At 46.1% G+C, this 57,671-nt stretch carries 47 protein-coding genes, 1 tRNA gene and 4 pseudogenes (2 of these 52 running past the window's edge); 8 read left to right on the forward strand and 44 right to left on the reverse strand.

Annotation, left to right across the window (positions count from 1 at the left end; all coding sequences use genetic code 11):
- From ACZM6M_RS06190 to ACZM6M_RS06225, 8 genes are all read right to left on the reverse strand, one after another.
- Nucleotides 1–1,259: the 5' portion of an NAD(P)/FAD-dependent oxidoreductase gene (locus tag ACZM6M_RS06190; RefSeq protein WP_489489948.1), read on the reverse strand. It extends 385 nt beyond the left edge of the window; 1,259 of the gene's 1,644 nt are visible here — the first part of the coding sequence; it begins with the start codon at nucleotides 1,257–1,259; its stop codon lies beyond the left edge, outside the window.
- Nucleotides 1,260–1,281: 22 nt separating this feature from the next.
- Complete coding sequence (locus ACZM6M_RS06195; RefSeq protein WP_331467966.1) at nucleotides 1,282–2,529, reverse strand: BaiN/RdsA family NAD(P)/FAD-dependent oxidoreductase; 1,248 nt, start codon at nucleotides 2,527–2,529, stop codon at nucleotides 1,282–1,284.
- 63 nt (nucleotides 2,530–2,592) lie between these two features.
- A complete protein-coding gene (locus ACZM6M_RS06200; protein ID WP_337433325.1) occupies nucleotides 2,593–3,000 on the reverse strand; it encodes a hypothetical protein in 408 nt (135 codons plus the stop codon).
- A 78-nt stretch (nucleotides 3,001–3,078) separates the two neighbouring features.
- A complete protein-coding gene (locus ACZM6M_RS06205; RefSeq protein WP_337933720.1) occupies nucleotides 3,079–4,785 on the reverse strand; it encodes a putative polysaccharide biosynthesis protein in 1,707 nt (568 codons plus the stop codon).
- 119 nt (nucleotides 4,786–4,904) lie between these two features.
- Nucleotides 4,905–5,402 (reverse strand): rRNA maturation RNase YbeY, encoded by a 498-nt coding sequence (ybeY, locus tag ACZM6M_RS06210; RefSeq protein ID WP_066548882.1) that lies wholly within the window; start codon nucleotides 5,400–5,402, stop codon nucleotides 4,905–4,907.
- A gap of 5 nt (nucleotides 5,403–5,407) precedes the next feature.
- Nucleotides 5,408–6,403, reverse strand: coding sequence for a PhoH family protein (locus ACZM6M_RS06215; protein ID WP_337433246.1), 996 nt, complete (start codon nucleotides 6,401–6,403; stop codon nucleotides 5,408–5,410).
- A 7-nt stretch (nucleotides 6,404–6,410) separates the two neighbouring features.
- The gene (locus ACZM6M_RS06220; protein WP_296039126.1) at nucleotides 6,411–7,634 is read right to left on the reverse strand and encodes a sporulation protein YqfD; all 1,224 of its coding nucleotides are present in this window, start codon (nucleotides 7,632–7,634) and stop codon (nucleotides 6,411–6,413) included.
- A gap of 26 nt (nucleotides 7,635–7,660) precedes the next feature.
- Nucleotides 7,661–7,936, reverse strand: coding sequence for a YabP/YqfC family sporulation protein (locus ACZM6M_RS06225; protein ID WP_066548885.1), 276 nt, complete (start codon nucleotides 7,934–7,936; stop codon nucleotides 7,661–7,663).
- A 134-nt stretch (nucleotides 7,937–8,070) separates the two neighbouring features.
- Here ACZM6M_RS06225 and ACZM6M_RS06230 point away from each other — a divergent pair, with 134 nt between their 5' ends.
- Nucleotides 8,071–9,033: a DUF4397 domain-containing protein gene (locus tag ACZM6M_RS06230; RefSeq protein WP_066548886.1), complete on the forward strand. Its 963-nt coding sequence runs from the start codon at nucleotides 8,071–8,073 to the stop codon at nucleotides 9,031–9,033.
- A 277-nt stretch (nucleotides 9,034–9,310) separates the two neighbouring features.
- Here the strand turns inward: ACZM6M_RS06230 and ACZM6M_RS06235 are convergent.
- The 3 genes and pseudogenes from ACZM6M_RS06235 to ACZM6M_RS06245 all read right to left on the reverse strand — a co-directional run.
- Nucleotides 9,311–9,460: pseudogene (locus ACZM6M_RS06235) on the reverse strand (YebC/PmpR family DNA-binding transcriptional regulator); the annotation flags it as partial.
- Between the two features lie 347 nt (nucleotides 9,461–9,807).
- Complete coding sequence (locus tag ACZM6M_RS06240; RefSeq protein ID WP_489489951.1) at nucleotides 9,808–10,734, reverse strand: hypothetical protein; 927 nt, start codon at nucleotides 10,732–10,734, stop codon at nucleotides 9,808–9,810.
- A gap of 184 nt (nucleotides 10,735–10,918) precedes the next feature.
- Entirely contained in the window at nucleotides 10,919–11,302 is a 384-nt protein-coding gene (locus tag ACZM6M_RS06245) for a hypothetical protein (protein WP_489489952.1), read from the reverse strand.
- Nucleotides 11,303–11,396: 94 nt separating this feature from the next.
- Between ACZM6M_RS06245 and ACZM6M_RS06250 the strand changes: the two genes are divergently transcribed.
- Complete coding sequence (locus ACZM6M_RS06250) at nucleotides 11,397–11,609, forward strand: helix-turn-helix domain-containing protein (protein WP_489489953.1); 213 nt, start codon at nucleotides 11,397–11,399, stop codon at nucleotides 11,607–11,609.
- A gap of 389 nt (nucleotides 11,610–11,998) precedes the next feature.
- Here the strand turns inward: ACZM6M_RS06250 and ACZM6M_RS06255 are convergent, their stop codons facing one another.
- The 25 genes and pseudogenes from ACZM6M_RS06255 to ACZM6M_RS06375 form a co-directional block, all read right to left on the reverse strand.
- Nucleotides 11,999–12,685: a recombinase family protein gene (locus ACZM6M_RS06255; protein WP_489489955.1), complete on the reverse strand. Its 687-nt coding sequence runs from the start codon at nucleotides 12,683–12,685 to the stop codon at nucleotides 11,999–12,001.
- Between the two features lie 970 nt (nucleotides 12,686–13,655).
- Nucleotides 13,656–13,817 carry a hypothetical protein gene (locus ACZM6M_RS06260; protein ID WP_489489956.1) on the reverse strand — a complete coding sequence of 54 codons (162 nt, stop codon included), beginning with the start codon at nucleotides 13,815–13,817 and terminating at the stop codon, nucleotides 13,656–13,658.
- Nucleotides 13,818–14,060: 243 nt separating this feature from the next.
- Nucleotides 14,061–15,053: a hypothetical protein gene (locus ACZM6M_RS06265; RefSeq protein WP_489489957.1), complete on the reverse strand. Its 993-nt coding sequence runs from the start codon at nucleotides 15,051–15,053 to the stop codon at nucleotides 14,061–14,063.
- Nucleotides 15,054–15,233: 180 nt separating this feature from the next.
- Complete coding sequence (locus ACZM6M_RS06270) at nucleotides 15,234–16,145, reverse strand: tyrosine-type recombinase/integrase (RefSeq protein ID WP_489489959.1); 912 nt, start codon at nucleotides 16,143–16,145, stop codon at nucleotides 15,234–15,236.
- 163 nt (nucleotides 16,146–16,308) lie between these two features.
- On the reverse strand, nucleotides 16,309–17,046 hold the full coding sequence (locus ACZM6M_RS06275) for a YebC/PmpR family DNA-binding transcriptional regulator (RefSeq protein ID WP_340276057.1): 738 nt from the start codon (nucleotides 17,044–17,046) through the stop codon (nucleotides 16,309–16,311).
- Between the two features lie 108 nt (nucleotides 17,047–17,154).
- The gene (locus ACZM6M_RS06280) at nucleotides 17,155–17,403 is read right to left on the reverse strand and encodes a hypothetical protein (protein WP_489489961.1); all 249 of its coding nucleotides are present in this window, start codon (nucleotides 17,401–17,403) and stop codon (nucleotides 17,155–17,157) included.
- Nucleotides 17,404–17,437: 34 nt separating this feature from the next.
- Nucleotides 17,438–17,644 (reverse strand): helix-turn-helix domain-containing protein, encoded by a 207-nt coding sequence (locus ACZM6M_RS06285; RefSeq protein WP_418762124.1) that lies wholly within the window; start codon nucleotides 17,642–17,644, stop codon nucleotides 17,438–17,440.
- 207 nt (nucleotides 17,645–17,851) lie between these two features.
- Nucleotides 17,852–17,958 (reverse strand): annotated as a pseudogene (locus ACZM6M_RS06290) (transposase); the annotation flags it as partial.
- A 642-nt stretch (nucleotides 17,959–18,600) separates the two neighbouring features.
- Nucleotides 18,601–19,173, reverse strand: a pseudogene (locus ACZM6M_RS06295) (Fic family protein); the annotation flags it as partial.
- Nucleotides 19,174–19,596 (reverse strand): annotated as a pseudogene (locus ACZM6M_RS06300) (PIN domain-containing protein).
- Nucleotides 19,574–19,813, reverse strand: a complete 240-nt coding sequence (locus tag ACZM6M_RS06305; protein ID WP_489489963.1) for a UDP-N-acetylenolpyruvoylglucosamine reductase — start codon at nucleotides 19,811–19,813, stop codon at nucleotides 19,574–19,576. The pseudogene ACZM6M_RS06300 and the gene ACZM6M_RS06305 overlap by 23 nt, the downstream one beginning before the upstream one ends.
- A 386-nt stretch (nucleotides 19,814–20,199) precedes the next feature.
- Nucleotides 20,200–22,158, reverse strand: a complete 1,959-nt coding sequence (gene lysS, locus ACZM6M_RS06310) for a lysine--tRNA ligase (protein WP_418762125.1) — start codon at nucleotides 22,156–22,158, stop codon at nucleotides 20,200–20,202.
- 44 nt (nucleotides 22,159–22,202) lie between these two features.
- Nucleotides 22,203–22,685: a transcription elongation factor GreA gene (gene greA, locus ACZM6M_RS06315; RefSeq protein ID WP_066548999.1), complete on the reverse strand. Its 483-nt coding sequence runs from the start codon at nucleotides 22,683–22,685 to the stop codon at nucleotides 22,203–22,205.
- 216 nt (nucleotides 22,686–22,901) lie between these two features.
- On the reverse strand, nucleotides 22,902–23,864 hold the full coding sequence (dusB, locus tag ACZM6M_RS06320) for a tRNA dihydrouridine synthase DusB (RefSeq protein ID WP_337434356.1): 963 nt from the start codon (nucleotides 23,862–23,864) through the stop codon (nucleotides 22,902–22,904).
- The gene (locus tag ACZM6M_RS06325; RefSeq protein WP_296038074.1) at nucleotides 23,854–24,216 is read right to left on the reverse strand and encodes a DUF6145 family protein; all 363 of its coding nucleotides are present in this window, start codon (nucleotides 24,214–24,216) and stop codon (nucleotides 23,854–23,856) included. Before ACZM6M_RS06325 ends, dusB begins: the two co-directional genes overlap by 11 nt.
- Nucleotides 24,217–24,276: 60 nt before the next feature.
- On the reverse strand, nucleotides 24,277–25,251 hold the full coding sequence (pfkA, locus tag ACZM6M_RS06330) for a 6-phosphofructokinase (protein ID WP_066549005.1): 975 nt from the start codon (nucleotides 25,249–25,251) through the stop codon (nucleotides 24,277–24,279).
- Nucleotides 25,252–25,329: 78 nt separating this feature from the next.
- Nucleotides 25,330–28,815: a DNA polymerase III subunit alpha gene (locus ACZM6M_RS06335; protein WP_489489966.1), complete on the reverse strand. Its 3,486-nt coding sequence runs from the start codon at nucleotides 28,813–28,815 to the stop codon at nucleotides 25,330–25,332.
- Between the two features lie 115 nt (nucleotides 28,816–28,930).
- Complete coding sequence (locus tag ACZM6M_RS06340) at nucleotides 28,931–29,185, reverse strand: HPr family phosphocarrier protein (protein WP_066549013.1); 255 nt, start codon at nucleotides 29,183–29,185, stop codon at nucleotides 28,931–28,933.
- A 36-nt stretch (nucleotides 29,186–29,221) separates the two neighbouring features.
- Nucleotides 29,222–30,181, reverse strand: coding sequence for a DNA-binding protein WhiA (gene whiA, locus ACZM6M_RS06345; protein WP_066549015.1), 960 nt, complete (start codon nucleotides 30,179–30,181; stop codon nucleotides 29,222–29,224).
- A gap of 22 nt (nucleotides 30,182–30,203) precedes the next feature.
- The gene (rapZ, locus tag ACZM6M_RS06350) at nucleotides 30,204–31,070 is read right to left on the reverse strand and encodes an RNase adapter RapZ (protein WP_066549017.1); all 867 of its coding nucleotides are present in this window, start codon (nucleotides 31,068–31,070) and stop codon (nucleotides 30,204–30,206) included.
- A gap of 37 nt (nucleotides 31,071–31,107) precedes the next feature.
- Nucleotides 31,108–32,019, reverse strand: a complete 912-nt coding sequence (murB, locus tag ACZM6M_RS06355) for a UDP-N-acetylmuramate dehydrogenase (RefSeq protein WP_296038085.1) — start codon at nucleotides 32,017–32,019, stop codon at nucleotides 31,108–31,110.
- A gap of 25 nt (nucleotides 32,020–32,044) precedes the next feature.
- Nucleotides 32,045–32,977 carry an HPr(Ser) kinase/phosphatase gene (gene hprK, locus ACZM6M_RS06360; RefSeq protein ID WP_066549018.1) on the reverse strand — a complete coding sequence of 311 codons (933 nt, stop codon included), beginning with the start codon at nucleotides 32,975–32,977 and terminating at the stop codon, nucleotides 32,045–32,047.
- Nucleotides 32,978–33,058: 81 nt separating this feature from the next.
- Nucleotides 33,059–34,981 carry an excinuclease ABC subunit UvrC gene (uvrC, locus tag ACZM6M_RS06365; RefSeq protein ID WP_337934171.1) on the reverse strand — a complete coding sequence of 641 codons (1,923 nt, stop codon included), beginning with the start codon at nucleotides 34,979–34,981 and terminating at the stop codon, nucleotides 33,059–33,061.
- Between the two features lie 14 nt (nucleotides 34,982–34,995).
- Nucleotides 34,996–35,508 carry a DUF1653 domain-containing protein gene (locus ACZM6M_RS06370; RefSeq protein WP_489489992.1) on the reverse strand — a complete coding sequence of 171 codons (513 nt, stop codon included), beginning with the start codon at nucleotides 35,506–35,508 and terminating at the stop codon, nucleotides 34,996–34,998.
- 200 nt (nucleotides 35,509–35,708) lie between these two features.
- Entirely contained in the window at nucleotides 35,709–35,858 is a 150-nt protein-coding gene (locus ACZM6M_RS06375) for a hypothetical protein (protein WP_167544882.1), read from the reverse strand.
- A 170-nt stretch (nucleotides 35,859–36,028) separates the two neighbouring features.
- Here ACZM6M_RS06375 and ACZM6M_RS06380 point away from each other — a divergent pair, with 170 nt between their 5' ends.
- Both ACZM6M_RS06380 and ACZM6M_RS06385 read left to right on the forward strand, forming a co-directional pair.
- Entirely contained in the window at nucleotides 36,029–36,244 is a 216-nt protein-coding gene (locus tag ACZM6M_RS06380; protein WP_066549023.1) for a helix-turn-helix domain-containing protein, read from the forward strand.
- 90 nt (nucleotides 36,245–36,334) lie between these two features.
- Nucleotides 36,335–37,207 carry a methionyl aminopeptidase gene (locus ACZM6M_RS06385; protein WP_317439123.1) on the forward strand — a complete coding sequence of 291 codons (873 nt, stop codon included), beginning with the start codon at nucleotides 36,335–36,337 and terminating at the stop codon, nucleotides 37,205–37,207.
- A 78-nt stretch (nucleotides 37,208–37,285) separates the two neighbouring features.
- Here ACZM6M_RS06385 and ACZM6M_RS06390 read toward each other — a convergent pair.
- The 8 genes from ACZM6M_RS06390 to ACZM6M_RS06425 all read right to left on the reverse strand — a co-directional run bounded on the left by ACZM6M_RS06390 (nucleotide 37,286) and on the right by ACZM6M_RS06425 (nucleotide 53,563).
- Nucleotides 37,286–37,358: transfer RNA gene (locus ACZM6M_RS06390), tRNA-Ala, on the reverse strand.
- Between the two features lie 173 nt (nucleotides 37,359–37,531).
- Nucleotides 37,532–41,068, reverse strand: coding sequence for a pyruvate:ferredoxin (flavodoxin) oxidoreductase (gene nifJ / locus ACZM6M_RS06395; RefSeq protein ID WP_337934168.1), 3,537 nt, complete (start codon nucleotides 41,066–41,068; stop codon nucleotides 37,532–37,534).
- Between the two features lie 286 nt (nucleotides 41,069–41,354).
- Nucleotides 41,355–43,175, reverse strand: coding sequence for a VanW family protein (locus ACZM6M_RS06400; RefSeq protein WP_489489970.1), 1,821 nt, complete (start codon nucleotides 43,173–43,175; stop codon nucleotides 41,355–41,357).
- A gap of 170 nt (nucleotides 43,176–43,345) precedes the next feature.
- Nucleotides 43,346–46,894 (reverse strand): DUF4132 domain-containing protein, encoded by a 3,549-nt coding sequence (locus tag ACZM6M_RS06405; protein ID WP_489489971.1) that lies wholly within the window; start codon nucleotides 46,892–46,894, stop codon nucleotides 43,346–43,348.
- A 43-nt stretch (nucleotides 46,895–46,937) separates the two neighbouring features.
- Nucleotides 46,938–49,007, reverse strand: a complete 2,070-nt coding sequence (locus ACZM6M_RS06410; RefSeq protein ID WP_418493933.1) for an SWIM zinc finger family protein — start codon at nucleotides 49,005–49,007, stop codon at nucleotides 46,938–46,940.
- On the reverse strand, nucleotides 49,004–50,131 hold the full coding sequence (locus ACZM6M_RS06415; protein WP_337434366.1) for a VWA domain-containing protein: 1,128 nt from the start codon (nucleotides 50,129–50,131) through the stop codon (nucleotides 49,004–49,006). The genes ACZM6M_RS06410 and ACZM6M_RS06415 overlap by 4 nt, the downstream gene beginning before the upstream one ends.
- On the reverse strand, nucleotides 50,121–52,487 hold the full coding sequence (locus ACZM6M_RS06420; RefSeq protein WP_489489974.1) for a DUF5682 family protein: 2,367 nt from the start codon (nucleotides 52,485–52,487) through the stop codon (nucleotides 50,121–50,123). The genes ACZM6M_RS06415 and ACZM6M_RS06420 overlap by 11 nt, the downstream gene beginning before the upstream one ends.
- On the reverse strand, nucleotides 52,448–53,563 hold the full coding sequence (locus tag ACZM6M_RS06425; RefSeq protein WP_418763193.1) for an ATP-binding protein: 1,116 nt from the start codon (nucleotides 53,561–53,563) through the stop codon (nucleotides 52,448–52,450). The genes ACZM6M_RS06420 and ACZM6M_RS06425 overlap by 40 nt, the downstream gene beginning before the upstream one ends.
- Before the next feature lie 96 nt (nucleotides 53,564–53,659).
- Here ACZM6M_RS06425 and ACZM6M_RS06430 point away from each other — a divergent pair, with 96 nt between their 5' ends.
- The 4 genes from ACZM6M_RS06430 to ACZM6M_RS06445 all read left to right on the forward strand — a co-directional run.
- Nucleotides 53,660–54,523: a PHP domain-containing protein gene (locus ACZM6M_RS06430; RefSeq protein ID WP_418762134.1), complete on the forward strand. Its 864-nt coding sequence runs from the start codon at nucleotides 53,660–53,662 to the stop codon at nucleotides 54,521–54,523.
- Between the two features lie 32 nt (nucleotides 54,524–54,555).
- The gene (locus ACZM6M_RS06435) at nucleotides 54,556–54,792 is read left to right on the forward strand and encodes a polya polymerase (protein WP_337434370.1); all 237 of its coding nucleotides are present in this window, start codon (nucleotides 54,556–54,558) and stop codon (nucleotides 54,790–54,792) included.
- Between the two features lie 209 nt (nucleotides 54,793–55,001).
- Nucleotides 55,002–56,603 (forward strand): response regulator, encoded by a 1,602-nt coding sequence (locus ACZM6M_RS06440; protein WP_340277373.1) that lies wholly within the window; start codon nucleotides 55,002–55,004, stop codon nucleotides 56,601–56,603.
- A protein-coding gene (locus tag ACZM6M_RS06445) for a sensor histidine kinase (RefSeq protein WP_489489976.1) crosses the window boundary here: on the forward strand, nucleotides 56,603–57,671 show its 5' portion. Its footprint extends 776 nt past the window's final position; only the first 1,069 of its 1,845 coding nucleotides appear in the window; the start codon lies at nucleotides 56,603–56,605; its stop codon lies off the right edge, out of view. The genes ACZM6M_RS06440 and ACZM6M_RS06445 overlap by 1 nt, the downstream gene beginning before the upstream one ends.

The raw sequence follows: 57,671 nt of genomic DNA on the forward strand, positions 1-57,671 counted from the left end.
AAATCTCCATAAAGCTGTACCGGAATGTTTCCTCCGGCTGCCTGATACGCCTTTTCCTCCAGTTCTCTCTGGAAGTAAATTCCGCTTAGAGGATTTTTCTCATCATTGTCGTGAGAAAAATCCTCTGGGGTCACAGACACAATGATCGCGCTGTTGGCATTCTCTCCTGCCCTGTCATGGTAGCTCATACCGTTTACGGCCAGTCTTCCAGGCTCAGAGGACGCATTTACCACATATCCGCCTGGGCACATGCAGAAGGAATAGACCCCTCTGCCTGCTGTAGTCTGCCGGGTCAGCTTATAACTGGCAGGTCCTAACGCGCTGCACTCCTCCATGCCGTACTGGCTCATATTGATCATGGCCTGAGGATGCTGGATACGCAGTCCCACGGCAAAGGCTTTCGCCTCCATAGGAACGCTGTGGCGGTAAAGTGTCTCAAACGTATCCCTGGCGCTGTGTCCTACTGCCAGTACAGCGGCATCTGTATACAGGAGTTCTTTTCCATTAATCTCCAAAGCATACAGCTTTCCATCCTTTATCCTAAAATCCGTAACCTGACTTAAAAAACGCACAGTTCCGCCCAGAGACTCGATCTCCTGGCGGATGGATTTTACGATCCGGCTTAAAACATCCGTTCCAATATGAGGCTTATTCTGATAGCAGATGGAAGGGTCTGCACCGAACTGAGAAAGAATTTTAAGAACCTCTCTGTTTCGTCCAAAGGTATCCTTTACCAGCGTATTCAGCTTTCCATCTGAAAAAGTGCCTGCTCCGCCTTCACCAAACTGTACATTGGATGCTGGATTTAATACCCCATCCTTCCAGAAAGCTTCCACCCGTCTGGTTCTGGCGTCTACGTCCTCACCCCGCTCTAAAAGAATGGGGCAGTATCCTTTTCTTGCCAGCATCAGACCGCAGAACAGTCCGGCCGGACCAGTCCCGATAATAACCGGAGGGTATGCCAGAGGGGCAGTTCCACACTCCGGCAGGCAGTATGGCTTCTCATGGCTGATTGATAAATTACGATCCTTTTTTTTTCTGACAATGGATTCTTCCCTCTTTGAGTCTCCGGATTTTAAAGTCACATCCACAATATAGCTGTAAAAAATTTCCGGTTTCTTTCTGGCGTCAATGGACTCTTTTATAATATCGATTTTCAAAATATCAGCAGGAGAAATCCCCAGTATCTTTGCCGCTTTCTGCAAAAGTTTTTCTTTTTCGTACTCCAGAGGCAGCTTCAGCTGATTAATCCGTATCATATGTATTTATTTTCCTCTTTCTTTATTTTCTGTGCGGCTTCTCTATTCCGGCTGCCGACTGTCCGGCGATCCATCCGCTGGACCATGCAAACTGCAGATTATATCCGCCGCAGATCCCGTCTACATCCAGAAGCTCTCCGGCCAGATAAAGCCCCGTCCTTATTCTGGACTCCATGGTATCCGGATCCACCTCTCTTGTATCAACTCCTCCGCAGCACACCTGAGCATTGGAAAATGGATTTACGGACATAACAATGGCCTCATAGCTTTTAAGCTGATACAGGATCCGTTCCAGCTGGCGGTTTCCAAGACGTTCACAGAGAGCAGATGGATCGATACCGGACAGTTTGATCAGCACCTGCGCAAGTTTTCTGTTTAACATTCCCGTAAAAAGCTCTCCCACTGGCTTTTCCTTCAGCATGACTGCCCGTTTTTTAAGAAGACGGAACGCCTCATCTTCCTTCCAGGATGGCATAAAGTCAATACTGGCTCTTACTCTGGAACCCTTGTCCAATGCCCTTGAAGCGTAACGGCTGATCTGAAATACCGGAATCCCGGACAGGCCGTAATCGGTCAGCTGCAGCTCCCCTTTATCCTCTGCCATGCATATACCGTCCGCCAGAAGACGGATCCTGGCCTCTGTGCGGATTCCTGCCAGCTGTTTATAAAGCGTTCCCTGGCACCGAAGCTGCACCAGCGCCGGAAGAGGCTTAATTACCTTATGGCCTAAAGCTTTCGCAAGTTCATAACCGCTTCCGTCCGAACCGGTAGAAGGAGCGGCCTTGCTTCCTGCCGCCAGAATCAGGGTATCTGTATGAAGCGTTCCCTGGCTGCTCCGGATCAGAAATCCCCCGTCCCTCTGGGGCTTTATGACAGATACCTGACAGGAAAGAAGCACCCTGATCCCAAGCCGCTCCGTCTCCCACCGAAGAACATCAAGAACAGACGCTGCCTGATCGGAATTAGGATACACATATCCGTTCCTGTCTTTTGGCACGATTCCCAGATACTTAAAAAACTCCAGCGTTTCCTCCACGCCAAAGCCTTGAATTACCTTCATGGGAAAATCCTTCTGGCTGCAGCGGTAGCATTCCGGCTCCATCCTGTAGTTCGTCAGATTGCATCTTCCGTTCCCGGTAGAAAGGATTTTCTTTCCAACCCGGTCCATATGTTCGATCAGAGTCACCTGCGCTCCCGCTCTTGCAGCCGAAATTGCTGCCATCAGCCCGGAAGCCCCTCCTCCTATAATTCCAACTGTTCTGTTTTTCATCTGTTTTGTTTTACTCCTGACTGCAACAGGGGCGGCAGATTCCGCCCGCTGAAACATTTTCTTTTAACTTGTATACGATTCCAGATAATGGTATACATCCATCATAGAGGGAAACCAGATTCCCTCCATCAGCCGCGCTCTCTCCCTTTCCGGAAAATCAGTGACCGGAATATGGGTATACAGACAGATAGTGCTTTTATCGCTGCAGAATACCAGTAAAAATCCTGCCTCAGATACCAGAAAGTATTCCTCCTTCGACTCTTCCTGTGTCATTTTTGCTGCCGGAAGAACCCCGCTCTGATTTACAGCCTCCCGTCCCTCCATATCCCGCACCGTCTCTGTTTCCAGTATGGTATTGGGAATCGGCTCTTCCTGACGGATGCGGTATCTGGTAAGCCCGTAGATAAGAACCAGACACAAAAAAGCGGTTCCCAAAAACAGCAGCGCATAGCAATACATTCGTTTCATGATCCTGACCTCCTGTAAAGCTAGTATCTGCGTTCTGCTGATTTTTAAACACAACTGTCCAGCCCGAAAATCTCTTTCTTTCTACATCAGGCGTACCCGTTTGCACAGGCGTACCAGACGGGTTCCCATAGGCATCTCCTTAAGTTCCTTTTCATCTATTGCCTTAAGCTTCACGAGAAGCACCCCATATACAGCCATAGAAACAGCCACCGGGGGAAATACCAGCACAGCCATTCCCAAACGGCCTCCGCTTAAAAGGGCCGGGCATAAAAAAACAAGTCCTTTATATATGCTCCAGGCGGCTGTTCCCATGAGCAGGGAACAGACAGAAGGAAGGATCACGGTCTTTTTGTATTCCTGGCGATATCCCGCATATCTGGCAATGCTGCGTCCATTTAACAGACACATCATAAATGCAAAAAGGATATTGGCAAATACCACGCTGAAAATCCCCATATGGAATATCATAAGGAACACCTCTACCAATATAATATGAACTGCCAGAGACAAAAACGCATGGCGCACCGGCACATCCAGCCGGTTTAAGCCCTGAAGCACCGCATTCGTCACCGTAGAAAGTGAAAAAAACACCACGGCCAATGCTCCTGCCATGGTAAGCCGGATCAACAGACTGTTATCCTCTCCTGCAAACAAAAGATTGCTCACCGGCTCTGCCAGCACACCGATTCCCACAGCCGCCGGAATGGCGATCAGCATGGAAAAACGCACGGCAGCAGCGATCCTCTGATTCGTTTCCTCCTGATTTCCGCTGGATACGGCCCGCGTCAGGGATGGGATCAAAGAAGAGGAAAGTGCATTTGAAACCGCCACCGGAATATTAAAAAGAAGCTGGTATTGGCCCAGTGCCCCCCAGAATACGGCAATCTCCTCACCGGTATAACCCAGGCGGTCCATTCCCTGTCCGAACAGGAAGTTGTCCACCACATTGGAACAGTTATAGACTGCGCTGCTTACAATGATCGGAAGAACTGTGATTGTCAACACATACATAAGACGGCCGTAGCTTTCCGTCTTTGCCCTGCCTGAGCCATCCGCGGTGTGCACCGGAGCCGTTTCCTCTCCCAGTACTTCCCTCCCTTTTGAAAGAGTCAGCATCACAAAAAAAATAAAGGCCGTAGCTGCTCCTGCTCCTGTTCCTATAGTTCCTCCTGCAGCTCCTAACGCATAGGAATAATTCTGCGCCCCTCTCGCTGCATTCATAGCTGCTCCTGTCTGAAACAAAAGGCCGGCGGCCACTACGCTTACCACTGCATTGACAATCTGTTCCAGAATCTGAGACACCGCCGTTGGCACCATGGTGCCTGTTCCCTGAAAATAACCTCTTAAAACTCCCAGATAGGCCATAATCCAGATCGTCGGCGCCAGGGTTTTTAAGGCATAGCTGGAAAAAGGCGTTTTCATCAGCCCTGCAAATAAATCTGCTCCAAACCACAGTGCACAGCCTGCAATTCCGCCCGCAATGGTGGCATACAAAAGACCCGCCCGCAGGATCCTGCGGCAGTTCTCATACTCTCCCCTTGCAAGGCGTGAAGAAATCATCTTGGAAATAGCCACCGGCATACTGTAGGAAGAAAGGATAAGCAGAATATTGTATACATTATACGCTGAGGTATAATATCCATTTCCCTGCTTTCCAATAATATCATTTAAGGGCATACGGTAAAGCATCCCGATGATCCGCACCAGGATGCCTGCCATAGCCAGAATACTGCCCTGAACCACAAAATCTGCAGCTCTTTTGGCTCCCTTTTTATTCATTGTTTTCATCTGTTTTTTGCTCCTTTTTCGTATCTCACTTAAGCACGATCCGATCAAAGTCCCTGGTATCTGTGATAGAGACCGTCAGAAGCGTCATAGATAAAACAGGCACATTCCTGCTTTCTGCATCAGCGGGTATACCCCCTGGTTTCCAGGATCGCTCTCTGGCGTTCCTCCATCAGCAGACGTTCCTCTTCCTCCATATGATCGTAACCGCAGAGGTGAAGCATGCTGTGAGCCACTAAAAATGCCAGCTCCCTGGTCTGGGAATGGCCGTACTTTTCAGCCTGCTCTTCTACCTTCTCTACGGAGATCACAATATCTCCCAGCATCAGTTCTCCTGTCTCCGGATTAAAATAATCCTCCACCGCATCCTCTACATGGTCAAAATCTGAAGGAGCCTCATAGTCTACCATAGGAAAGGACAGCACATCCGTAGCCGAATCAATCTGCCTGTGATCCCGGTTGATCTCCCGGATGGTCTCATTATCCGTAAGGATTACATTTACCTCTGCCTCATAAGGGCATTTTTCATAGTCCAGTGACGCTTCCACCACATCCTTTATAATGGTTTCATAGGGAAGCTCCAGTTTCTTTTCTGCCTCATATTCAATGGAAATGGTCATCGTATTTACCTTCCTTTATCTCTGGGAGTCCTCTTTTTAGGCTCCGCTTTCTTCTCATAGTCATCATAAGCCTGTACAATCTTCTGAACCAGCGGATGGCGCACCACATCCGAACTGGTAAGATAGCAAAAGCCGATGTCATCAATGCGTTTTAATACTTTTAAGGCCGTATCCAGTCCGGACACAGCTCCTGACGGCAGATCCTTCTGGGTCTGATCACCTGTGATAATAACCTTGGAGCCGAAGCCGATACGGGTCAGGAACATTTTCATCTGGGCCGGAGTGGTATTTTGGGCTTCATCCAGGATAATATAGGCATTATCCAGGGTGCGTCCTCTCATATAAGCTAATGGCGCCACCTCGATCAGCCCCTTTTCTGAATTGTGCAGATAACTCTCCGCTCCCATAATCTGATACAAAGCATCATAAAGAGGCCTCAGATAGGGATCGATCTTGCTCTGAAGATCTCCCGGCAAAAATCCCAGCTTCTCCCCCGCCTCAATCGCCGGACGTGTAAGAATGATCCGCCCAACCTCTCCGTTTTTAAAGGCCTGGATCGCCATAGCCATAGCAAGATACGTCTTTCCCGTTCCCGCCGGGCCGATTCCAAAGACGATCATCTTTTTGCGTATGGCATCCACGTAATGCTTCTGTCCAAGCGTTTTGGGCTTTACCGGCTTTCCCGTAATGGTTCGGCAGATGATATCCTTATCAATCTCCAAAATCTGTCCGTCTTCTTCTGTAAATGATAATGACAGAGCGTAATCTACATTCTGCTCTGTAATGGCATTTTGACGCATGGAAAGCTGGATCAGATTGTTAAATACACTTCTCGCCTGGGATACCGCCTTTTCCGGCCCGATGATCTTAATCTCGCCGTCCCTTGCGATCATCGTCACATGAAGGGTGCGCTCTATTTTCTTTAAGTACGCATCGAACTGACCGCAGACATTCTGTTCATGTTCTGCGGGAATATCGATCATTGTTTCAATTACACTCATTCGGTCTTCACTCCTCTGACTCTTTAGAGATTTCCTCCACCGGCCGGCATTGACTGATAGGCCCTAACGCCACCATCTCTCCCTTGATCCGGTATCCGGATACACTCTTTTCTATTCTATCATTATTTTCAAGAATTTGTACCCCCTTTTCCTCTAATTTTTCCGCTTCCTCCTTTTCTTTTCGTTCAGCCAGAAGAGCCAATTCCTGTTTCGTATAGGCTTTTTCATAGGAAATCATCCGTTTTCCCTCTATCACTCCCAGATAAAGCGGAAGACAGTAATCAGAAAACAGTACTGCCTGGTGCTCCTCCATATAATAATCCCACTCCTCTTTTTTCCCTAAAGCAGGAAAAAGCGCAGCAGCAGACCATGGGCCCGCCTTTACGTAAATCCCCTTTCTCGTCTGTCCGGTGGGAATCCGCAGCATTCTTGAAAATGGGATCTCTTTTTCATACTCAATCACTGTTTCCGCTTCGATATCTGCATCTGCCCGAACCAGATGGGATGTTATCTCATCTCCGTTATCTCCCGTAACAGGAACACGGCCGCTGACTAATATCTGTCCTTTCTCTACCGTATCTCCTACAGATACCTGAGCAATACCGCTTCTGACTACCATAGAGCGAATCACTCCGGACGTCCCTGCCACCAGATCACAGGGTGTTTCATCTATCTGGGGCACAGCGGATAAAACCTGATTTTCCCTGATCTTTACTACCAGACGGGTTCCTGTCACACTGGCCGATACCCAGGTAACCTCTGGAAGATCCGTTCGTATAAATGTCTCCACTTCCTCACAGTTTATCTTCTTCTTTAAAATACCGCAATGCAGATCCATCTTTTCCAGACAGATCCTGAGATTATCCTCTGTGTACCTGTAATTCCCTTCAAATTCAATATCCCAGATAAAAAGAGTCATACCATACAACAGTATGAAAAAAGTTCCCAGTCCGGCTGCATAATACCAGCGTTTCCTGTTTCTGAAAATAAAAAAAGGAAAACCGAAGCGCCCTGTGATCCTTAAGCGGACACCGGATTTTCTCACAAGAGGCTTTACCCTCCTGACATCCGCCACAGTCATATATGCTTCGTATTCTCCCTTATCACGGCAGACGATGTTCCAGATTTTAAACCCTCTTGCACTGCAAAGATTCAAAAAACGTTCCGGCGAGCCGTCTTTTAAACAGATCCGTACATATCCCTTTATGCTGCGAAACAGCCACAAAAGCAAAGGCTCTCCCTCCTTTTATATGTTTCCTACAGGAGCGGTTCAAATTCCATCGATTGGATCTGACCGCATACCCCCATTGCATCCTGATTGTAATACCGGATCCTCAGTTCCCGGCCGTGGAGAGTTACACGGCAGTTTCTTGCCTGGATCCTCACCAAAGTATCTGTATACATAAGGATGCTTCTGTAATTTTCAATACAAACTTCGTGAAAACCGGTAAAACGAACCAGTACATCTCCCAAAACCACATCCTTGGGAAGCCCCAGAGCCGTTGCTGCCATGCGCTTTTTTTCTTCATTCATGCTCTGTTCTCCCTCCTGATCGTTCACTGTAACAGTATATGGCTTTCAGCATCCGAAAATACCTCCGGCAGCCCTTTGCACACCAGGCAGCAGCACAGCATACACTGTAATGAACAATCAACCGGGAGGTATCCATGAATAACCATCCCATTTACCCATACCCTGACACCCTGGTAAGCGCTGCTGAAACCCGTCAGGAACATACACCTGTAACGCCTCTGCCAAATCCCGGCGAGGGAGGCCCGGTTTATGACGGCTCAGAACCAGCCATTCCCCTGCCAAATCCCGGCGAGGGAGGCCCGGTCTTTGATGGCGCAGAGCCTGTTATCCCTTTGCCAAATCCCGGAGAAGGCGGACCGGTCTTTGACGGACCGGGCTGGAATACCAATGGTCATTTCCATACCCATTTCCACCCTCCTGTATTCCGTCCCATCTTTCCTGCTTTCGGCTCCTCCATTACCGTAATTCCCGGCATCAGCTTCCCCTGCTACAACTGTACTGCTTCCGGCAATTTCGGACGGGTGCGGGTACTTAACGCCTCAACCGGATATCAGCCCTTTAATGTATCCCTGGGCGGCTGGATGATCGCAGGACAGCTGGCCAACGGAGATATCACCAGTTACGTTCAGGCAGCCTCCGGACGGCGCACCATGACCATTTCTGGTGCCAACGGATATGTTTATATCCAAAAATCTATTACCATCCGTCCCGGAGCCTCTATGACGGTTGCCATTATCAACACTGCTTCCGGACTGGATCTCAAGGAAATCTCCGATGCTTCCTGCAGCGCACCATCCGGTTCCGCCTGCCTCAGGACCTGCAATCTGTCCCTGAATCTGGGACCCTTTGACGTGACCCTTGAAAACAGCAGCGGCTCTTATACACCATTTACGAATGTTGCTTATAAAAATGTGACCTCATATGCTACCGTTTATCCCAACTGGTACCAAATCTATATCTCCCGTACCGGTTCCTTCCCCGGAAATGCGATAGCCGCTGCTTCTGCCACCCTGGAAGCCAATGTTTCCTATACGCTTTATCTTTTCAATGCTCCTACAGCTACAGAAGGCCTGCGGGCTATGATCGTATCAAACTGACCGCTGAAAGGGCTGCCGCACTTAAATTGGTGTGCAGCCCATACTCCTTTTAATCACCGTAATACCGCCGGCAGCTGATGATAAAAAAGACCTCCTTTTGTCTGTCAATTACGATAAACAAAAAGAGGTCTTTGCACACCCATCTCGAAGGGTTTAAAAATTTGCCCGTATATCATCACTGATACGGATTTTATGCAATCTCTTATGCATTTTCTTGAATCCCTTACCCTAAAAGCTAGATTTTAAGCCTTTTTCAGGAAATAAGTCATTCGCATAATTATTCATCCCAGTTGTGGTACACCGCCTGAACGTCATCATCCTCATCAAGCAGATCCAGAATACGGTTCATCTTCTTAATGGAATCCTCATCTGTAAGCTCTACCCAAGTCTGAGGGATCATTGTTACATCGGCTTCCATCATGGGGATATTAAAAACAACTCAAATCTTCCAAAACATCATAATTGATGCTTTCCAATTCTTTACTACTGTGTAGAGTATATCATAACTGAGGTTAAGAAGCAATAATACTGCTGTATAATTTTAGTAAATTTTATCAATCTCCTACTACTCTAGTATCTGTGTGCCTATGGCAATATTTTAAACGCAATAACATAGTATCAAATTATTCTGGTTACCTTTTACAGATACCATACAGATATTGTATCTATATAGTGATTGAAAAAATGTGTATGAAAAAGGCTACTGTAATTTACAGTAGCCCTAACCTATTTATATTGGCTTTTGTCTTTTACACAAACATTATATGACTTCAGCTATGGTTCGATATAAGATGTAATCAATTTTATATCTTCATATTTATTAATATCATAAATAGGAATTTCAAACCAAAATTCTCCATCAGCCATAGTTATATCCACTCTAATCATTGTTGTTCCATGATTAAAATTAACTGAATGTAAATCTGGTGCTGAAAAATATACTCTTTCTGTTCCCTTTGCTGGTATTACCATGTCACACTCTATCCCATCACTACCAAAATGATAAAATGTTTCATTAATTTTTGCATCTGAATCAGTTATAGTGCAACGGCTTTTTACAGAAACTGGAATATTTTTATGATTTTCTAACTCTAATCCAACTATATCTTTTTCTGATGAAAACACAGCAAAAACTGTAGAAAAAAATCCTGGCTCATCATACCTATGAACCGTTCCATCTTCTGTTGAGCGTGAATTTTCATCCACTTCTCCACCATAATATAACTCTCCGGTTTCAGAAAAATTATACCATTTATTGTCTATAAAACATAAGCCTGTATTCATATTTCCAAAGGTATCAAAATGATATTTGTAATTTGTCTTAGGATCGACCAACCATCTATTAATATAATAACCTTTCTCATCTTTATACTTCCACTTACCATCTTTTTGATGCTCCCAACCGATTTTTTTATCTGTTTTAGGTAAATCTATTTCTGATTTTGATTTTTCTAATGGATCTATATATGCACCATCAGCACCCACATAAAAATTACCTATTTTTTTGTCGGCAACCATATATCCCTCATCATCAAAATAATAAAATTTATTATCAATCAATAACCACCCATCCTGTGGGTAACTTCCATCGTCACTTTGATACCACCAGCCTTTTTCATCCTGCTTCCATTCTCCTGCAAAAGCAGAAAAAGTCATATAAGCAGATAACACTGTTGCTAATAATAATATTTTCTTCTTCATAACTCTCCTCCTAAAAATATACTTTCTTTCATTATATTTGTTTCGTAGAATACATTCAAGTATCAAAATATATTTTATCATAAATCTATCTACTTATGGAAGATGCTGCATGATTGATTACACACCATTCTATAAAATAGTAAAACAAGCAAAAAACTAATGTGTGCTTACCAATAAACACAACTCACCCAATTCCATATAGCAAATTCATCCGTACCATACTACTATCTGTATCAACCCCCATATAATCAGCAAGATACAACGCTAGCTTAACAGCCCTGTCTGATATTCCTATGTCATATCCGTATTTATTCTTCATCTGTATATGAATTTCCTCTTCTGTCTCTTCAATATTCAATACAGAATACGTCGCTCTTGCATACTCATGTAATGTTGGAATCACTGTATGCCTTAACCATTGTGTATACTGTTCTGTATTCTTTTTCTCTCTGCCGTCCTTTAAATCATGGACAAATAACCTAACTTCCTCTCTCTGTTGTCCTGTCAGTGCTTCAATCTCCATTTCCAAACATCCCCCTTCATTATCATGTGTATAATCGTATATCACCGCTCAACCTCCTTATATAATGCCTCACTATATAGTGAGTTATTAAATATAGAATCATTATATAGAATAATGTGTGAGTTGTAAAGGAGGCATTATGGAATACGGGAGCTTACACATTAGGATTGAAGAAATTTTACAAGAACGTAATATTTCCAAAAATAAAATCTGTAAAGACTTAGACATCCCTCGTTCAAATTTTAATAGGTATTGCCGTGATGATTTTCAAAGGCTGGATTCTTTACTTATCTGTAAACTGCTGTGGTATCTGGATATAGAAATTGGAGAACTGATAGAATATAGAAAATAATCTTTTCACAATCGTACACGATGTACATTTGTACATCCTTATTATTCTCAATGTCTTTGTCTGATAAATACATTACTTTAATTCTAGGCTCAAAATTAAGCTCAGTGTGTAAACGCACCAACTCCCCTATCTATCTGCATCCCTCTGCCCGTTCTAGGTTTTATCTACCCCTCACCATATCATATTCCCAAATGCACCATACGCCTCTCTATCCCTTTATCTGCATAATTGTCAACTGTAAACATACACGGTCTTTAATACCTTTCTGGTGCTTCTGGGAGCCTGTTTATGTATCGTACATAACACTACAACATTCGCCATATGGATATCCTCTAGGCTCCTGTAGTTTCATTTTCAAAATTTAATGTACATTAAAGAACAGAGACAGCTTATTCAGCCATCTCCTCTATGATCTCCCTCTTATACTTGTAAAATGTCATCTTGCTAATCCCGATCAGCTCCCAAGTTTCCTGGTTGGTTAGCTGGCCGCCGAAGTCCTTATTGTACTTCCTGATCTGCTCTTTTGCAGGTGCAGCTTTCTTTACAATGAGCTTGGCTCCCTGTTTCTGTCCAATCTGCTTACCATTCAGCCGTGCCGTTTCAATGCCCTCTTTGGTTCTCTGGTGTAAGTCCTGTACCTCTTTTTCTGCCTGTCCAAATGCAAGACGTATCTGCTCTTTTGCAAGGGTCATGAGATACTTGTTAATTCCTTCAAGAATAAAGTCTACATTGGTTCCCGTCATTTCTATATTGCTCTCCAGCGCATTTTTGTATGTGGCTGTATTGATGTGAGGCTCTTTGAGAAATACAAGCTCTATCCCCTTATGGTACAGATCTTCATACAGCTTAAAGCCGTCCTCTGCATTTCTGCTCATACGGCTCACCGAATCAAAGATAATCTTATCTCCTTCCTTTACTTGCTTTAACAGCTTATCCAGCTCCTTCCGTGACTGAATCTTTGTTCCTGTGAACACCTCTTTTACTATATGAGCATCCGGATAAGACTGCTTTATGTTCCTGATCTGTCTTTCAATGTTCTGTTTAGCTGTGCTGATTCTTGCATATCCGTATTCCATGATACCACTCCTTTAGTATTATTTTTAACGTTCGTCTGATGTAGTATCAATTTTAGCACTGTTTTTATCAAAAATCAATACACTTTTATTATCTTTTGCATTAACATTAAATTTAATACTTTATCGTATGGCATATCGTACACGCTATCATTACATAATACTGCATTAAAAAATGTATACTGCATCTGTGTTTTTCGCTGGAGCTTTTTTCGCAGCCCTAAAATATTATCTATTTTTAGGTATTATTGGAGGGGGATTTAATATCGTAATTCCCCTTATTCCATAGGTATTTTTTGAATTTTTCGTTTAAATTCTGATTGGCGGCCTGATTCTGAAAAATACTTAACTACCATAGATTTTCTTTGATTTTTGAGCAAAAAATTTTATCGGACACATATATAGGGGGCGTGTGTGGATTAGCATAATATATATATAAAGTATCATTTTGATATCCTAATGTTTAAAACGCTTTGCGGATTCCAGTTTGCTGTTGGTAAGTATATTATATTGTCAAGGTGTCGGGTGTCCTTATCTCGGACATCCGGGGTGTCAATAGTGTTGACAGTTGAGATGTTACCATTAGTCACACCCAAAAGTCTAAGGTCAATAATAATGACTTTAGCGGCTGGGAAGTGCGTAGTATGCACTTCTAGCTACGGCAGTTTACCGTATGCACTTTGGGAGGTTGGTTGAACCGGCTTCCGGGATCTGCAATATGAGGTCATGTTTTAGGATTCCACAGATATGAAGCCCTGTCCATTTCTGGATTGAACTCGGTGAACGATTCGTTCAGCCTGCTACGGGTGTTAAGTTTTGTTAAGGTTTCGCACCTGAACGCAATTTTGCGCTCAGGTCAAAAATGAGCGAAAGTCTTTGATTTGGTACTTGCCACCTCATAGACAGGCTGAAAACTCAGCGTATTCCCATTTTGGGCATCTGAAGGCGTGTCTATTTTGGACATCCCCTTTCTTCAAGGAGGAGTTTTGAAATTGATTTTTCGATTTTTATCTCTTTTAGCCTCTGCAATTTTTCTTTCAAGCTCTGCCCTCTGCCACTGGAGCTTCACCACTTGATGATGTTCTTTGAGTGCTTTTTCTTTTAATTTTTTCTCAATTAGTTCCAAAATTTTCATCTAACTTATCCCACCATTTTCTGATCTTCTTACCTAATAGAGTAAACATAAAAGAGATATTTGAGCGGGGGATTGCTTGCAATCCAACGCAGCCATGAGCTTGCGTGCAAGCGATTGGCCAAAGCGTCGTAGACTAATTAATATCAATCCAATAATTTGTCCATTTATAACGCTATATATTTATTTTTATAATATATACCATTTTAAATGGACAATTTTTACAAAACTATTCTATTATTAAGATTAAATTTTAATCAATTTATCTGTTAAGAGTGTTTGAGCTTCTAAATATGTATCCGGCGGACTCCATACCTTACACTCTAAATGCTCAAATTGGGAAATATCTCCCCAGTATTCTTCTTTAAGTGCTGTTTGATACTTCTCCATATTTTTATTATAAAATTCAATAGTATTCTGGTTAAGGTATTCCACAATTTTTTTATTGAGCTGCTTTTTCTCCAATGCCATCTCTGATACATCCTGATCTGTATTAGCAGATCTTAAACTAATTTTAACATTCTTGAAATAACGAATCCATCCATAAGCATCATACAATAATTCATTCACTCTTCGGTAAAATTCTTCTATTTTTAATGATGCAAACACTTGAAACATTGTATCAAACCCCATAATATCATTCAAAACATGTTTCTCCATTTGTTCGATTTTCTCTTTCTCAAGTTCATCTGCTTTTATACATTCTGTTTCCGATAACACAATAATTATCTCAATTTCATATGAAATTATATTTCTATTTTTTAAATTATTAAGAGCAGAAAAAAATATTTGGGTTAACTTTCTGTCACTCCTCATATAAAAATGTCTAATTTCCCAAGGAGTAAGTACATGATCTAATTTCTTCAAAGCATCTTCTGTATACCAAATATAATTATGATTAATAAATCCAAGTAATTCCCACCATCCTTTTTTCGTAAGTGTATCTGTATTCCCCTGACTCTTTAGATACATTAGTAAAATTTTTTCAATATATGGAATATAAATTGAATTATTACCTTCTTTCCGTTTGTCATCCTTACATAATGGAGTATCATATATATCAGTAATAATAAATTGCTGTCCTAACCTTTTCCAAGCAAAATAGCATTTAAAATCTGCTATCTGAGCTTTTTTTGAATTTCCTGTTTTTACATCCTGCGATAATAATTCACATAGTGCCTTATAATTTTTTACGGTCATACCAACTGATAATTTTTTCGTATCAATCTTCCTATTCATTGCTTTAATCTCCTTTGCATTGATAATAATAAATTCTCCAAAAGTAATTCTAAAATGTTTATGTTATGGGAATTAGATTACCAATTTATATTATATACTTTTTTGAATGTTTTATTTTCTTGAATTACAAAAAAACAGATATGCTTTTTACACATATCTGCGTTATTATACAAGATTTTCTTATTTTAAACGCATCAAAGGGCTTGTCTTGGATGCTATTTCCATTAAATCCTCATCTTGCATTGACTGTAAGTAGCGCTTTGTAGTATCTACTTTACTATGACCTAAAAGTTTAGATACCGTATACAAATCACACCCATTTTTCAGTTGACTCTGTGCATAAAAATGTCTGCACGTATGTGGACTAACCCTAATATGGCTTCTAACAATTGCCTTTTCACCTGCCTTTTTCAAAATATGCTCCATTGCTTCTGGTGTGAGACGTTTTCCTTTTTGTGATAAGAAAAGATACTCTGTCTGATAACATAATTTGTCTTTTATATATGATTCCCGTACACGAAGATAGCGAATCAGATATTTATTAATAAATGGAGTGATAGGCAGATAACGCATCTTTTTTCCTTTTCCCATAACACGAATATATGTATCTCGAAGATCTTCTATTTTCAAATCACACATTTCTGAATTTCTCATTCCAGTATCAAAGAACATCACCATAAGCAGTTGATTCCGAACATCTAAAAAACGTGAGCCTTTAAAAACGCCGATAAGCCTTTTCACCTCATCATCATTAAATGTTTCTATCATAACAATCGGTTCTTTCTGTTTGCTAATTCTATCCATTGGATTATTGGTAATATAGTTTTCTTTGATACAATAATTGAAATAACAGCGGTATGCAATCATATTTCGATTAATATACGTCTCAGCCAACCCCTGAGCTGTCTGATACTGAACATATGCCCTGATTGCTAAATGATGCGTTTGTTCCAATTCTGTAATATGAAATTCCTGTTCAAGATATTTCATCATTCTTAAATTAGCATTCCTATAGCTTTGAATTGTTCTTTTACTAAGCCTCCTCATTTCACATTCAAAAATAAATTCCTTCAAAACATCTTCATTTAACATAAAAACTCCTTCCTAAGCATCTTTTACCATGTTTAGGAAGAAGTTTTCTGCACATTCGTAATTGAATGATGGCAAATCGTCCAGAATATCATAGCTGGCACATTTTTTCACATTTTACATCATCAAATACGGTCAAAAACCTTTGATTTCACGTTGTTTTTCTTTATCTCTCGTCTGTATCCCAGTTGTGGTACACCGCCTGAACGTCATCATCCTCATCAAGCAGATCCAGAATACGGTTCATCTTCTTAATGGAATCCTCATCTGTAAGCTCTACCCAAGTCTGAGGGATCATTGTTACATCGGCTTCCATCATGGGGATATTCTGAGCCTCCAGCGCCTCACGGACAGCAGAAAAATCATCCGGGGCTGTAATCACCTCATAACTGTCCTCCTCTTCGGAAAAATCCTCTGCGCCTGCATCCAGAGCAATCATCATCAATTCATCTGGATCCATCTCACATTCTTCCTTGTCAATAATGATCTGACCCTTTTTATCAAACATATAGGACACGCTTCCAGGAGTACCTACATTTCCGCTTCCCTTTGTAAAAGCACTTCTTACATTTGCTGCTGTACGATTTTTATTGTCGGTCAGAGTATCTACGATAATTGCAACGCCATTGGGACCATAGCCCTCATAGGTCAGAGTTTCATAGTTTACAGAGTTGGCATCACCGGCAGCCTTTTTGATACCGCGGTCAATGGTATCATTTGGCATATTGTTTGCCTTTGCCTTTGCAATTACATCACGCAGCTTACTGTTATTGGCAGGATCCGGACCGCCTTCCTTTACAGCAACCGCAATTTCACGGCCGATAACTGTAAAGATTTTTCCCTTTGCAGCATCATTGCGCTCCTTTTTATGCTTAATGTTGGCAAATTTTGAATGTCCTGACATTGGTATAACACCCTTTCTTTTATCTTCTTTTTCAGTACTGATATCTTTTCTATCCTATCACGATTCATTTCATCTTGCAAGCAGAAAATTGTGCTCAGATTTTCAATTTCATTCCTCTTTCGTTCTGGCTTTCCTGCAGTCATTGATTTCACTGATCAAAATCAGAATTTCAGATATGAAGATACAGAACAGCCCTGCTCTAATGAGTGTTTTTCCTTCCTCATCGCCCTTTTCCTTTGCCTCAGCAGCAAGGTTTCCAAGCACTCCCATAAGTCCAATATTGGCCAGATGCTGAAAATTTCTTTTAATTTCTCTGTTGTCTCTGTGAATTTGCTGTAGTAATTCTTTGTTTGTCATATCTATCACCTTTCTTTTTTAACCTCTGATCCAATTACTCCTCTAAAATAACCTCACAGATATCTCCAATATCACAATGAAATACCTCACAGATTCGCATCAGCACCCCAAGAGAAACCGGTTCATTTTTATTTAATTTTGTTGCCGCATACGGCGAAAATTCCGCAACTCTCATTAAATCAGATCGTTTCATTTGATTATCTGCCATCAATTTTTGAAGCTTATTATAACTTATCTTCATCTTCCGTACCCCTTTTTCACTTTTTGTCCCAATACCAAGCCAAAATAGCATATTTAACATTGTATATAAAAATCGTTAAATTTTCAATGAATATAGCCGATTTATTTCACTTTTTACCATAATATCCGCTGCTATCCGTAAAATGGATAACTCGGGACACAGGCTCTAAGCCCGGCCTTCTTGTCCACACCTCAAAGCGCTAATCCATGCGCTTTTTCCCTTCAGATACCCCATAAAACTCAATATACTTATATCGGCGGAATGCTCACTAACATATGGACATGAGCCAACATCAGCTGCCCTTCTATTATCTCCCCCACCTATACCTACTTTTTCAGTCCTCTCCTTGGAAAAAGGGGGTGAGAAAATGAACTATTTTGTTAAAACAATGGCAGGAAATTTCAGTATTGTAGTTCTTTTTCAGATATACAGACAAGAAAATCGGGAAAAACTATGGACGAAGTCGTACAACTGTAAACGATTGGAAACTAGCGGCACTGAAACAGTTAAGAAAAGAATGGGCGAGGTTGGAACATGAAGAACAAAAATCGAATACCTTTTGAAATCATTGAAAATGTGGTTGAAGGAGAACCGGAAGCAACATACAATGTCATATGTCATTACAGGAATTAGCAATAGCGTTAAGCCGTAAACTTGATTTTACGAAGGTATTATCAGCTAAAGTTAGAGCATTAGCAGAAGAAGGCGATTATAATAAATCTATTTTAAGTTTATGAAAATATGGAAAGCTTCACTTGCAATTCTATAACTAAGGAGCCAATTTCTCTGTATAAGCGCTGTATTGACCGTCCGATATGCAACTTTTTGTAAGGACTCAGTAATCCCACACATATCTTTTAAGATGTCATCGGTTTTAACAAAATTATCCATAAAACTATTTTGACTGATTTTTTCTAATTTATTCTCCATAGCCATCGCTTCTTGAAATTTTCTAACTACTTCTTGAATTTATATTTTCCTTTTCCATGACCGGATACTGATTCAATAATATCTGCCTGCACCAAATTGGAAAGAAGTTTTGAAACACCTGAAGCTTTCAACTCAAGAACTTCCATAGCTGCACTTCTTCCAAACACCTCATCAAAACCAAACTTCTCAAAAAGTCTCTGAATATGAACTGTCGTTTTTACTGAGAAATCGCTACCCCTTTCGGAAAGTACACTTTCAACATCCACTTTTTTGTCTTGAATGTCCACTTTTTCTTCGTTCAAACGTCCACTTATGTGAAGATTTCGATTATGAAGCCCATTTTTCTCGTTCAATAACAGATTTCTGAGAAACGCTTCCAGATACTCTGTTGTTTCGTAAATACCTTTTTGCAGGTTCGTATAGTTTGCACAGACAAGTGCATTTCTGAAATACCACGCATTTTCCGCAAAAATATCATTGGTTGCAGAGAACCCAAGTGTCCCTAAATACTTGATGAAGAACACTGCCGTTGTTCTTGTATTGCCTTCCCCGAAGATATGGATTTGTCATAGCCTTGAAATGAATACCGCAAGATTATGCTATTCTGAAAGCATTTTACAGAACTCTGCTGGCTCTATACAGGGTGTTCCGCTGCTCTTAAAGTCTGCACAGTTCCTTGTAACAATATAATCCGCCTGAAATGCAGCCGCACACTCCTTTTGCAGACAATCCTCAAAATCTGAAAATGTTTCATCTGCCAGGGCATTGAGAATCTTTGCCTTGTCGATTTCTTCAACCTCAAATAATTCGCATATGCTTAACAACAGTTTACGTCTTTACGCAACACTAAACACTTTACGCAAAATAAAGAACATATTTGAAATGGAATGTGCCGCAATACATCCTGATACCCGTCTCTGCTTACAGGCAACAACGATCTGCTCTGCGGCCCGATCATAGGGACTGCGGCAAAGCAGATAATCAAGAAGAACATTTGTATCAACCAAAATTCGCAGTCCCATATTTCTCCTCTCTGTAACTAGCTAATTCTCTTTCATAATCTATCTGCGGTGCTTTCCATCTGAGATTCTCTAACTGCTCAAATGCCTGTTCTCTTACTTTTTCTGATTCTGAGCCATAAAGACCAGTCACACCTTCCATAATCTGAATGATAAAATACAGCTTATCTTCCGGCATCCGTTCCAGTAAATCCATCGCATCTTTTCTCAGTGCTGTCATTACTTATCACTTCTTCCATTCTAATAGATGATCCTCTTGTTACCTTTATTATACCCATTCTATCGGGCTTTGTATAGAAATATTTTTCAACATGCTCTGTCACGCTCTCCATTTTGCTATATATTCATCAAACACTCCTATTTCTCTGATTCGTTTTTCGGCGATGTTACCGAACAATAGCACTTACCTTCATCTCTCCGGTAACAAACCATAGTTTCAATTCTTTTTTGACCATAACACAAAAGGACATCTTCCTAAAATTTCTTTTAGAAAAATGTCCTTCTTAGTACAAAATATTTACATCGCTTATTAAAACCCGTTAAGCCACTTTAAAATGTCGCACCGCTGTCGTACGCTGCTCAAAAAGCACGCTTTTTCTCTAAGCCTTAGTACAGCTTCGCCCCCGCGGGAATGCTGTCATCCAGCATTAAAAGATTCAATCCTTCCTGTCCATCATATTCATACACTGCACTAATCAGCATACCGCAGGAATCAATGCCCATCATCTTACGAGGAGGCAGATTGGTAATCGCCACACAGGTCTTGCCTACCAGCTCTTCCGGTTCATAATACTCATGAATTCCGCTTAAAATCGTGCGGTCTGTACCAGTTCCGTCATCCAGAGTGAACTGCAGCAGCTTCTTTGACTTCTTTACTGCCTCGCAGGCCTTTACCTTAACGACACGGAAGTCAGACTTGCTGAAGGTTTCAAAGTCTACGTCATCTGCAAACAGAGGCTCGATCTTTACCTTAGAAAGGTCAAGCTGTACACTTGGTGCGGACACGCTTACAGCCGCAGCCGGTGCTTCCGCTGCAGCAGAAGAAGCTTTCTCTGCCTTGTTCTCGCCCTTCTTTGCGTCTAATGACTTCATTGTCGGGAACAGCAGCACATCTCTGATTGCCGCAGAGTCTGTCAGCAGCATACACATTCTGTCGATACCGAAGCCGATTCCTCCTGTAGGCGGCATACCGATTTCAAGTGCATTTAAGAAATCCTCGTCTGTATGGTTTGCCTCCTCATCGCCGGCTGCAAACTGCTCTTCCTGAGCCTTGAAGCGCTCTCTCTGGTCGATCGGGTCATTGAGCTCGGAGTAGGCGTTTGCCATCTCCCAGCCATTCATAAAGAACTCGAAACGCTCGGTATATTCCGGATTCTCCGGCTTTTTCTTGGTCAGCGGAGAAATCTCTACCGGATGATCCATAACAAAGGTAGGCTGAATCAGATGCTCTTCTACAAAGGCCTCAAAGAACAGGTTTAAGATATCGCCCTTCTTATGGCGCTCCTCAAACTCTACATGCTTTTCCTTTGCAGCAGCTCTTGCTTCTTCCAATGTATGGATTTCATTAAAGTCCACACCGGAGTATTTCTTAACCGCATCTAACATGGTAATGCGCTCAAATGGCTTTCCAAGATCCATTTCCACGCCGTTGTAGACGATCTTTGTAGTGCCAAGAACCTCCTGAGCCACAAAACGGTACAGGTTCTCGGTCAGATCCATCATACCGTGGTAATCGGTATATGCCTGATACAGCTCCATCAGGGTAAACTCAGGATTGTGTCTTGTATCCAGGCCCTCGTTGCGGAATACACGGCCAATCTCATAAACTCTCTCAAGACCGCCTACGATCAGACGCTTTAAGTAAAGCTCCAGGGAAATACGAAGCTTCAGATCCTCATCCAGTGCATTGAAATGGGTTTCAAAGGGGCGGGCAGCCGCACCGCCTGCATTGGATACCAGCATAGGAGTTTCTACCTCCATAAAGCCTTCTCCACCCAGATACTTACGGATAGCAGCAAGGATTTTAGAACGCTTAATAAATGTATCCTTAACATCCTCATTCATAATCAGATCCACATATCTCTGGCGGTAGCGCAGATCTGTATCTGTAAGGCCGTGGAACTTCTCAGGAAGAACCTGAAGGCTCTTGGAAAGAAGGGTAAACTCACTTGCGTGTACGGAAATTTCTCCTGTCTTTGTAGTAAAGACTGTTCCTTTTACGCCTACAATATCACCGATATCCAGCTTTTTAAATTCCTTATAGGCATCTTCCCCCACACTGTCTCGGGCCACATATACCTGAATGCGTCCCTGCAGATCCTGAAGGTTGCAGAAAGAAGCCTTGCCCATGACGCGCTTAAACATCATACGTCCTGCAATGCTTACTTCCTTCTCCTCCCACTGATCATAATGATCCTTGATCTCCATGCTGTGGGCAGTTACATCATATTTTGTGATCTGAAATGGATCCTTTCCTGCTGCCTGAAGCTCTGCCAGCTTATCTCTGCGGGCCTTCAGTACATGATTTAAATCCTGCTCTGTCTGATTTGACTTCTGCTCTCCCACGTTTCTTCTGCTCCTTTGTGAAATATTTAACTGTAAAATGTTTCTTATGATACTCTCTGGATCTCCAGCACCTTGTACTGGATCACGCCTGCCTGTGTCTCTACGTCAACCACATCTCCTACGGATTTTCCCATCAGGGCATGGCCTACGGGAGCCTCATTGGAGATCTTGTTCTGAAGGCTGTTGGCCTCTGTGGAGCCTACGATGAAAAATTCCATCTCCTCATCATACTCTACATCCAGAAGCTTTACCTTGCATCCGATATTGATCTTATCAACATCGATCTCGTCCTCTACTACTACCTCTGCGTTCTTTAACAGCTTTTCCAGTTCTTCAATCCGCAGCTCAATATCTCTCTGCTCATCCTTTGCTGCATCATACTCTGCATTCTCGGATAAGTCGCCCTGCTCTCTGGCCTCTTTGATCTTCTGAGCTACTTCTTTTCTCTTTACAACCTTCAGATTCTGAAGCTCATCCTCATACTGTTTTAATCCGGCATAGGTCAAAATGTGTTTCTTGTCTGCCATGTCTCCTGCTTCCTTCCTTTTTCATTCTAAATTGCCTTAAAGACAGCACATTTCCGGACAGACTTAAAGTCCTGCCCGGATATTTAAAAACGTCTCATCTATGATGTATTTTTTGTTTCTGTCTGTATAAAAAAGATACCCCGACATTCTGTGTATTATATAAGAAAAAGCACCCATTGTCAAGTATGGGAAGCTATCCCGGCGCCTGCCCAAAAACTAAACCATACATCCGTCCAAAAGCGCTGCCAGCCCTTCAAGAGTCTCCACCTGATTGATCTCACACCGAAGGGAGGCTGAATGCTTCATCCCTTTGGTGTACCAGGCCATATGGCTGCGCATTTCCCGCATAGCCACATTTTCTCCCTTATATTCTGAAAGCATCCGTCCATGGCGCAGGATCATTTCCCGGATTTCCTCCGTAGATGGCCTTGGAGGAATCTCCCCTGTTTCCAGATACTGCCGGATCTCCCGGAAGATCCATGGATTTCCCTTGGCGCCTCTTGCAACCATAACGCCGTCACAGCCTGTTTCCTGCATCATCCGGGCCGCATCCTGAGCATGAAAGATATCGCCGTTTCCGATCACCGGTATCTTCACTGCCTCTTTTACCTGACGGATCACTTCCCAGTCTGCCGTGCCGGAATAATACTGCTCCCTGGTCCTTCCATGAACGGCCACCCAGGCTGCCCCGCTGCTTTCTGCCATTTTCGCAAATTCAACTGCATTGAGGCACTGGTCGTTAAAGCCCTTTCTGAATTTTACAGTCACAGGCTTCTTCACTGCCTTTACCATAGAAGTCAATATCTTTTCTGCCAGCTTTATATCCTTCATAAGTGCAGAGCCTTCACCGTTATTCACAATCTTCGGCACAGGACAGCCCATATTTACATCAATAGCCGCAAAAGGACCGTCCTCGATCTGAGCTGCGATCTCAGCCATGATCTCCGGATCAGAGCCAAAAAGCTGCACTGCCACAGGCCCCTCTGCCGGGTCCACCGCCATCAGCTCTTTTGTATTCTTATTTTTATATAAAATGGCTTTGGCGCTAACCATTTCCGTCACCGCCATTCCCGCTCCCTGCTCATGGCACAAAAGCCTGAAAGGCAGATCGGTTACTCCCGCCATTGGGGCCAGTATGATATTGCTGTTAAGCTCCCGATCTCCCAGCCTAAGCTTCATCCTCATCTCTCCCGCTCTCTTCCCAGTCTACATCCTCCTCTAAAAAGAAGGTTCTGTAGTATAATTCCAGCGCCTCCAGAAGATCCTTTTTCTCTTCCTGATACTGTTTGATCTTAAGGACACTTCCGATTTCATCAAACAGGTAGTCGCCTTCCTCAGAGACTACCTTAAATTCCAGACGTCCCCTGTCGTCAAATTCCAGTGTCAGGACTCCGCCCACATCCTCTGTAAAAAGGACGCACATAATATGCAGCTCATCCTGTACCGACTGGGGAAGGCTCTTAAATTCTTCATTAAAATAATATTTCTGCTCATAGGAGCTTGCTCCGCAGAGCACCACTTTATCCATCATCTTCTTATCTCCGCAAAGGTCCGCTGCCCATACAGACAGCGGACCTCTTTTCTGCAATTCTTATCTTACCAGCATCTTTGCAATATTAAACTGCTCTTCTGAGATATCCTTCTTCATATTTAATGCTTCCTGGATATCGAAATCCACAAATTCGCCCTTTCTGTATGCCACCAGACGGTTGCTCTTTCCTTCTACCAAAAGCTCTGCCGCTCTGGCTCCCATAATGGACGCATACACACGATCCTTGCAGGTAGGCGTTCCGCCGCGCTGCATGTGGCCCAGAATGGTAGCTCTTGTCTCAATGCCTGTGGCAGCCTCAATACGCTTTGCCATAGAGCTGGAATGACCGATTCCCTCTGCATTGATGATAATGTTGTGCTTCTTTCCCCTCTTACGGTTCTCAATGATCCGGTTGATCAGTGCCTGCTCATCTCCGTCGTAACGCTCCGGAAGCAGAATATCCTCTGCACCGTTTGCAATACCGCACCATAAAGCAATATATCCCGCATTGCGTCCCATTACCTCTACAATGCTGCAGCGCTCATGGGAAGTGGATGTATCGCGGATCTTATCAATGGCCTCCATTGCCGTATTGACTGCCGTATCAAAGCCGATGGTGTAATCGGTACATGCAATATCCAGGTCAATGGTTCCCGGAAGGCCAATGGTATTGATCCCCAGGGCGGACAGCTTTCCTGCTCCCTTAAAGGAACCGTCGCCGCCGATTACCACCATGCCGTCAATTCCGTGCTTGCGGCAGATCTCAGCACCTCTCTGCTGACCCTCAGGAGTGGTAAATTCCTTGCATCTTGCTGTATAAAGAATGGTTCCGCCGCGGTTAATGGTGTCTGAAACACTGGTGGACTCCATGTCCACGATCTCCTCTTCCAGAAGACCGGCATAGCCTCTCATAATACCCTTTACCTTCAGTCCTTTATTGATCGCAACGCGCACAACTGCGCGGATTGCTGCGTTCATGCCTGGTGCGTCACCGCCGCTGGTTAATACTCCAATGGTCTTCACTGCCTTTGCCATAGCAATTTACCTCCTTATATTAAGCATATCCATCTATGCCTGTTGTTTTCTTCTTTCTATTTTACACACAACGCTATTCTAATTCATTTTCCATGATTTATCAAGAGTCATTTCTACGACTTTGACATTTTTTTCACCAACTTTACAGTACAGGCGATTTAAAAGTCCTGCATCCGCCATTACGTTCCAGTTGGGAGGGAGCATTTTTTTCGCCCGTTCCTTTTTTAAATAGATGATTACCTGATCATTTCCCTCGCTGGATTTTAGAAGCTCCATAAGCTCTGCCTCCGCTGCCTGATACCCGGCCATATCTTCAAACTGCAGCCACAGCTGACGGGGCACAGCATCAAAGGGGATCACCTGCTCGCAGACCAGTTTGCCCACCGGTTCATCTCCCAGTGAAACACGTCCCCGGATAAAGAGCTTTTCATCCTCTGTCAGAAGATCCCTGTTATTTTCATAGTCTCTTGGAAATACGATCACTTCCACTGATCCCATCAGATCCTCCAGCGTGATAAAGGCCATCAGCTGGCCTGTGCGGGTAGTCTTGACCGTTTTTCCCGTTACCAATCCGCCTATGACAGCCTTTATGCCGTCCTTTACCACGGCCTCCTCCGTCTCCTCATCCACGATAAAATCAGCTGCTGTAGCAGTGATATTTTTCCGCCACAGCGCCTCATAATCATCCAGCGGATGGCCGCTGATGTATACGCCTAAAATATCTTTTTCAAAGGCAAGCAGCTCTTCTTTTGCATATTCCCCTACATCAGGAAATACAACCTCAAACTCCTTTTTTTCCTCTTCTCCGGCTATATCAAAAAGGCTCAGCTGTCCCTCAAAGGCATTCTTCCGCTCTCTGGCCTTATTCTCAAGAAGCGCAGGCCCCACAGCCATCTTCTGCCGTCTTGTGCCGGGAAGAGAATCCAGTGCGCCTGATTTGATAAAATTTTCCAGCGTACGGCGGTTTACCTCTCTCTGGGTCATACGGTTGATAAAATCCTCCATGGTACGGAATTTTCCATTCTTCGCCCGTTCCTCCAGAATGGCGTCTACCACCGGCTTTCCCACGCTTTTAATCGCAGAAAGGCCATAGCGGATTCCTCCGCCGGACACGGAAAATCCGCTCTCTCCCTCATTGATATCAGGAGGAAGAACTGCGATATTCATCATGCGGCGGCAGTTTAAAATATATTCGGAAAACTTGCTCACATTTTCCATCACAGAAGACATAAGGGCCGCCATAAACTCCTTTGGATAGTAGTATTTCAGATAAGCGGTCTGGTAGGAAACCACAGCATAGGCTGCCGCGTGGGACTTATTAAAGGCATACTTTGCAAAGTCGATCATTTCATCATAAATATGATTGGCCGTCTTTTCATCAATACCATTTGCAATACAGCCCTTTACTCCCTCGGCTTCATTTCCGTAAACGAAATTCTGACGCTCTTTTTCCATCACAGCAGTCTTTTTCTTACTCATGGCACGGCGTACCAGGTCGCTTCGTCCCATGGTATATCCGGCCAGGTCGCGGACGATCTGCATTACCTGCTCCTGGTATACAATACACCCGTAAGTCGGGCTCAGAATCGGCTCCAGCTGAGGGCATTCATAGGTAATGGAGCTTTTATCATTCTTTCCTTTTAAATACCTGGGAATAAAGTCCATAGGGCCGGGACGGTAAAGGGAAATTCCCGCAATAATATCCTCCAGATTCTCCGGCTTAAGCTCCTTCATAAAGCTCTTCATCCCGCCGCTTTCCAGCTGGAACACGCCCTCGGTTCTTCCGGTTCCGATGGATTCAAGTACCCTTTTATCATCAAAATCAATATGGTCAATATCAATGGAAATGCCGTAATCCTTCTCAGCCAGATGCACGGCATTCTGGATCACAGTCAGTGTACGCAGGCCCAGAAAGTCCATTTTAAGAAGCCCCAGCTCCTCAATGGTCGTCATGGTAAACTGGGTGGTAATGGTGCCGTCTGCCGCCTTGGAAAGGGGTACAAATTCGTCAATGGAGCGGCTGCCGATCACCACTCCCGCCGCGTGCATGGAGGTATGTCTTGGAAGGCCCTCCAGACGCTTTGACATATCGATCAGGTATTTTACCTGTGCGTCTTCATTATAAAGCTTTCTTAAATCCGGATTTGCCGCTATGGCCTTGTCAAGTGTCATTCCAAGATCATTTGGGATCATCTTTGCAATGGAATCACACATGGCGTAGGGCAGATCCAGCACACGGCCTACATCACGGACCACACCCTTGGCTGCCAGAGTACCGAAAGTAACGATCTGAACCACCTGGTCTTTGCCGTATTTCTCCACCACATAATCAATGACCTCCTGGCGGCGCTCGTAGCAGAAATCCACGTCAATATCAGGCATGGAAACTCGCTCCGGGTTTAAAAAGCGCTCAAAAAGCAGGTTATAGCGCACCGGGTCAATATTGGTAATGCCCAGAGTATAGGAAACAATGCTTCCCGCGGCAGAACCACGTCCCGGTCCCACCATAATATCCTTTGAGCGGGCATAGTTGATAAAATCCCATACGATCAGAAAATAATCCACATACCCCATGGTACGGATTACATCCAGCTCATAGTCCAGGCGTCGGCTTAACGTGCCGTCATCCTTTGGATATCGGGTCTTAAAGCCCTCCCGGCAGAGATGATTCAGATACGTCCAGGAGTCAAAGCCCTCCGGCACCTCATACTTTGGCAGCTTGGTGACGCCGAATTCAATCTCCACATTGCAGCGCTCTGCAATTTTATGTGTATTTTCAAGGGCTTCTCTGGCGTATGGGAAAAGGGCCTGCATCTCCTCCTCGGATTTACAGTAATACTGGCCGCCCGCATAGCGCATCCGGTCTTCATCCGCTACTTTTTTGCCGGTCTGGATGCACAGCAGGATATCGTGAGCCTTTTCATCCTCTGCAAAGGTATAATGGATATCATTGGTGGCGACCAGTTCAATCCCCGTGTCCCTGCTCAGCCTGAGAAGTCCCTGATTTACCATCTTCTGTTCTGGAAGCCCATGATCCTGAAGCTCCAGAAAGAAATTATTTTTCCCAAATATTCCCTCATACCGCTGTGCAGAACGCATGGCCTCCTCATACATTCCTCTGGCCAGATATTTCTGCACTTCTCCGGCCAGACAGGCGCTGAGGGCAATGACTCCTTCGTGATACGTTTCCAGAACCTCATAGTCTACACGGGGCTTATAGTAAAAGCCTTCCACAAAGCCCTTGGATACGATCTTCATCAGGTTTTTATAACCCTGATCATTTTCTGCCAGAAGAACCAGATGGTAATACCGGTCCTCTCCTCCCGTATTTTCCCGGTCAAACCTGGATCCAGGAGCCACATATACCTCGCAGCCCAGGATCGGTTTAATTCCCACTTCCTTTGCCGCCCGGTAAAAATCAATCACTCCATACATTACGCCATGATCCGTGATCGCCAGGCTGTCCATTCCCAGCTCCTTTGCCCTGGCGGTCAGCTCTTTTATCTTGGATGAGCCGTCTAAAAGACTGTATTCTGTATGGACGTGCAAATGTGTAAACGCCATATATACTGATTCTCCTTTCCCGGAACAACGTCCTGTTCCTGTCTGTTATGAAAAAAACCAGGCAGCCTTCTGCACTGCCTGGTTTCCAACTATCCTTTTAATCTCTCTGAAACACTTATGCATTGATGAGATACTTCTCAATCTCAGACACTGCCTGATCCTCATCCGCACCGTCAGCCTCTACTGTGATGGACTGGCCGGCAATCAGCCCAAGGGTCATCATTCCCATAATACTCTTTGCATTTACACGCTTGGAACCGGACTCCAGATAGATTCTGCTGTCGTACTGGCTGGCAACCTGCACCAGCATAGCGGCCGGTCTTGCTTCTAATCCATCGGGCAGTTCAACGGTAATTATTTTTTTCTTCATGATTATCCTCCTCATATCTGCGGATGGAGCGTTTCCTTACTGCTCCGGGAACTTTTCCCTTAAATCCTCCGCCATAAGGCTGAGTTTTCTCAGCCGGTGATTGACTCCTGACTTTCCCACCGGCGGCTCCAGAGCTTCCCCCAGCTCCTTAAGTGTCGCCTCCGGCCGTTCCAGCCTCACTCTTGCCATTTCCTGAAGGTTCTCCGGAAGGGACTCAAGTCCTATGGTATCCTGAATATACCGGATATCCTCCATTTGCTTTACGGCTGCCGAAACCGTTTTATTGATATTGGCAGTCTCGCAGTTTACCTGACGGTTTACGCTGTTTCGCATCTCCTTTACGATCCGGATATTTTCCAGCTCCATAAGCGCCACCGGCGCCTCCATGATCTGAAGCAGCTCTGCGATCTGGCTTCCCTCCTTTACATACACTACAAAATAGCGTTTGCGCAGAACGATCCTGGCCTCAATATCAAATGAAGCCATCAGCCCCTGAAGCTGCTTTGCCTTCCGCATGGATGCACAGGTGATCTCAAAATGGTAGAACTTTTCCGGATCACTGATGGAACCCGCCGAAAGGAAGGCCCCGCGGATAAATGCCCGCTTACAGCAGACATTCTGCACCACAACGTTATGTATCAGCGACAGATCCTCCGCAATTTCTCCATAAGAATCCAAAAGTTTGGACGCCTGAAGAACCCGGAGCGCATCCTCATGCTCTCTCACTGCTACCATATATGTTCGGCTCCGCCCCGGCATCTGGCCCCGGCGGATTAAAACATCCGTATTTATATTAAATGTTTTTTTCAATAATGTAAAGTATTTTCTTGCAACTGCCAGATTTTCTGTATGGATCTCAATGGCATAGTGATCGGAGGCCGATATCTTTACCCGGCCGCAGAGGCTTAAAACAGCCGCTGTTTCTGCGATCTGGCAGTGCCTTGCCGGAGACCACTGTCTGGACAGTTCCTCCTTTACTTTGGAAGAAAATGACATTGCTCCCTCTTAACTTTCCCTGTTATCGTTTACTATCCTTATCAATATCTCTGTGATCCATGCGGATCCCATATTCTCCGTGGCTCTTCAAATGGTCATACAGAGCCTTTGCAATGGTGACAGACCGGTGCTTTCCCCCGGTGCATCCGACAGCGATAACCAGCTGATTTTTCCCTTCATTGATATAATTGGGAAGAAGGAAATCCATCATGTCATTCAGCTTCTCTATAAACGTCTCTGCTGTATTCCCCTGCATCACATAATCTCTCACAGACTGGTTTTCTCCGGTCAGGGGACGCAGCTCCTCCACATAGTAAGGGTTCGGGAGGAAACGCACATCAAAGACCAGATCTGCATCCTCAGGAATACCATACTTAAAGCCAAAAGACATAACGGTAACAAACATATTTTTAAAGCTTTCTTCCTTTAAAAATATCTTTTCCAGCTCCTGACGCAGTTCCTTTGTCAAAAGCATGCTGGTATCAATAATAAAATCCGATCCCTTCTTTAAAAACGCCACTCTGGCCCGTTCCTTTTCAATGCCTGTTTCCAGCCGTCCCTTTCCGGCCAGAGGATGGGAACGTCTTGTTTCCTTATAGCGTTTGATCAAAGCGGTATTGCTTGCATCCAGAAAAAGGATCTGTACATCCATCTGTTCTCTGCGCCACTTTTCGATAACGCCTTCCAGATCTTTTAGACCCTCCCCGCTGCGGATATCGATCCCCAGAGCCGCCTTCTGCACAGTTCCTCCGTCCGATACCAGCTGCACGAATTTATCTGCCAAGGAGATAGGCAGATTGTCCACACAGTAAAACCCCAGATCCTCCAGCATTTTTAAAGCAATGGTTTTTCCGGCCCCAGACATTCCGGTGACAATTACAAGCTTCATCTGTCAGTTCACCTCGTACTCTTTATCGTAATCCACCTTAAAATTTCCCCAGTGTCTTTACTTCCATTTCCAGCTCCACATCAAACTGTGTCTTTACCCGCTCCCGAATCTGACGGCAGAGTTCCATCACATCTGCCGCTGTGGCATCGCCCCTGTTAATCACAAAGCCGCTGTGCTTTTGGGACACCTGCGCGCCGCCGACGGTAAAGCCTTTTAATCCGGCATCCTCAATGAGTCTGGCCGCAAAATGCCCTTTTGGCCGTTTAAAGGTACTGCCCGCACTCGGATACTGAAGAGGCTGCTTTTCCCTGCGTTTTAAAGACAGTTCATTCATATACGCCTCAATCTCATCCCGATTTCCTTTTTTCAGGCGAAAGCAGGCGTCCAGCACGGTATAACCCATAGCAGGGATACAGCTGGTGCGGTAATCCATCTTAAGCTCCTTTGGCCCAAGAGTAAGGATTTCTCCCTCCGGCGTCATAACTCTGGCATACTCCAGTACATCCTTTATCTCTGACCCATAGGCCCCGGCATTCATCACCAGAGCGCCTCCTATGGTTCCCGGAATCCCTGCCGCAAATTCAAGACCTGTAAGCCCCTCCTTTAAAGCTCTTTTCGCCGTTCGGCTTAAAAGCTGTCCGGATGATGCAAAAATCCTCTCTCCTTCTGCCTCAAGACGCGTCAGCCCCTCTGTCGTGGAAATAACCACTCCCTCATATCCTGCATCACTGACCAGCAGGTTGCTTCCATTTCCCAGAATGAAAAACGGAAGCTTCTCCCTTCTGCAGAAAGAGAGGACCGTTTTAAGCTCTGTCTCTCCGGACGGACATACATAAGCCGCTGCGGGACCTCCGATCCGAAAAGTGGTGTGGCTGCTCATAGGCTCCATAAAACGGCACGGAAAGCCCTCCAGCTCCAAAAGAGCCTGCAGTTTTTCTTTAAGCTCCATCTGTTTCCTTTCTCCGGTCTGAATATCAGTCATTCATCCCGTTTTTTAAATTTGCCTGTACACGGTTATACAGCTCCTGAGCCGCATTGTAGCCCATCTTCTTCTGGCGGTGGTTTACAGCCGCCGACTCTACGATTATGGCAAGATTTCGTCCGGGACGGATGGGAATGGTGTGGCACACAACCTGATTGCCCAGAAATTCCGTATACTGATCTTCCAGGCCCAGGCGGTCATACTCCTTATCCCGGTTCCAGTCCTCCAGCTTGATCACCATATCGATCGACTGTGTATCCTTTACACTCTCAACACCGTACAGAGTCTTTACATCAATGATCCCGATACCACGAAGCTCAATAAAATGCCGGGTAATATCCGGCGCACTTCCGATCAGGGTATCGTCGCTGACACGGCGGATCTCCACCACATCATCCGTCACAAGGCGGTGTCCCCTCTTTAACAGCTCCAGCGCCGCCTCACTCTTTCCAATCCCGCTCTCTCCCATGATCAGCACACCTTCACCGAATACGTCAAGAAGCACTCCGTGGATGCTGATGCAGGGAGCCAGCTTCACATTGAGCCAGCGGATGACCTCTGCCATCAGGGATGAGGTTGTCTTATCTGATACAAGACAGGGAACACCGTAATAATTGCAGTATTCCAGCAGATCATCATCGGGATTCTGTCCCCGGCTGAATACAAGGCAGGGAATCTGGCTGGAGGTCAGTTTATCATACATCTGACGCTTCACTTCTCTGTCCATGGTATTGATATATGCCTGCTCCACGTATCCTATGATCTGTACGCGCTCTCTGTCAAAATGATCGAAAAATCCGGTAAGCTGCAGCGCAGGACGGTTTACATCTGGATGGGTCAGTACGATCTTATCCGTATCAATCTCCGGTGTGGTGTTGCGCAGTTTCATTTTCTCAATAAGCTCACTGATGGTTACTCCATGCATGGTATAATTACCCCCTTGTGTCTGCTCTCCGCACATGGACGCGGAAAGGCTGTCTGGTTAACATATATACTATCACAAGTTTCACTGATTGTCATGTGTTTTTACATCCGCGCACATTCCGCCGCAGAACGAATGCCCCCCTGTTTTACGAAAAAAATGGTAAACGGCCTCTGCGGCCTTCTGATTCATCTGAGGCGTCTGGGCCAGCTCCTGTATGTCTGCATTTCTTATGGCCTCGATATCCTTAAACTGGCGCATCAGCGCCTTCCGTCTGGCAGGGCCGATGCCCGGGATTTCATCCAGTACCGATCTTACCTGCCCTTTTCCCCGAAGGCTTCGGTGATATTCAATGGCAAACCGGTGGGCTTCATCCTGAATCCGCGTAATAAGCCGGAAGCCCTCGCTGTGCCGGTCAATAGGCACCTCTTTATTGTTGAAATACAGGCCTCTGGTGCGGTGAAAATCATCCTTTACCATGCCGCATACCGGAATGGAAAGGCCCATCTGTTCAAGAACTCCAAGGGCAATATTGACCTGTCCTCTTCCGCCGTCCATCATGATCAGATCCGGAAAACGGGTAAAGCTTCCAAAAGAAAGTTCCTTTCCCTCCGCTCTGAGGTTCTTTGCCTCCTCCATTCCATGAGAAAACCGTCTGGTTAAAACCTCTTCCATGGAGGCATAGTCATTTGGCCCCTGGACGGTGCGGATCTTAAATTTCCTGTAGTCACTGCGCTTTGGCTTTCCGTCCTCATAAACTACCATAGAACCTACCGACTCCACGCCGCTTGTATTGGAAATGTCAAAGGCCTCCACCCGGCGCACTGCACCAATCCCAATGAGCGCTCCAATCTGGTTCATGGCTCCTATGGTACGCAGTTCTTCCTTTTTGATCCGTTCCTTATCCTGAGACAGAACCAGAGCCGCATTTCTTGCCGCCAGCTCCACCAGCCTTTCCTTCTCCCCCTTCTGGGGCACCACCAGCCTTACCTTCTGTCCCCTTTTCGCGGTCAGCCACTGGCTGATAACCTCGCTGTCTGTAATGGGATACTGAAGCCAAAGCTCCCTTGGGATAAACGGCGTTCCTGCATAAAACTGCTTTACAAAGCCGTCCAGAATCTCCTCCTCGCTCTCTGCCGCTCCTGCTGACAAATGAAAATGATCCCTTCCGATCAGCTTTCCTTCCCTGATAAAAAATACCTGTACCACAGCGTCCCTTTCGTCTCTTGCCAGAGCCACAATATCACGGTCCTCCATGCTGCTGCTGGTAATTTTCTGCTTCTGTGCCACCTGCTTTACACTGTTTAACAGCTCCCGGTATTCAATGGCCTTTTCAAACTCCATTTGCTCCGACGCCTGCTCCATTTTCTCCTTCAGGGAACGCAGAAGAGGCTCGTAATGGCCTCCTAAAAAATCAAGCGCCTGTCCAAAGGACTTCTGATAATCCTCCTTTGAAATATACCCCTGACAGGGAGCATCACACTGCTTGATGTGGTAATTTAAGCAGGGCCTCTCCTTTCCCGTATCCTTCGGCAGATTCCGGCTGCAGGTGCGGATCCGGTACAGCTTATGGATCAAATCCAGCGTATCCTTGACTGCCCCGGCGCTGGTATATGGGCCAAAATACCGGCTGCGCCCATCCTTTTTCATATCCCTTGAAAATAAAAGTCTTGGGAAATCCTCACCCACCGTAGCCTTGATGTAAGGATATGTCTTATCATCCTTTAACATGGTATTGTATCTGGGGCGATGCTCCTTGATCAGATTGCATTCCAATACCAGCGCTTCCAGCTCTGAATCGGTTAGAATGTACTCAAACCAGGCAATATGGGAAACCATCTGTTCGATCTTGGCAGTCTTATTCCGGCTGCTCTGAAAATACTGGCGCACCCGGTTTTTTAAGCTGACTGCCTTTCCCACATAGATGATCTCATCCCTGTCATTGTGCATCAGATAAACGCCCGGACTGGCAGGGAGTTTTTTTAATTCCTCTTCCAGATCAAACATCAAAACCCTCCTGTTCAGCGCAGCCGTGTGCCGTCATAGCGGCGCAGAAGCTGTACATAGCGGCGGAGCGCCTGAATCTGCTCCTCCACAGGCATTTCTGGCTCCGGTTTTAAATCCATAGCCATAAACATACAATCCAGCTCCCGTTTGGTTGCCTTTCCTTCCATCTGTTTCAAAACAGCTAACTTATCCTCAGGGCGCAGCGCATCCAAAAAACGCTCCAGCCAGGGGCCTGGAAGTTCCTCTTCCTTATCCGTCTCCCCCTGTTTCCTTTCCTGCCAGGCAGTTCTTACAGGATCATTCTCCGGCCATACACGCTCAAAACGGTATTCCTGATCCGCATCCGGATATTTTTCCCGGTCTACCGGACTCATAAACATCTCCAGAGGGCGGACATACATACCAAACGTTCCATACAGTGCCTGATACACCACCATAGGCTCTCCTGTTTCTGAATGAACAGCCACTGCTATGACCTGATACAGTTTATTTTTAAAATGCCTGTAAAATGCTCCCGGCACAGGCATACACTCTCTCTGCTGCAAAATGCATCTACCTCATTTCCGCCCGGCCTATGCCGAACTCTGTGTTTATCTTTTTAGTATACCATATCTCATTTTAGAATCAACGGAATTTTGTCCGGACAGATAAAAACGCCCCGCTGCTATGCTGTCTGCAAAGCTGCGGGGCGTACACCTGGGTCTGAAAAGGTATGCTTCTGCATTCCTTACTGTAAAGAAGCTGCCGCGTCTTTTCCTGCAGCTAAATATTCCTGACCGGAAAATTCATCTGCATTCGCCGCTGCCGCATTTACAAGAATCAGCACTGCTGCCAGAATCACCCAGGCAAAGCATTCCAATCCTTTTTTCAGTTTCATAATCCTCTTTTCCTCCTAAGGACCACATCTGGATCCGACTCACATTATACCGTTTTTCCGCAAAAATGCAAGTTTTAAATTTTTTTCTGACAGACGGGGAATTTCTCTCCTTCATCCGTTTTATATAGTAGAGGCTGTTAATTTTATACTTCTGATAAGGAGGAATATTTATGATTACTTATAAGCCATTCTGGGAAACCCTGAAAAAGTCACCCGAAACCACCTATACCCTAATCCATAAACATCAAATTTCCAGTGCTACCATTGACCGTCTGCGAAAGGATAAACCCTTAAGCACAATCACCATTGACGATCTGTGCCATATTCTGAACTGCCAGGTGGGTGAAATTGCCGCGTACATACCTCCTGAAGATAAACCACATTAAACGGTCAAACTCTGAACATTTTACAATAGCCTTCTGTTTTTTCCTGTGCTATACTTTAAGAAGCTTAACGTATAAGGAGGTTTCTTTGTAATGCAGAAGATTGGAAGAAATGATCCCTGCTGGTGCGGCAGCGGTAAAAAATACAAAGACTGTCACATGGAGCTGGAAGAAAAGCTGACCCAGTTCCGTCGTCAGGGCGCCATCGTCCCCACCAGAGCCTTATTAAAAACACCCGAACAGATCCGTGGCATAAAAGAGAGTGCCCGGATCAATGTAGCCGTTCTTGATTATGTAGCTGCACATATCGGCCCCGGCATCACTACTGCCCAGATCGATCTGTGGGTCTATGAACAGACCACCCGTTTAGGAGGCATTCCCGCGCCTCTGGGCTATAACGGCTTTCCCAGAAGCGTCTGCACCTCTGTCAATGACCAGGTATGCCACGGCATTCCATCCGAAAATGACATTCTGAAAGAAGGCGATATTATAAACATAGACGTCTCTACTATCTATAATGGTTATTTTTCTGATTCCTCCCGTATGTTCTGCATCGGAGCGGTTTCTCCGGAGAAAAAACGATTGGTAGATACAGCAAAACAATGTCTGGAGATTGGTTTGACAGAAGTACGTCCCTGGGGATTTTTAGGTGATATGGGGCAGGCAATCCATAATTTTGCCAAAGAAAACGGCTGCAGCATTGTCCGTGAAATCGGCGGTCACGGCGTGGGACTGGAATTCCATGAAGAACCCTGGGTAAGCTATGTGTCCAAAAAAGGTACAGAAATGCTCATGGTTCCCGGAATGTGCTTTACCATTGAACCCATGGTAAATATGGGACGGCCGGATGTATTTGTGGATGCGGACAACGACTGGACGGTATATACGGATGACGGACTGCCCTCCGCCCAATGGGAAATCCAGGTGCTGATCACAGAGGATGGATATGAAATACTGGCGTGGTAGACGATTTTCCGAATAGAGTATGCAACACGAAATGCAGCACGCATTAAAAAAAGTCCTGTAATACAGGACTTTTTTTAATGGAGATAGTGGGATTCGAACCCATGACCTCTTGCATGCCATGCAAGCGCTCTCCCAACTGAGCTATACCCCCATTGGAACATATTTATATCAACTGGCGTCGACTCGTTGATAATACCATATCCGGCAGAATAAATCAAGTATTTTCCAAACTTTTCTCAAAAGGTTTCCAAGACACAAGCTCCCCGAAAGGTTTTCGCCTTCCGGGGAGCTTCTATCATTTAATATACATTTTCACTGTAGAAATTATTCATTTCCATACAGAGCAACCAGCTTGGATAAGTGCTCAAAGCGCTCCTTAGCCTCCTGCTCGTTGCGTGCGAACAGCTCTGCTGCTCTCTCAGGATTCTTCATGGTCAGAGACAGGTAACGAACCTCGCCCTTTAAGAAGTCCTGATAGCCTTCCATCTTAGGAGCCTTGGAATCCAGAGTGAACTTCTTCTCTGCTGCAGGATTGTAACGGAAGTTATTCCAGTAGCCACACTCTAATGCCAGCTTCTCCTCAGTCTGAGCCTTGTTCATGCCCTTCTTGATACCATGGTTGATACATGGAGCATATGCAATGATCAGAGATGGTCCCGGATATGCCTCAGCCTCAGCCAGTGCCTTAACGGTCTGCTGCATGTCGCCGCCCATACAGATCTGTGCAACGTATACATAGCCGTAGCTCATAGCGATGCCAGCCAGATCCTTCTTCTTGGTCTCCTTACCGCCAGCTGCGAACTGAGCAACTGCACCGGTCTTGGTAGCCTTGGAAGCCTGTCCGCCTGTATTGGAGTAAACCTCGGTATCGTATACCATGATGTTGATATCCTTACCGGAAGCCAGAACGTGGTCTACGCCGCCGAAGCCGATATCGTAAGCCCATCCGTCACCGCCGAAGATCCACTGAGACTTCTTAGCCAGGAAATCCTTGTTAGCTACGATGTCCTTGCAAACCGGGCAGTCAACGCCGGATAATGCAGCAACCAGACGATCGGTTGCAGAACCGTTCAGAGCGCCGATGCCATAGGTATCTAACCACTCCTTGCAGGCTGCCTTGATATCGTCAGTTGCGTTCTCATTTGCCATAACGCTCTCAACCTTAGCCTTTAAGCCGTCTCTGATTGCGTTCTGAGCCAGTAACATACCATAACCGAACTCAGCATTGTCCTCAAACAGGGAGTTATCCCATGCAGGACCCTGTCCCTTAGCGTTCATGGTGTATGGTGTAGAAGGTGAGGAGTTGCCCCAGATAGAGGAACATCCTGTTGCGTTTGCAATGTACATTCTATCACCAAACAGCTGGGTGATCAGCTTAGCGTAAGGAGTCTCGCCACAGCCTGCACATGCGCCGGAGAACTCAAGCAGAGGCTGCTTGAACTGGCTTCCCTTAACAGTGTTCTCTTTGAACTTTGCAACAACCTCATCCTTGATGGATACAGTCTGGCCAAAGTCAAAGATAGCCTGCTCGCTGAGGCTCTCTTCCAGAGGCTTCATCTCCAGAGCCTTGTTGCCCTTCATGCCTGGGCAGACATTTGCACAGGAGCCACATCCTGTACAGTCAAGTGCAGAGATGGTCATGGCAAACTTGTAGCCTGGCATACCGGTCATATCCTTCATCTTCATATCTGCAGGAGCGTTAGCAGCTTCATCAGCTGTCATAGCTACCGGACGGATAACAGCGTGAGGACATACATAGGAACAGAAGTTACACTGGATACAGTTGTCAACATTCCATACAGGAACATTTACTGCAATACCACGCTTCTCGTATGCGGAAGAACCAGATGGTGTAGTACCGTCTACATAATCCTTGAATGCGGATACAGGCAGGGAGTTTCCTTCCTGAGCGCTTACCTTGGTCTGGATATTGTTTACGAAATCAACAACTTCCTTGCGGCCCTCGGTAACTACCTTATAATCAAGGCCTTCGTCCTCGCACTGAGACCAGCTTGCAGGAACCTCTACCTTGTGAACGCCCTTAGCGCCGGCATCGATTGCTGCCCAGTTCTTCATAACAACGTCCTCGCCCTTGCGGCCGTAGGTTGCCTTTGCAGCTGCCTTCATCAGTTCATTTGCCTTCTCAGCAGGAATGATGCCTGTCAGCTCGAAGAATGCGGACTGAAGGATAGTATTGATACGGGTCGGGCCCATGCCGGTCTCGATACCGATCTTAACACCGTCGATGGTGTAGAAGTTGATCTTATGATCAGCGATGAACTTCTTAACCTGTCCTGGCAGATGCTTCTCAAGACCTTCCATATCCCATGGGCAGTTTAACAGGAAGGTACCGCCGTCAACCAGCTCCTGAACCATGTTGTACTTGCGTACATAAGAAGGATTGTGGCAGGCAACGAAGTTAGCCTGACGGATCAGGTAGGTAGACTTGATGCGGCTGTGTCCGAAACGCAGATGAGACATGGTAACACCGCCGGACTTCTTGGAGTCGTAATCAAAGTATGCCTGAGCGTACATATCAGTGTTATCACCGATGATCTTGATGGAATTCTTGTTAGCACCTACCGTACCGTCAGCGCCAAGACCCCAGAACTTACAGTTGGTTGTTCCCTCTGGAGTAGTAACTAAAGGAGCGCCAATCTCCAGAGACAGATTTGTAACGTCATCCACGATACCGATCGTGAATGGGCTCTTTGTCTCATTCTCAAATACTGCTACGATCTGAGCAGGTGTGGTATCCTTGGAACCTAAGCCGTAACGTCCGGTCTGGATCTTGATCTGGTCAAACTTGCTGCCCTTAAGAGCTGCAACAACATCCAGATACAGAGGCTCGCCCATAGCGCCTGGCTCTTTTGTTCTATCTAATACAGTGATGGTCTTTACAGACTCAGGAATGGTATCGATCAGTGCCTGTGCGCAGAATGGTCTGTACAGACGAACTTTAACAACACCAACCTTCTTGCCCTGTGCAACCAGGTAATCAATGGTCTCCTCGATGGTATCATTTACAGAACCCATAGCAACAATCACATGCTCTGCATCAGCAGCGCCGTAGTAATTGAACAGCTTGTAATCTGTACCGATCTTAGCGTTAACCTTGTCCATGTACTCCTGAACAATTGCAGGAAGTGCATCGTAGTAGGGGTTACATGCCTCTCTTGCCTGGAAGAAAATATCAGGGTTCTGAGCAGAACCTCTCTGGCATGGATGATTTGGATTCAGAGCGTTCTTACGGAATGCTGCAATCGCATCCATATCAGCCATATCCTTCAGGTCCTCGTAATCCCAGGTCTCGATCTTCTGGATCTCGTGAGATGTACGGAAACCGTCAAAGAAGTTGATGAAAGGAACTTTGCCCTTGATTGCTGCCAGATGAGCAACTGGAGTTAAGTCCATAACTTCCTGTACGCTGGACTCACACAGCATAGCGCATCCTGTCTGACGGCAGGCATAAACGTCGGAATGGTCACCGAAAATAGATAATGCATGGCTTGCCAGTGCACGGGCAGATACGTTAAATACGCCTGGCAGCTGCTCGCCTGCGATCTTGTAAAGGTTAGGGATCATCAGTAACAGACCCTGGGAAGCAGTATAGGTGGTGGTCAGCGCACCTGCTGCCAGAGAACCGTGTACAGCACCTGCTGCACCAGCCTCAGACTGCATCTCTGTAATCTGAACTTCATGACCGAAGATGTTGGTTCTTCCGTCTGTTGCCCATTCATCTGTAGCTTCTGCCATAGGTGAGGATGGGGTAATCGGATAAATAGCCGCTACATCAGTAAATGCATAGGAAGCATGAGCTGCTGCATGGTTACCATCCATGGTTTTCATTTTTCTTGCCATTTTGATTTCCTCCTGCAATTAGTGAAATATGTATATGATAGTATACATGTAAGTCCGCCCGACGGCACATAGCCTTTAGCGGACTGACCTGTATATTATTATAAACAATTCTTTAACAAATTGCAAATGCTTAATTGCTATTACTGCAAAAAATACAATGTATACAGTATAATTTATGCATAAATCCTCTGACAGCCAGAAATAGCGAAAAAGAAGCAGCCGTAAAATTTCCATTTGGGGATTTTACGGACTGCTTCTTTCTTAAAATTTTCAAAAATTCAAACCGCTATTCCGGCTTTACGGGAACAACCACGGCTCCGGCTCCCGGCCCGCCCTGTGAACCGGAAGGCGCGTCCTCTGACGGAGCAGGGGCCACAGGTACGGAAGACGGCTCTGTAGAAGCTGATCCCGGCCCTTCTGCCGGAGCAGAGGAAGCCGTACCTGACCCAGGCTGGGACTGGGTCGTCTCAGCAGGGCCGGTATATCCCTCCGGCATTCCGTCCACTGTCGGCGTAACCGTTGTTGCCTGCGTGGTGGTTTCCTCCGGATTTAATACCACACCGCTGGTATTGCGGTGGACTACCGGCTTGTGGCCCTTATACGTTGTTTTATGATCCAGTTCTCTGGAAATCTCCTTGCCGTCCTTATAGACAACCTTATAGGTTTCCCAGCGGCTTCCGGAGCTTCCCTTGCTTGTGGTCTTTTCCACTCCCGGATCCAGAGTCTGATCTTCTACATATTCCGGTTCCGGCACACCAAGGTCTTCTACCTTTTTAGACTCCAGATCCCAGGTGATGCCGTCCTCCAGAATCGGGATACCATATACAGATACCGTCATCTTCTGATCCGCATAGCTTGCCCGCAAGCCGATCGCTGTGCTTGAGGTATTGATGAATTTAAAATCAGGCTGCTCATAACTTACAGTAGCATCTCGTCCCGGAGTTACATAATTTGGCTCAAAGGTATGGGAACGGCGATAGCTGATCTTTAAGCCTGCTTTAAATACCGCATTGTACAGAGTAGTTGAAACCTGGCATACGCCTCCGCCGATTTCCTGAACAACCTCACCGTTATTATAGGCAGCCGCACCCTTATAACCCTTAGCCTCTGTACGCTGGCCTACAGTTCCGTTAAAGGAGAACTCATGGCCCGGCTTGATAACGGTGCCGTTAATAGCTTCTGCCGCCAGACGGACATTCGTATTTCTGTTTTTATTGGATGTGGTATTTGTAGTAAAGGAACCAATGGTCTTATACTGCTCCTTTGCGCTGACCGCCGTAATCTCAGGTGCCACCGTGCTGCCGGATGCCTCAATTTTGGCATCAAAGTCCTTTGCAGCCAGAGCCTGTGTGATATCATCGATCAGCTTTTCCTGATCAATGGCAAAGCCATTCTCCTCTCCCGCGAAAACGAACTTCCCTGTTTCTGCATTAAAGCTGTCGATGGAACCATTTTTTGCCTTCTTATCCCACTTCGCCGCGCAGGCTGCTGCCTCCGCTTTAATCTGCTCTTCTAATCCGGCCGTATCCAGCGTGTAGCTTTCCTGAGGCTCTCCGCTGTAGATCTCATTTAAAAGAGAATCGATTTTTCCGGCCATCAGGTCATTTACCTCATAAACTTCAGAATCATAAGAAACGGTCATGCTCCATGGAAATTCTTTTAACAGCACCTCTCTGGCCTGAGATTTGGAAAGGCCGGTGATGGAAATGCCGTCTACGGACACCTCTTTTTTCATCTCGGTTTCTGTCACTGCCTCTGTTGTTGCCTGCACTCCCGTCTCATCAGAGTTCTTTCCATTTAACGCCATAGCAATGCAGGTAATCACTACGATCAGGATCACGCCTCCAATGGCAATCCATTTATAATCCGGCCCTTTTCTTCTGTGGCGGCGGCTGTTCCGCCTTACATTCTGCATGGCGTTCATCCTTCCTGCCTGGCCGGAGCGGTAAGAGGAACTGCTGCGTGAGCCGCCGTGTCCTGTATTTCTGGAAGAGGTACCTCTGGATGATGCTCTCCCGGAAGCACTACGTCCTCTGTCTGCGCCCTTTGCCCGGCTTCTGCCCGGCGAAGCGCTGCGGTTCCTGCTGTTGTTTTCTAACTGATTCATTTTTCTCACACCTTGTTCAAAATACTTTTGCATTAATTACAGCTTGTAGTATAGCATACTTTATTTAAAATGGAACCGCTTTTTATATTTTTTTCCTTTGATTTTTTCTATTTATGAATTTACTGTTACTTATTATAAATGAAATATTATGGAAGTATTACCAAAGTATTTCACTGCTCTTTTTTAGAGGCTGTGACCTTTGAAAGCTGCAAAATAATCTCGCTGAAATATCTAGGCGGAACCTGCTCCAGAAGAAGCGCCTTTTTATCATCCGCCTCATCATAGACATAGCTTCCCCTCTCTATGGTTCCGGCCGGATAGAAACGGACATCTTCTATTGTTACCTCCTCGTTCTGTCCTCCGATATAGGTTCCTGAAAAATGAAGCTCCGCTCCCAGCTTTCCGTCTTCCCGGTAAAAGGTATAAAAACAGCCCGCATCCTGAACAGAACCCGTATACCAGCCAAGAGCCTGCATTTTTCCGATGAGAGACAGATCGTTAAGGATCACTCCTTCAAAGCGCTCCACTGCCTTCTGCCCCGCTTCTTCTTCGGAAATGAGGTACACAGTGCGGCCCAGCTGTTCCACAGGCTGAATGATTTCATAATCCTCCAACTGCTCCTTCCATGCGTCCCTCTCTTCCTTTGAAAGCTCAATGGGATGGATCAGGCCGATTACTGCGTCCTCAGGCAGCTCCAGCTCCTCTTCATCCACCGTATTAAAGGAGCCGTCCTCCATATACCGGAAGCTGCCTGTAAGTGTTTCTTCCTTATATATACCCCAGATCAGGCCAATGGCAAAGGGGTGCATCACCGGCTTTTTCGTAAACAGCTCCACCCAGTCCTCCTTCTTCCACATACGTCCGGATGACAGGGCCAGCTCCAGCCTCTGCTTCTGGCTGGCAGCCACGGTTTTTAACTGCTTTTTCATAGCTTTAAACTCCTCATAAGCCCTTGCCGCCTTATCTTCCTCATCCCGCTTGCCCGGAGCAGGCATATTTTTAAGCTTTCTGCCCTCCTGGTCCCGAACCTGAATTTCAAGCTCCGGGGTAATGGACACGGTAAAGGATCTTGCTCCATAGTCAAAAACACGCTCCATCCGCTCATTAAAACCGAGATCCGGCACAATCCGGTCTGAAAGCTCCTCTCTGGTAATCCCAAGCTGTCCGGCAGCAAATTCCAGCGCTTTGGCAGCCGCAGCCTTCACCTGACGGAACTTGAATTTTGACGCAATGCCGTCTACCTTTAAAAGCGCCTCTGAAACAGGGCTTAAGGCCAGTGCGTTGACCGCCTCACAGGCCATGGCGCCTCTGGCATTTGCCGGCCATTCCTGGATCTGACGGTACAGCTTTTTAACCATCAGATCGCCTCCGTGGATGGACGCTGCATAAAGAACCCATTTCTTCTTTGCTTCTGCGCCCTGCTCCATAAAACGGTCAAAAAGTTCATTTACATAAAGAGAAAACTCCTCTTTCTTAAGGTCTCCGGCCAGAAATTCAGCGTCCTTATTTACGCCCGGACTGGTTCCTGCTCCGGCATAGCACAGGAGAATGGCCTGAAGGTATTCAACGGACGCCTCCTCCCCGTTTTCAAAATGAACCGCCGGGAAAGGAGTCTGAAAGGCCCAGGACAGCGTGCGGCTCTTTCCTCCTTTATGAAGGGCTTTTACCAGATCCTCCCTCTTTAAAACGCCGGAGGGGCTTTCATTTTCTTCCTCCTTTACCCCCAGCACCTGGGTTAAAAGCCGGCGCACCTTGGCATTTTTTTCCTTTTCAAGAGCTGCCTCAAGAGCCGGGCGGTCGGAAACGTCATTCCATGCAGCCAAAACATATACCGCAGCTTCCCTGGGGCCTGCCTTTTTATCGCTTAAAAGAACAAGTATATCATCCTTCCAGTCCTTCTGCTCCTCTAAAATTTTTAAAAGCTCCTCCCGGACGGATTTAGCCGTATCCTTTGCATAGGAAAGAATTTCTTTTTTGTACTCTTTTGCCATCAGAGCCATGGTCATAAGCCCCAGACGGCGGCCTTCTGCCTCAGACTCACGAAACACTTCCATCACTGCTTCCGGATTGGCTCTGAGCTTATACAGAAATACTCTTCTGGCTGCCAGCTCAAAGCAGCGTTCCTTATCCGAATCAAGGTATAAGGATTTTACATTCAGGATAAAGGTCTTTAACAGATGCGCCTCATCCATTCCCGCTTCTTCCATGTCTTTAAAAAATCCTGCAAAGGCTTCTTCCTTCGGCTGGTAGAACGGATTTTTTCCCGAGGACATAAAGTACCCCTCCTGCCGAAGAAAGGTACAGGCCTGGCAGCGGTTAAAAAATTCCCGGTCCTCATCCTTAGCAGGAAAGCCGTCCAGCAGATTACGCAGTCTATAGCCCCTGTAAAAATGGCTGTTTTTTGCCATCTGTTCCTCATATGGATACAGAGCGCTGAAAGGAACCCGTCCATACAGGTAATCAATTAACGTCTGGGTTTCCGGGCCTTTTTCCTCTGTCAGTACCTTTATAACCGCATCTCTTCTGCGCATGCCGGCAGAGGACTGAAGGGTTTTATAAAGCTTAGGATCTGCGCTGCGAACCACATTCATCATGTAATTCATCTGCTCCAGATCCGCCTCCTTTAGGCATTCCAGATACAGCTCCTTATTCTTTTTAAGCTGGCTGCAAAGAATCTTCCCCTGCTTTCTGATGGCTGCCCAGGAAATGTAGGACTTGCTGTCCAGATGGAACAGCTCATCAAAGCTTCCTCCCCGTTCATGAAGATCTCTGCGGAAATCCAGCTGCTCCATAATAGGAAGGCAGCAGTTCATATCAGAAGCCAGATACAGATCCACTGTGCGCATCAGACAGGGGGACAGGGCCATATTCATAAAAGCGGTTCCGCATATGAGCCATGTAATAAGATTATTCTGGGCCAGAGGACCTGCCAGAGAACGGATCTCATCCGTCATGGATCCTTCCTTTAGCGCACGGGCGATCTGAAACCGGCTCGCCTTGGAAACAGAGGACGGCAGCGCGTCTTCAATAGTGTTGCATACAATCGTTTCATATTGCCTCATAAGCTCCGCGTCTTCACCGGAAAGCCCGTTTTCATTTCCAAACGCTGAAACAAGCCGGTTCAAAATACCCTTTGCACCCGCAGCCCCCTCTTTGGGTTCTTCCAGCTTTTTATCCGGGTATTTCCGGAGAAAATAGAGGGAAAGAAGGATCAGCCTGCCATTAGCCATATCCCCGATGCAATACTTCATGGCTGACAGCAGGTATTCCGGAGTCTTAGTCTGTTTTATCATCTGATCCATCAGATAGCTGAAACGTGTATCATTGTTTCTGCCCGCGATCTCTGCCACAACCGAAAGCCACTCTTCCGGCTTCAGTCCCCAGAAGTCCTTCCCCTCTCTCATAAAGCTGTAACGCCATGCATAATTCCCCCGTTCCAGCGCGCCGCAGGTTGACTGTCCCAGTGTAAAAAGCACCCGGAGCATTTTTTTTGCTTCCTCTGAATGCCGGTCGCAGAAATGGCTAAACAGAGCTGCCGCAGCCTCCAGCTGCGTCTCGGCAAGCTGGTAAAAGTCCCTTGCCGTTAAGCCCTGTAAGGCTTCCTCTCCCCGTTCGCCTGATACATAGGAAAAAATCTTCTCCCGTTCCTGTTCAGACAGACCGATTTTCTCCAGAGTTTCCATTATTTTATCCCCATATGTTCTCTTTGGCTGTATCATACGCCTTCTCCTCCTTTTTACCGGATTTTTGCTGTATCGTCTATCACTGTGTATAGTAGGCTTCTGCCAGATCAAACTCCGTCTTTCCTCTGGCCAGCCACAGGTATTCCGCTATATTTACATAAATTTCCAGTTCTGCCCCATGAACGGGATGCAGGCTGTGACGGCAGCCTTCAATCTCCCGGCACAGCTTCCCAAGCTGTATGCCAAGAAAGGCAAGCCCGCTCTCTCCTGCACGTTCCGCCCATTGCCGAAGCATCCCAAGGGTGCTGTCATGAACGGCGTCAAACCCGCTCTGGTACAGATCCTCGATCTGCTGGCTGACCTCTTCCAGAAGGCGGTACATCTGCTCCATGGCATTGATTTTAAGTACCCGTTCCCGTTCCTGCGGTGAATCTGAAACCCATTCATCTGCAAACGCTTCCCGTTTGCCGGCTTCCTGCCCCCACTGAAAAATCTCCAGAGGATGAAGGATCATTTTCCCATCTTTTAAGTACAGCTTGCCTGCAATGGCAGGAATGGGAATTTCTCCCTTTTCCACCTGATCTGCAATCCGCTCCAGATAGCGGATATTCGCGTCCTCCCGCCTGCTGTATGCCATCTCTGTCAAAAGTTCTTTCCCATTGGAATCAAAAACAGCCATGGAAAATTTCTGCTCTGCCTGAGAAAAACGGGCCGCATCCCAGGCTGCAGCCTGAACGCACACGATCCGCAGCGTCTCCTCCTCCCGTTTCAACCAGCTGTTTTTCAAAAAACACTGTTCTTTAAAAAGCGCTCCAAAGTCTTTATAAAGCCATTTTCCCGCGTCCTCCGGGCAGAAGCTGTGTTTTCCTGTTATCATGCCTTTTGTATCCTGACTGGATGACAGACGGCCTGTTTTTCCGGCTTTTGCCTGTTTTAAGCAGACCTCTGTTCCGGCCAGTTCCTCTAAGGATACATTTAATCCCCAGGGGGCGGCTGCCTTTTCCATCCGCCCCCGTCTTCCCCGGCTGTCATAGTACACCGGACGGGCGCTGGTATATGTATACCATTTCTTTGTATTCTTTTCCAGAAAATATACCGTTTCTCCCTGATAACCGTTTCTGCTCTGAAAGGCCTCCGCCGTAATGCCGATCAGTTCCATATCTCCTGCCGGTTCATAGTCCATGTGAAAGACTCCTCCCAGGTTCCTAAGCTCCCCGTCTGTTTTCACCCGGCTCAAACGGCAGATCTGTTCATAAAGGCGGGCGCTTTCATCCATCAGCCCTGCGGCATTTACAGAGGATGAACGGCTAAAATACGCTTCATATCCATTTTGAAGGCTCCGGAACGCATCTTCAAAGGAGGCCAGTCCTTCATTGTGGCTGATCACTGCCAGCCGTTCTAAGGTATCGGCACTCTGACTGGCAGTGCGTGAAAGGCCGGAAGCTAATATATCCTCTAATGCAGCCTTCATCTCACCGGCCTTTTCCCGTATCCGGTTCAGATCCGCTTTCGGTTCTTCCTCTTCCTTTTCAAATTCCTCCAAACGCAGAGTTCCCGCCTCCATACGGCACCACAAAGCCGCAGCAGCCCTGTGAGCGCAAAATTCCTTCTTTTTGCAGGTACAGGAGGAATATTCCAGCGGAAGCAGAAATTTTACCTGCAACTCTGAATCCGGAAGCTCCACCAAAACCGTGCTGGAACGAGCGATATCTGCCCTTTTCCCCGCCCGGATCTGCCCCAGTACCTCCCCAAGCTTCTTCATCCCTAATGCCCGTATGATCTTCTGGTTCCCAATCTCCAGAACGGCCTGCCAAAGCTCCTCTGAGGGCAGAGCTTCGGATTTTTCTTTCTTCTCCTCTTTTATCCCGCCTTCTCCCGCTTCATACATATCCTTAAGAACCAAAATAGCCTGCACAATATGCCTGCATATGGATCTGGACGGACAGCTGCACCGGCTTTCCGCCAGCACCGGAGCGATCAGAAGCTCTTCCTCTCCAAGCTTTACATTTATGCCCTGATCCCCTGTATCCAAAATCTCACAGGGAGTAGTTTCTCTGTCCTTATGGGCCCGCTTTACCGTACCCTTATTGCTGAGACCGGCCAGATATTCGTCATCCGCACCGGCCAGTATGGTTTTCCAATCTGTCATGCTATGATTTTCCCCATCCATTCTGCCAGCTGCTCCGGAGTCATAGCCCCTACATGAGCCCCCAGCCGCGCCATCTTTTCTGCTGCATTTCTGTCATATACCGGATCTGCCTGACGGTCCAGAGCTGTAAGAGCTACCAGTCTGGCCCCGCTTTCCACAATATCCTTCACAGCGCCGTACATATTTGCCTGGCTTACACCCTCATAAAGATCGGATACCAGCACCACAATGGTTCTGGCCGGAGCTTCGATCAGGGTTTCACAATACCTTAAAGCTCCTCCGATGTCCGTGCCGCCGCCCAGCTGGATACTCATAAGCGTTTCGACCGGGTCTTCCACATATCCGCTTAAATCCACCACACTGGTATCAAAAATAACCAGCTTCACATCCATCACCGGAAGCCTGGCAAAAATCCCCGCCATGACAGCACTGTGGATCACGCTGTCCATCATGGAGCCGCTTTCATCAACACAGATGATTACATTCCATGGGCTGTGGCGTTTCAGCCTGCCGTAAAAATAGACCTGATCCAGCAGAAGCTGCCTCTTTTCCACATCATAATGCTTTAAATTCATCCGAATGGTCTTCTTTATATCCAGATTCCGCATAGAGCGCACCGGACTGCCCGAAAAACGATCCATGCGGCCTGTAAGCGCAGGCCGTATCTCCTGCTCCAGCTCCTTTGTAAGCTCTTCTGCGACCTTTTTTACCACCTCACGGGCCATTTCAAGAACCGGCCCCTTCATCATGGATTTCAGTTCCAGCACCATTTTTAACAGCTCCCTGTTGGGCTCCATGCGCTTTAATACCTCAGGATCCGTTAAAAGCTCCGTCATATTGTACTTTTCCAGAGCATGGCGCTCCATAATCTCTGCGGTTGACTTGGGAAACAGGCGGCGCAGTTTCTCAATCCAGGAGGGTACGGTAAGGCTGGAGGGATCGCCGCTTCCCCCGCGGTCCTTTCGGATCTCCTGTTCTTCCCCGTACTCTCTGGAATAAAGGAACTCCAGCACCTGATCCATTTCACCATAGGGCAGACTGCCCTCTGAAAAATGCACGGGCCCTTCGGCATACCGGCCCAGAGCCAGACGCCAGCGGTTCAGTATCTCTTTTTCATCTCTCATCCGGCTCTCCCTCCATGGATAGTTTTACAAAGTTTTCCAGTTCTTTCCCATAGGCAAGCACACCCGGAAGTACTGGCGGCGTTTCTTTTTCCAGACTTTTTTCCCGGTGAAGCCCGGCCGCCAGATTTCCAACCCTCTTTAACTCTCCCGGAGTAAATGCGCCAAAGGCCAGACGAAGCTGGGGCAGAAGTTCTAAAAATTCCCCATCCTCCACCTGGGAGAAAAACGCATCCAGCATGGGAATCATGCCCTGCCCCATAAAAATGAGATCTCTAGCTGTGAAAAAAAGGCCTCTGAGAAAAACAGCCGTTTTAAGAAGCTGCTCTCTGGTTCCGGTAATGTATCCCCGGCCCGCAGCCTCCGCTTCATACGCCTCTTCCCTGCCGCAGCCAAACAGGATCCCGTGAATACATCCCTCCAGGCCCGGATGGAGCTTTCCATCCTCCCGCATCCGCTCTAAAGCCTCAAAATATGCCTCCCTGCTGCAGCCTGTTTGCCCTCCGGTCTGATAGAGAAGCTTCATGGCCTTCATGGCGCTTTCCAGATCCTCATCCTTAATCCGGGCCATGGAGGGAAGAAGGATCACCAGCTTTTCATAACAGCCTGCGATCAGCCGTTCAAAAGGAAGATTTACCCGGTAAAGCCCCTGAAGCTCTTTCAGCATCCGCAGGCGTGACAATGCCTCTGCCACTGCAAAAAACCGGGTATCCTCCAGAATGATCCGGCTGACCGCTTCATAAACAGGCTCCATCTCCTGATCCAGTCCCATTTCAAACACAGAGGTAAGCAAAAGGGCGGCTTTCCCGGCATCACTCTCCGTCTTAAGTTCCTCTCTTACAAGGCTTGTCACTGCCTCCTCAATCACTGCCCCCCGGACGGATACGTCCATAAGGGCTGCTGCTACGGAGGGTCTGAAGCGGCAGATCCAGGTTTCCCGCATCATATTCCGGTCTCTTCCCAGACGCAGATCCGGTCCCTTTGTCTTTCTGGCAAACTCTGTCTGAAGAAATACCATCCTGTTTAAAAATTTGCTCTCTTCCCTGTGTTTTTCGTTGGAAAATGGGGTGAGTACCCGCTTGATCTCCATAGCAGACCGGCTTCGGATGCCGAACCTGGCGCACTGCCTTTCAAAATCCTGAATCAGAGGCGGTACCTCAGCCTGCTTGCAGAGCTTTCCCAACCGGGTTCCTGTCATATGCTTTTTGAGAATCCGAAGTGGCTTATCCGATGATAAGGAGCACTCGCCCTTAATAAAGGAGGAAAGCACCGCATCCTTTAATTCCCAGGCTCCGGGCTCTCTCTTATCCCGAAGGGATGCAAGCCCTCTTGCCTGATCCAGAGCACAGATCTCATCATAGGTGGTGGGAACGCCGTCCTTTTTTCTCCCGTCCCTTCCGGTCTCAATCAGGAAATCAAGGACTGCTCCTTCATACACTCCCTTCTGCGGCTGTTCCTTCTCTTTATTTTCTTCCAGTTTTTCCCATATTCTCTGGTAAAAGCCGGGAAAAGGCATACCGCTGGCATAACCGCCCCAGGCGTCTGTCTCCTCCATGGAATAGGGCATCAGGTAAATACCCTCCTCCCCCTTTTTTGCCTGTTCCTTCCATTCTTTAAGCTTTGTCTGTTCCCTGAGATACTCTGCCAGCGCCGGAGTATGAAATCCGCCTGTGATTCCAAGCACCAGCCCTTCTTCTCCCACCTCGGCCGCCTTTTTCTTAAGCCTTCCTGCCATAAACTGCTCTCTGGCCTCGCAGCCCTCTGAACAGATCTGCTCCGTCGGGGTATCCTCCCGGATCATCCGGCAGTAGCCAAGAAGCATTTCAAACCAGGTTTCGCTCTCCATGCACAGGCCCTGGATTTCAAAGTACTTCTCCCAAAATTCATCAAAGGAGCGCAGACCGGTTTTCTGGCAGAGCTTCTGAAAAAAACGGCCGTCCGACAGCAGCCGGTCCCCTGTAAGGCCTTCGCTGCGGCTTTTTTCACAGGCAGCCAGAATCTCCCTGTAAGGCAGATCCATAAAATTACCTGGGATTCCCAGATCTCTGCACGTCCTCAGGGCTGCCAGCTCCGGCGAATAATCCAGAAAGGGATAATAACACTTATAGTATTCTTCACCGCCGCCAATCTCTCCTGCCTGATCCTGATAGGAATAATATACGGCAAAGGGCGCCTTGGTCTCCTCATGGATCATGGCCGGGATCAGGGAGCCTGCATTTTCAGGTCCTTCGATCAGAACCGCATCAGGCTTTAATTTTTCTATCATCCGCACAATATGCCAGGCGCAGGCCGGGCTGTGATGGCGCACGGGAAGAAGGATTATTTCAGCCATTTCCTTGCGTCGTAGTATCTGCTCCATATTCCGCCCTCTCTGCTGCTCTTGTCACGGATCACTGTTCCAAAATAGGCCTTTACCTTTTCCAGATCATCCCTGTTTTCCTTTGAAATTGCTCCGGTAAGATTTTGTACCAGGCAGTCAATATCCATGGTTTTATTTCCATAGTAATAACCTGAAATCATGGTCTGATAGTACACAGATACAGCCTCTGCCGTACTCATAACCGCTCCCGGCCGGTCAATCCGGTGTCCCAGGGAAGATACTCCCTCCCGCAGTTCATGGTAGGTAGAAGCCAGCAGCTCTGCCGCACTCTCATCCAGCTCCATTTCCATATGGCTTTCTTTTGCCAGGCTTTCCACCTCATTTAGAATGATCTGCTTTTCCATGGAAACCTCACGCACCGGCTGAACCGTTTCAAAGTTAAAACGGCGTTTTAAGGCGCTGCTCATCTCATTTACGCCCTTATCCCGTGTATTGGCCGTTCCGATTACATTAAATCCGGGAGCGGCAAAGAGAAAACCCTCATCGCACAGCTCCGGAATATTTAAAAGCTTATCGCTTAAAACGCTGATCAGGCTGTCCTGAATCTCTGCCGGAGTACGGGTGATCTCCTCAAAGCGGGTAAGGATTCCCTTTTCCATGCCCGTATACAAAGGCGACGGCACCAGAGCCTCGCGCACCGGCCCCTTTGCCAGCAGCAGCGCATAATTCCATGAATACTTGATCATATCTTCTGTGGTTCCGGCTGTTCCCTGGATCGTATTGGTGCTGACGCCGCTGATAGCCGCAGAGAGAAGCTCCGACAGCATGGTTTTGGCCGTTCCCGGCTCTCCCACCAGCATCAGCCCCCTGTTTCCCGCCAGCGTAACGATGCTGCGCTCCACCAGAGCATCATTTCCAAAATATTTCTTCCTGATCCGGCACGCGCCGCCCGAATAGGGAATCTCCTTTGAACTTCCCAGAATAAAGGTGCGCACAGCCTTTGGTGAAAGCTGCCAGTTTAGGGGTCTGGGGCCTGTATCATTTTCTTTTAATGCCTTTAGTTCCTCTGCATACCGGATTTCCACCGGCGGTTTGATCCACTGCTGCTCCGTCATCTGTATGTCCTCCTTTATATCAGGAAAATATATATCAGTATAGCAAAATTCCGTCTGCTGTGCTACTATATATACAAAAAAAGGAAGTGAATATCCATGGGTTTTGTTGATTTGCATACACACTCTGATGCATCAGACGGCAGCTTCACTCCGGCCCATCTTGTGCATCTGGCAAAGGAGGCCGGTCTTTGCGCCATCGCCCTTACCGACCATGATACAACTGCCGGGATTGCCGATGCCGTTGATGCCGGAAAAGAGCTGGGAGTAGAGGTTATCCCCGGCATTGAAGTATCCGGTAATTACGAAGGCCATGAAATCCATATTTTAGGACTTTTTATCAATCCGGACGATCCGGAGCTTAAAGCATTTCTCAAAGACATGAGAAGCCGCCGGAACCGGCGCAATGAGGAGATGTTCCGCCGTCTGGCAGCAGACGGAATCTCATTTACAGATGAAGAGCTGTTCGGTTCCAATCCCCAGACCGTTATCACAAGAGCCCATGTGGCCCGTGCCATGGTTCAGAGGGGGTTCTGTTCTTCTGCGAATCAGGCCTTTAAAAAATATCTGGAATACGGTGGCCGCTACTGCCCGCCCAAGGAGGAGACCGAGCCGGAATCCATTGTAAAAATCCTGCTTAAAAACGGGGCTTTTGCAGCTTTGGCCCATCCCTTTTTATACAAGCTCGGAGACAAACAGACGAAAGCCCTCATTACCCGGCTGGCTGAGGCCGGAATGCAGGGATTAGAGGTCTACCATTCTTCTAATTACCCTCTGGAAAGCCGCAAGCTGCAGAAAATGGCTGCCGGCCTTAAGCTTCTTCCTACAGGAGGCTCTGATTTCCACGGCTCATGCAAGCCGGATATTTCAATCGGCACAGGCCGGGGCGGACTGAGGGTATCAGAGCTTCTTTTAGAGGATATCCGGCGCTGTGTCTGCCCCAAATCCCAAAAGGAAACCTGAATCTGTCAACAAATAAAAGGAGGATGTTGAATATGAAAATCCAGAATGTCACAGATGTAGACAAATTTTTTAAGGTGATTGATGAATGTAAAGGAACGGTAGAGCTGGTATCCCCTGACGGCGACCGTATCAATTTAAAGTCCAAGCTGGCCCAGTATGTGTCCATTGCCTCTATCTTCGCAAACGGCTATATCCGGGAACTGGATCTGGTGGCCCATGAGAAGGAGGATATTGAACGGCTGATACGGTTTATGTATCAGGGGGAATAAAAATATTTAATCCACATATTTCAGGGTTCAGAAGCTATGCTCTTACGGCATGATTTCCGGCCCTGTTTTTATATATATTGTTGTCATATTCCAATAAATATATCACACTTCTTATCACTTTCGTCCAACTCCATTGAATCCCCATATAGCCTATGGTATAATTTTTTAGAATTGAAAGATATTTGAATCGATTGAAAGGAGCCATTTTCATGACTGCCAATTTCCCTGTTTCTGTTATCATCGCTGATGATGAAGCTTCAATCCGCAACGGACTCCGATCTGCTGTGGAATCCATGAATCTGAATATACGCGTTCTTGGAACTGCCAGAAACGGGCTGGAAGCTTGGAATCTAATCCAGACCTATATGCCGGATATCATAATCACAGATATACGTATGCCTCTCTGTGATGGGCTGAACCTGATGAAAAAATGTAAAGAAGCCCGCTTTCACATTGACTTTGTCATTCTCAGCGGATTTGATGACTTTACTTACGCCCAATCAGCAATCCGCTATGGTGCCAAATCCTATCTTTTAAAACCTTTTAAAAATGAAGAATTAAAAGAAGAGCTTAAGATACTATTGGATGAAATCCGTCAAAAGCGTGGTCTTTCTTCCTCTTCTGCCGCCCCCAGCGAAGAGACCATGACCGCTCTATCCAGAAAGTTGTTTTTAAATCAACTGATCCATAATGAATTCCATTATGAACATGATCTGGAAACAGCTGTAAAAGAATCCGGTCTCTCTTTTCCTTCCGGCTTCTGTCAGGTTCTTATCTTTTCTCTGGGAACAGGATCTCCCATTGATCCTCAGTCCCTTATTGCTCTGAAGCATACAATTGAACGCCATATGACCGGCTTTTATGCTCAAGTATGGGATAACGAAACCTTCCAGCTAACAGCGCTTATTTTCCCAGCACTTTCAGAAAATTTGTCGGCAATTCATGTTCTTGCGCATAAAATTATAGAAATCTGGATCTCAGAGCATGGTATGCGCCTGACCATCGGTATCGGAACACCGGAAAAATCCCTGCTCCAGGCAGGGCACTCCTATGCTATGGCTGTCACAGCCCTATCCTATCAGATGTATGAAACAGAACACCTTATCTTTGATCCTTCTGTTATCTGTACCATACCACCATCTGTCTCTGCCAATCACATTGATCCGGCTCCTCTTTTAGATGCCATTTGGAACAACGACACAGATGCCATTGTTTTCTGGTATTCAGAATATATCCGAACGCTGTTTTATGTTCCCATGCCGTCTCCCAGCTTTATCAGAGGAATGTGCATTTATCTGGTAACGGATATCCAAAATACACTGAAAAAGCAAACAGAAGACTGGCCTGAACTGGTTTTTGAACCTCCCTACATCCGAATCAATGAATTTTCTTTTTTCCGACAGATTAAAGACTGGTGTCTTTCCCAGTTTCTTCAATATGGGAAGGTTCTTTCTGAATATAAATCATTTGGAAAAGATCGCATCATTGCAAAAGCTAAACGCTTCATAGAAAACAATATAAATCGTAAGATTTCTGCAGAACTTATAGCGGAGGCCGTAAATTTAAGCCCTTCATATTTTACCATTTATTTTAAATCCAAAACAGGAATCAATTTCCGGGATTACCTGTTAAGCCGCAAAATGGAACAGGCCAAACACCTGCTGATGGCCGCTGACGCTAATATCAGCGAAATATCCTGCGCTGTAGGCTATGACGATTACCGCTCATTTTACCGCGCTTTTAAAAATTATACCGGCCAGACTCCATCTGAATATCAGACAAAATGCCGGGGAGGAGATTCTGTTCACTGATGAAAAAAATCCTTACTTTGATTGCCAACCTGAATATTTCGCATAAAATATGGTTATGTATGATTACCATTTCACTCACACTGTCTGCCTTCCTTATTTCTTTCAGCAGCCACTATTTCTCCCAGCTGTATCGGGAAGATGCCTACAATCAGGCCGCTGATTCTCTCCATATCGGAGCTCAGTCACTGACGGACTCTTATAATCTTCTTTTAAAAAATGTGATCGATACTGCTTCTACTGCAGATTTTTCTGCTTTAGTACGGGATGTACATATAAATCGTCATGAAAAGGATGTCATGCACAAAGCAGCCTTGCAGGCACCTCTGAGCAATTTAACTGATTCCATCCCCATCCTGGACAGTCTGGCTATCCTTGGCAAAAACGGAGAATATTATTCCCTGTATACCAACACCTTAAAAAAGGGATATACTACATGGGACGCTTTTAACTGGAACTTTTTTTCCATAAATGATATTACCTGGCTCCCCATCCGTTCCAGCCCTTTTATAAAAAACAATCAGATCATCCCTGTAGTTCTTCCCATTTCTCTGGTTCCCTCTACGTACTATCTCCATATCTGCCGAAATCCAGAGAATACGGATATTTACATTGTCCTTTTGCTTGATTCCCAAAAAATAGAAGAACGTTTGGCTTTAGCTGCATCCTCCCACTCAGAACGTACCCTTTACATAGCTGATGCTTTCGGAACTCCTTTAAGTCTTTCTCCGAATTCCTCCTGGTATGAGACGGTTTCTGATGAATGTGTACAAAACAGTCTCCGTTCCTGTACAAAATCAGAAGGTTTCAAACAGGTTCTGGATGAAAACCAGTACAGCCTTTATTCCATTCCGTTAGATTTCTGCGGTCTTAACCTTGTCAGCATCGTGCCAAAAACATCGCTTCACACCAGACTTGCCCGCATGAGCACCTTTCTCCTCCTTATATCATTAGCAGGATTGATGCTGACCGCTTTTCTTTCTCTGATTCTTTCCCGTTTTCTCACCCGGCCTCTGGCCCGGCTGATCCAAAACGTACACAGAATAGAAAATAACACCTATGATACTCCTG

It is taken from the genome of Enterocloster sp. (assembly GCF_057861365.1).

Excerpts from the sequence above, each read along its gene's own strand:
- ACZM6M_RS06195 (WP_331467966.1), bottom strand. The coding sequence starts at position 2,529 with ATGAAAAACAGAACAGTTGGAATTATAGGAGGAGGGGCTTCCGGGCTG.
- ACZM6M_RS06205 (WP_337933720.1), bottom strand. The coding sequence starts at position 4,785 with ATGAAAACAATGAATAAAAAGGGAGCCAAAAGAGCTGCAGATTTTGTG.
- ybeY (WP_066548882.1), bottom strand. The coding sequence starts at position 5,402 with ATGACCATTTCCATTGAATATGAGGCAGAAAAGAAACTGGAGCTTCCC.
- ACZM6M_RS06215 (WP_337433246.1), bottom strand. The coding sequence starts at position 6,403 with ATGAGTGTAATTGAAACAATGATCGATATTCCCGCAGAACATGAACAG.
- ACZM6M_RS06225 (WP_066548885.1), bottom strand. The coding sequence starts at position 7,936 with ATGAATGAAGAAAAAAAGCGCATGGCAGCAACGGCTCTGGGGCTTCCC.
- ACZM6M_RS06230 (WP_066548886.1), top strand. The coding sequence starts at position 8,071 with ATGAATAACCATCCCATTTACCCATACCCTGACACCCTGGTAAGCGCT.
- ACZM6M_RS06240 (WP_489489951.1), bottom strand. The coding sequence starts at position 10,734 with ATGAAGAAGAAAATATTATTATTAGCAACAGTGTTATCTGCTTATATG.
- ACZM6M_RS06250 (WP_489489953.1), top strand. The coding sequence starts at position 11,397 with ATGGAATACGGGAGCTTACACATTAGGATTGAAGAAATTTTACAAGAA.
- ACZM6M_RS06255 (WP_489489955.1), bottom strand. The coding sequence starts at position 12,685 with ATGGAATACGGATATGCAAGAATCAGCACAGCTAAACAGAACATTGAA.
- ACZM6M_RS06260 (WP_489489956.1), bottom strand. The coding sequence starts at position 13,817 with ATGAAAATTTTGGAACTAATTGAGAAAAAATTAAAAGAAAAAGCACTC.
- ACZM6M_RS06265 (WP_489489957.1), bottom strand. The coding sequence starts at position 15,053 with ATGAATAGGAAGATTGATACGAAAAAATTATCAGTTGGTATGACCGTA.
- ACZM6M_RS06270 (WP_489489959.1), bottom strand. The coding sequence starts at position 16,145 with ATGTTAAATGAAGATGTTTTGAAGGAATTTATTTTTGAATGTGAAATG.
- ACZM6M_RS06275 (WP_340276057.1), bottom strand. The coding sequence starts at position 17,046 with ATGTCAGGACATTCAAAATTTGCCAACATTAAGCATAAAAAGGAGCGC.
- ACZM6M_RS06280 (WP_489489961.1), bottom strand. The coding sequence starts at position 17,403 with ATGACAAACAAAGAATTACTACAGCAAATTCACAGAGACAACAGAGAA.
- ACZM6M_RS06285 (WP_418762124.1), bottom strand. The coding sequence starts at position 17,644 with ATGAAGATAAGTTATAATAAGCTTCAAAAATTGATGGCAGATAATCAA.
- ACZM6M_RS06305 (WP_489489963.1), bottom strand. The coding sequence starts at position 19,813 with ATGACAGCACTGAGAAAAGATGCGATGGATTTACTGGAACGGATGCCG.
- greA (WP_066548999.1), bottom strand. The coding sequence starts at position 22,685 with ATGGCAGACAAGAAACACATTTTGACCTATGCCGGATTAAAACAGTAT.
- dusB (WP_337434356.1), bottom strand. The coding sequence starts at position 23,864 with ATGAAGCTTAGGCTGGGAGATCGGGAGCTTAACAGCAATATCATACTG.
- ACZM6M_RS06325 (WP_296038074.1), bottom strand. The coding sequence starts at position 24,216 with ATGATGGATAAAGTGGTGCTCTGCGGAGCAAGCTCCTATGAGCAGAAA.
- pfkA (WP_066549005.1), bottom strand. The coding sequence starts at position 25,251 with ATGGCAAAGGCAGTGAAGACCATTGGAGTATTAACCAGCGGCGGTGAC.
- ACZM6M_RS06335 (WP_489489966.1), bottom strand. The coding sequence starts at position 28,815 with ATGGCGTTTACACATTTGCACGTCCATACAGAATACAGTCTTTTAGAC.
- ACZM6M_RS06340 (WP_066549013.1), bottom strand. The coding sequence starts at position 29,185 with ATGAAGAAAAAAATAATTACCGTTGAACTGCCCGATGGATTAGAAGCA.
- whiA (WP_066549015.1), bottom strand. The coding sequence starts at position 30,181 with ATGTCATTTTCTTCCAAAGTAAAGGAGGAACTGTCCAGACAGTGGTCT.
- rapZ (WP_066549017.1), bottom strand. The coding sequence starts at position 31,070 with ATGAAGCTTGTAATTGTCACCGGAATGTCTGGGGCCGGAAAAACCATT.
- murB (WP_296038085.1), bottom strand. The coding sequence starts at position 32,019 with ATGGAGCTTAAAGAAAAACTGCAGGCTCTTTTGGAGCTGGAGGGCTTT.
- hprK (WP_066549018.1), bottom strand. The coding sequence starts at position 32,977 with ATGCATGGAGTAACCATCAGTGAGCTTATTGAGAAAATGAAACTGCGC.
- uvrC (WP_337934171.1), bottom strand. The coding sequence starts at position 34,981 with ATGTTTGATCTGGAAGAGGAATTAAAAAAACTCCCTGCCAGTCCGGGC.
- ACZM6M_RS06370 (WP_489489992.1), bottom strand. The coding sequence starts at position 35,508 with ATGCCTGTGCCGGGAGCATTTTACAGGCATTTTAAAAATAAACTGTAT.
- ACZM6M_RS06375 (WP_167544882.1), bottom strand. The coding sequence starts at position 35,858 with ATGAAACTGAAAAAAGGATTGGAATGCTTTGCCTGGGTGATTCTGGCA.
- ACZM6M_RS06380 (WP_066549023.1), top strand. The coding sequence starts at position 36,029 with ATGATTACTTATAAGCCATTCTGGGAAACCCTGAAAAAGTCACCCGAA.
- ACZM6M_RS06385 (WP_317439123.1), top strand. The coding sequence starts at position 36,335 with ATGCAGAAGATTGGAAGAAATGATCCCTGCTGGTGCGGCAGCGGTAAA.
- nifJ (WP_337934168.1), bottom strand. The coding sequence starts at position 41,068 with ATGGCAAGAAAAATGAAAACCATGGATGGTAACCATGCAGCAGCTCAT.
- ACZM6M_RS06400 (WP_489489970.1), bottom strand. The coding sequence starts at position 43,175 with ATGAATCAGTTAGAAAACAACAGCAGGAACCGCAGCGCTTCGCCGGGC.
- ACZM6M_RS06405 (WP_489489971.1), bottom strand. The coding sequence starts at position 46,894 with ATGATACAGCCAAAGAGAACATATGGGGATAAAATAATGGAAACTCTG.
- ACZM6M_RS06410 (WP_418493933.1), bottom strand. The coding sequence starts at position 49,007 with ATGACAGATTGGAAAACCATACTGGCCGGTGCGGATGACGAATATCTG.
- ACZM6M_RS06415 (WP_337434366.1), bottom strand. The coding sequence starts at position 50,131 with ATGAGAGATGAAAAAGAGATACTGAACCGCTGGCGTCTGGCTCTGGGC.
- ACZM6M_RS06420 (WP_489489974.1), bottom strand. The coding sequence starts at position 52,487 with ATGGAGCAGATACTACGACGCAAGGAAATGGCTGAAATAATCCTTCTT.
- ACZM6M_RS06425 (WP_418763193.1), bottom strand. The coding sequence starts at position 53,563 with ATGACGGAGCAGCAGTGGATCAAACCGCCGGTGGAAATCCGGTATGCA.
- ACZM6M_RS06430 (WP_418762134.1), top strand. The coding sequence starts at position 53,660 with ATGGGTTTTGTTGATTTGCATACACACTCTGATGCATCAGACGGCAGC.
- ACZM6M_RS06435 (WP_337434370.1), top strand. The coding sequence starts at position 54,556 with ATGAAAATCCAGAATGTCACAGATGTAGACAAATTTTTTAAGGTGATT.
- ACZM6M_RS06440 (WP_340277373.1), top strand. The coding sequence starts at position 55,002 with ATGACTGCCAATTTCCCTGTTTCTGTTATCATCGCTGATGATGAAGCT.